Source organism: Aquimarina sp., from assembly GCF_977115655.1.
The window spans coordinates 1-54,678 of the sequence record NZ_CDSBKO010000041.1 but is presented as its reverse complement, the minus strand read 5'-3'; the positions used below and the strand labels follow the sequence as shown (position 1 = coordinate 54,678).

Sequence of the window (54,678 nt, the reverse complement as noted above, 5' to 3'; positions counted from 1 at the left end):
ACCCTTTGGGACGTTCATCTAAATGAACTATATTTACCATTCAAGGCACACACACCGTGTATAATTTATTGCTAGCTTCTTGCTTACTTCTGAAAATCCTCGCAGATTTTCAGCTTGGTGTGTACTTGCAAAGTTAAATGCTAAACCACGCAACTACTTATAACGAAGACCGTTGACAACAATTTAAACAAAAAATTGGCGTTCTGAATTTAATGTCTAAAAACTAGCGCTAATGAAATTTATTCAATTCCATTTTTTTCTCATCAAAAAGTATTGTCCAAAAGAAAAATTACTACAAATAATAACATTGTTTTATTTGCTCAATCTAAATGCACAAGTTACATTACGAATAGAACCTGGAGTACTTTTAGAAACTGATTCCAATAATTTAGGATTATTGCTAAATATAGAACCCAAAGTTAAAGCTTCAGAAAATACTGTAATTGGATTGAGGTTTGGAATTGCTATAAATCCCCAAAAAATTAGACTTGATGATAGTTTACCTTATTTCATAGATGAAATGGACGACAATGCGGTTATTTCATTTGTTCCAACTTATGATTATTACTTCAATAACAAATATCATCGGCCTTATGTAGGATTCGGACTTGGATACTATTTATTTAATGATATAGATGTATCTAATCGCAATAGTGGCTCTTTAAATGTTTTAGAGGGAAATGTAAAAAACCAATTAGGCTTTCTATTACGAGGTGGTCTAGAAATTGGAAATACAAGATACGGACTGGAGTACAATTTTATGCCTAAAGCTGATATCAAAATACCTGATGGACAAACGATAGGGACAATAAATAATAGTTATCTCGGATTATCAATTGGATTTAAAATAGGTGGAAGAAAAACTCAAGTTAATTCTATTTAATGAATATAAATGAACAAAAGTGAGTTTGGCTTTTTTAGAGTGGAGCCTTTTCTCAAATATAGTTAAAAACTTAAGCATTAACCCTTAATTATGTATTGGTTGTGCTCACTTTTTAGTAATCCATATCAATGATAAATATATTGATTTTTCCATTAATACTTTTAATAAATTTTGTAGGATAAAGATGTTTCTGATTTTTAAATAGAAGTCAAACAATATAATGAATTCTTCCCATTTACTACACCAATACTTTACTACATAAGGGCTTTTTAAGTTTCATTTATCAGTAAAGCGTTCAAGCTCTACTAATGTAGCATTTATTTGTTAGATATATTATAGATATACTTCATATTTGCTTTGAAGGTTTTTTATCTTTCCATGCGACATACCAAGGACTATTTCGTATTTGATCTACCGCGCAAATCCAGGGAATACATTTTTGATCGATTGACTAAATCGATTAAGGTTACTAGCAACGATTATTAAAACCCTCTCTACATTTCGAGCTTCAGATCGGTTAGTAACCCTTACTAAAAGGCTTCTGATTCGTTTTTTCTAGGTCACATATCTAATAACTCTTTACATCCTTTTTTATTATGAACCTTAGAGTAAGATAAAGGTTTTATTGATTGCTTTTAATGCTTGTTCAATCTTGAAAACTATACCATGTATATCCAAACCATACAATAGAGTGCTTCTGAAAATTTGTTCTTAATGAACGAACTTGGCTGACAGATTAAAGTAAGCTAATTAACTCATTAAATTAGTATTTGGAGATAAATTTTTGATAATAATTTTTACAATAAGCTCTTTATTTACTTCGGTTTTCTAGAAAACACAAAAACTAAATATTAAAATAATGTTATTATATCAACAATAAACTGGTAGGTACTAGTATACAAAAGTGCGTAATTTTACTATTTTCACCAAAATAACACATTCACAACTAATTATGAAAATCAAAATTATGAGCACCAAAAATTACTTTTTGACGTTTATCTTACTATTATTTGCCTCCAGTATTTATAGCCAAGAGACAGGTAATGGTTGTGGCACTAAACTCTCCGAAAAAGAAAAAAATGCTTTTAAACAAGCAATGTCAAAATTAAAAACACAAAATCGATTTACTAAAAGTACAAACCAGAATTCATACGTTATTCCTGTAGTGTTTCATATTCTTCACAATGGAGAACCTGAAGTAATTGAGGTTAGTAAAGAAGATATGAAATGCCGCATTGATGATGTGATGTCGGTAGTTAATGGAGATTTTAACGGGACTTTCCCTGGGTATAATACTATAGATCCTAGATTCGAAGGTATTAAAGATAAAATGAATATCGAATTTGTTCTCGCTACAGAAGATCCTGATGGTAATTTATTAGAAGTTCCTGGAATGGATTGGCAAGCAGACGATGATTTGATAGAGTATGGATATGATCAGCGAATCTACGATCATTTGTGGTGGGGCAAAAATAATAAGTACTACCTTGATATATCCATTGTTCATCATCCAAATGAAATAGGCCAATGGAATGGGTCTGGACATGCATTTTTGCCTATACAAAATGTAGTACCTCATATTACATTTAACTGGAGATATATAGGAAGAACTTGTGGATCCTTATCCGCAAACAACCCGGGATTTGAAAAGGTAATGACCCATGAAGTTGGACATTATTTTGGTTTAAGGCATACTTTTCAGGATGAATGTGACACGACTAATGATGGTATGGATGATACACCTCCTACAAAAGGATCAGAAGGATGCCAACGAAACCAACTAAACGAATGTGGTGTATATCCTAACCTAGAAAACCACATGGATTACAATACCAGATGTCAAAACATGTATACCAAAGATCAGGTTTCGGCAATGACTTATTGGTTAGAAGACACTTCTGAGGCATTTTATCCAAGAAGTTTATTATGGAGTCAACAAAATCTTAAGGAAACAGGAGTTATAGCATCTGTTCCCGAAGCTAGGTTAAAAAATGATTTAAGTTCAATTTGTAGTGGAGAATCTGTTACATTTAAAGATGTTTCTACAGGGTTTCCTACCTCGAGAATATGGACTTTTGAAGGAGGTTCCCCCTCTAGTTCTACTGCGGTCAATCCAACTGTTCAATATAATGCTTCGGGGAAATTTAAAGTGACCTTGAAAGTAATTAATGCCCTGGGGCAACATACCTTGGAAAAAGTTGAATATATTTATGTAGATCAAACTACAAACACTGCTTTTACTGAAAATTTTGAGGGAGTTTTTCCTCCAAAAGGCTGGGATATTTTTAATCCTGATAAAGAAATTGCTTGGGCAAAACGCAGTGATGCCGGACATGGAGATAATTCAAGTATGGTAATTAATAATGCTAACAACAATGTAACAGGCGCAAAAGATTATATTAGATTACCTTATTATGATTTTTCTGCAGGCAAAAAGAGTGAGATGTTTTTTGATATTGCTTATACCAAATTTGATAATGATAGTCCCGATGTATTAAAAGTTCAAGTTTCTACTGATTGTGGTACTACCTGGAGTGATGTATATTCCAAAACACATACAGAATTGGAAACAACCGAAGTAATCACAAGTTTATCGAATGATTGGGTTCCTAGTAAAGATGAGCATTGGAGAAAAGAAATAATTGATCTTAGCGCCTATGATGGGGAGTCAAATGTATCCATTCGATTTTTTAACATCTCTGGTTTTGGTACCAGAATTTGGATCGACAATGTAAATATTGCAATAGAAAATAATATTGTTCCTATTTCTGATTTTTATTCAAGTAACAGAACTACAGTTTGTAATAGTATAGATGTTACTTTTCTAGATGTATCTACAGGTAATCCTACGAATTGGGTATGGACTTTTAAAGGTGGAACACCATCAATATCTACAGATAGAAACCCACCAGTAGTTACTTATAATAAGCAAGGCTCTTATGAAGTAACATTAACAACAACTAATGCTAATGGAAGGAATACTATTACCAAAAGTAATTATATTACTATAGTTATTCCTGATGAAACTTCTTTTTCACAAGATTTCGCAGGGGTTTTTCCTCCATCAGGATGGGAAATATTCAATCCAGATAGTGGTCTAAAATGGGAAAAACGATCTGATGCAGGTAATGGGGATAATTCTTGTATGGTCATGAATAATGCTGATAACGCAACAGTAGGAGAAATTGATGAAATTACTTTACAGCCTTTGAATTTGTCTATGGGAGAAACCGATTTTTCTTTTGATGTAGCGTATACAAAGTTTGATAATAACAGTCCAGATGCTTTAAAAGTATTAATTTCTAAAGATTGTGGAGAAAATTGGATTGAGATCTATTCTAAAACGCATACAGAATTAGAAACGTTTGGACCAGCAACCAGCCCTAACGATTGGATTCCTACCGAAGATTCGCACTGGCGTACAGAAAGGATTTTATTATCCGAATTTAAAGGTGAATCTAATATCTTGGTTAAATTTAAAAATGTTTCTGGTTTTGGAACCAGAATATGGATTGATAATATAAAATTCAATTTTAATAGCCAAGAACCTCCTTTTTCTAATTTTTCTATGAATGATAATGTGTGTAGTGATATTCCTGTTAGTTTTACAGATCTCTCTACAGGTAATCCAACTTCTTGGTTATGGATATTTAATGGGGGGAATCCTTCTACCTCTACAGATCAGAATCCAATTGTTACTTATAACACTCCTGGTACATATAATGTTCAACTTACAGCAACTAATACCTTTGGAACTGGAACAACAATAGTAAAAAATGATTTTATTACAATTAGTAATACAGAAAATCTTCCTTTTACAGAGGATTTTGCAGGAGTTTTCCCTATAGAAGGGTGGCAAATTATTAATCCAGATGAAGATGAAATTCAATGGGAAAAACGATCTGATGCAGGTAATGGAGATAGCTCATGTTTGGTAATCAACAATGCGGATAATCCTGAGGATATGATTGATGAACTTATTCTTCCATCATTAGATTTTAATTCTAAAGAGCCAGAATTTCTTAAATTCGACATAGCGTATACAAAATATGATAATGCCGAAGTAGATGGAGTGGAAGAAAGTGCCGATCGATTAGAAATATTGATTTCTACAGATTGTGGTGCTACCTGGACAAATGTTTACAACAAGACACATACCGATTTAGCAACTGTTCTAGTACTAGATGATCCTAACACTATAGGTGTTAATGAAACTAACGATTGGATCCCTACCCAAAGATCACATTGGAGAGAAGAAACAATTAGATTACAGAGTTATGCTAATCAGCCAAATGTGCTGATCAAACTAAAGAATACTTCTGGATTTGGTACCAGAATATGGATAGATAACTTAAATATTACAGCAATCTCCTCATCAAGACCTCATTATTGCGAAGCAAATGGTCAAAACGGTACTGAAGCTATAAAAAATGTTAGTTTTGGAAGCATTGATAATTCATCACAAAGGAGTTCTTCTGGGTATGGAAATTATATAGCCCAAATTGCCAATATTAGCAAAGGGAATAGCTATGACCTTACTGTAGATATTATAGGATATAAAGATGGAAGTAAGGATGAAATATATGCTTGGTTTGATTGGAATAGAGATGGGGATTTTGAAGATTCTGATGAATATATGCTACTTAACAAAATTTCAGGAACCACAGGTAAAGCAACTATTGTTGTTCCGCAAGATGCTGAACCTGGTGAGACTGGAATGCGTATAAGAGTAGCTTATTATGCAAGTTCAAATGTACCATGTGGCTCTGTAAAATATGGTGAAGTTGAGGACTATACACTTAATGTTTCTCATCCAACAAAAATAAATCCTAATGAAAATAGTAATATTTCAGTATATCCAAATCCAAATTCAGGGGATGGATTTGATATAAACTTTAATTCTTCAGAAACCGGACTTGCCAAAATACAACTATATAATGCTATAGGAGTAAAAGTATATGAGTTAAATGAGATGAAAGGTTCTGAACCTATTAAAAAAATAAAAATGAATCAGAGATTAACCTCTGGATTCTATATCTTAAAAGTTCAAATAAAGTCTATTACTAAAACCATAAGGGTTGTAATAGAATAAAAACTTATAAAGTTTATTACCAGAAAACGTTTATGGATATTTATTCATAAACGTTTTTTTATTATCATGAAGTATTTAAAAATAAACTAGTAATGAAAATGTTTGTTTTTGATATTTTCATTAATTATGTAGTTAAGAAATAGAATTACATTTTATCACTAAAGAAGAAATAGGAAATGTAGTTTATAAATAATTTTGCGTAAGACAAATACTTCATTTACAACTAAATGAATAAAGTTTTAACTGAAGTATTTTTTTTAAAGAAACAAGTAAAATGAAAAATTTATCAAGAATAGCCTTAATCTGGTTGAGTATCGTTATCGTTTTTAGTTGCTCTGGCGATGATGATAGAGTTGTTGTAATCCCCTCAAGTTTTGTTACCAATAATAGTACCGACTTTTTCATCAATAAAGATGGAACGGTGGATTTAACAATAAATGGTGCATTTAGTACAGGAAACGATTTAAGTGGTGATGTAGTAAGTAGAGGGTTTGTATATGGAACTACTTTTAGTACAATTCCAAATGCTAATAATACAATTACAGCAACAGGTCCCCAAAATGAAATTATTGGACAACTCAAAAATTTACCAAGTGGTAACACCTATTATATAAGAGGCTTTTTTGAATTGAATGATGGCACTTATTTTTATGGAAATGAAATACAAGCAAGTACTAGCGCAAATGCAAGTAATACAAGATCTATTAAGATCGAAATGGAATCAACCCCCTTCTTTGTATCATCGACGGAAATTACTCCTCAAATAAACATCACCGAAGTAAAAAAAGAGATGCCAATTGAAGTAGGATTTGAATATAGTACAAATAATGATTTTTCTAATAGCACTATTAGAAAAGCTGATAACTATACAGGAGAACATATACAAGGCAATCTTCTTATTAAAAGCTACCAAGAAGTTATATCGGGATTAAACCCTTCTACAGTTTACTATTTTAGGCCATATAGTAAATATAAGGATGGGACGATTACAAATGGAGGAACAAGTACTGTTTCACATACAACTAATAATTAAATCCTTATAAAATCTGTATCGATTTTTTAGGACTAGACACTGTATTGGTATAATAAAGCTTTAAAACTTTTAACCAAATTTAAAACTCGCAAAATCAAATTTTTAATGTTTTTCAAAAAAATGATACGGACTTATAATACATAAAATAAAGTTCTTTGAATGGATATTCTTAAAACGATAAAAACCCCGATTTTTGAGTATTTAAGCTCAAAAACCAGGGTTTTACATTAAAATAAATAACCTATTAAAAAAAAATAAACTTAACTTTTATTGAATAAAATATTAGTAAAGGTTAAAATCAGGAGCAAACTCAAACATTCTAAAAACATTTAAAAATTTATCAATTATTAGAGAGAAACTCCTTATGGAGGTATTCATTAAATCTTATTAACCTTTTTTCAGAATCTACATTATTCAATAATAATTTTTGTGGTATATAACTTATTACTAGATCTAACTTTTATGAAATATATACCTGCATTAAATTGCTGGTTTATATTAATTTTCTTGAGTAATCCTGATTTTTTCATTTCATTTTTCTCTAGTACTTTTACTCCATTCATATTATAAATAGATATATTGACTAGATCATTTTCGAAAGTTTCAAAATAAAGATTCAGTTCTCCTCCTTTAAATGGATTTGGAACTACATTTAAAACAGAAGATTTTGCTATATCATTAGTAGTTGTTCTTGCTATATTTTCATTAGCTACTTTAATTGTATAATCCTCTACTTCACCATAATCTGATGTTCCACAAGGAATACCTGCATTATCATAATAAGCTACTCTTATACGCATTCTTGTATCCCCAATCTCTGCAGAATTTGGTACTGTAATAGATGTTTTTGCTGTTAAACCATTTATCTTATCTAATTTAGTAAACTCATCTGTTTCAAAATTTCCATTTTTATCCCAATCAAACCATGCGTATACCTCGTCATTTTCTCCACCTTTATATCCTTCAATACTAACTAAAAGATCATAAACATCTCCTTTATTTACAGTTGCTGATTGGTTGGTATAATCTTCATAACCAGAAGTCCCTCTACCAGATGATTTATTTATCCCAGAAAAAACTACATTAACAATAGCCTCTGTACCTTTTTCTCCTTTTGCAAGACAATATGTAAGACCAGATGAGGATACTGTGATATTAACTATAGATGAAACAGTAATCTCCCCATTATTATCTGTAGCTTTAGCTATTAATTCGTGTACCCCAATAACAGCGTTATTCCATTCAAAATTATATGGCTCTGAAGTATCTTCTCCAAGTTTTATGTTTCCGTCAAAAAACTCTACCAAAGTAATATTCCCATCCCTATCGGATGCAGATGCTGAAATAGTAATTGTATCTTCTTTATCAATAATTGCTCCATTAGAAGGAGAAGTTATTGCAATAACAGGTGGTTCATTGGTCTGTACCTCTTGTATAGTAATTGTATAATCTTCTACCTCGCCATTTTGTACTTCACCACAAGGCACATCCGGATCTGATATATATGCAACTCTAATACGCATTCTTGTGCTTCCAGATTTAGCATTTTGGGGAACTGTAATAGTAGCTCTACCTTGTTCTCCAGCCGTCTTTTCTAGTTTTACGTATTCTTCTGGTTCAAAAAAGTTATTATTTTGGTTCCAATCTATCCATGCATAGATTTCATCTCTATCACCTCCTTGATATCCTTCGATATCAACAGTTAATGTATAATTTTTACCTTTAGCTACATTCCCTATTTCACTAGTATGATCTTCATAACCTGCACTACTTCTTCCTGAAGTTTTATTAATTCCTGCAAATCTAACACGAGTAACAGCCTCAGGGCCTTGTCCTCCGTTTGCTTCGCAATATTCATCAGATTCACTTGTTATGGTTCCTGCATATATTCCTGTTTCAGGAGTTCCGCTTACTCCGAATTCTTTAAATTCAAACAATTTTCCATCGTTACTAACCCTCAGCTTTATCCATCCGTAGTGAAATCCCCCTGATCTTCTAAATCGAATTCCTATATATTTAGTTTTTCCTCTCCATTCTTGATACAATTTAGAATCAATCATATGTTGTCCTTCTTCTTCAAAAAACTCTCTCCCGTTTTTCCAAGAACTGTTTGGTCCAATTAAAGTTCCATAATCCAACGGTGTCAATTCATAATTTTCATTTGCAATTGCATCTTTTCTGTAAGTTAATAACTTAACTCCTTGATATTTATCCGTACCTCTATCATACCATTGAAGATGGTAGTTAACACCAATACGATTAACATTTTGTATCGAATTTAATATTCTAAATTCTGCAACCTCATCTGATCCATCTGGTATTTTAAGAGATTTTCCTTCTAACACTTCTTTATAAGATTCTCCTATATACTCTGCCTGAGGAAGAAATTTTGTAAAATGAATTTGAGAAGCGTCACGGCTTTGGAAAGCTGCATCTAAAAATTCTATTTCCATTTGCCATCCTGTATAAGTCCCCCATCCTTTATTATCTATTTGATCTCTGGTTTGTCCATCAAAAACACCATTCATCGATATTTTTGCCGTTGTAGAATTTGTAATTTCTATTTCTACGTTTGCAAAATCCTCGGTATTTTTAACAGTATAATGTACTCCTTTTTGCAATTTTCCTTGAACTGCAAAAGATGCATTATGAAGACTAGCTGTAATGTCATTACCCATTGTTGAATTATTCGAAACAGATTCTATAAAACGATCTGTTGAATATTCTAGATAAGGCGCTTCTATTTTTGCTAGTATTGAAGTATTACTTTTTGGATTAACTCCTAAATTTGTAATCATTGCTACACTACCATTAGCATTTACTTTTACTTTTGCCCATCCGTACAAATATCCTCCTGTTATTGTATGGTAACGAATACCCATATATCCAGACTTCCCATGCCAATTGGTATAAGTAGAACTACTTAATACCGGATTACTAGTTTTAGTAGTTTGCGCTTTGGTTACCCAATTACCTGATCCATTTTGTATTCTCTCACCTTCTACTAATCGCTTAACATTCATCGTATTTGGATTACAAAGCACCTCATAATCAAAAGTTGAATTATCAATAATTATAACATTACCGTTATAATTTTTCATTTTTACTCTAACCGCTTCTTTAGCTATCGGTGAAATAAAACTTGATTCATAAAGGTTATTTGTATCTTCAAAAGAATACCCCATTACCAAATATGGAGAAAGAGTTTCATAATACGTACTAAAAGAATCAAAAAATTTGATATGATAAGTACCTGTCTTAGAATGAAGAGAAGATACTCCTCCTACTAAAGCCTTATCTAATAATGTTATTCTAAAGCTAGTTGAATTTGCTGCCCTATTTGATACCGCGTTTCCTTCTAAAGAAATCTCTGCTGTATTATTATCTAAAACGGTTAACTTAACATTTAATCCATCAGGAACACCTGTTGTAGTATAATGCACTCCTTTTTGTAACGTTCCTGTAGTAGAGAATCTAGCTCCATCAACTGCTTTTATTTTTTTCTTATTTAGTATACTTCCATCATTATCTACGGATTCAATTAGATTTTTAAGTTTATATAAATCACTATCTAATCTATCCTGGTACGTAAATAATATTCTCTTTCCTAAGTCATTTTTTATACCAGTAGCAACTAAATTATCATCTGTCCATAATGTTTTTCGGGCGTCATGTCCCATATAAGATTCCATTCTTGTTACTTGCCCTTTGGTAAACATAGATTCGCATGGATTATAATCCATATGATTTTGACTATTAATTAATTGGTTAAAACAATTTCTAACTCCTGAAATACAATCATCTCCCTCTTGATTTGATGCCAAACCGGCCTTTGTTGGTGGTGTATCTGCTACACCATCTCCTTTATCTGCTCCTGCAACGCATCCCCCATTAAAAGTATGCTCTAAACCAAAAAAATGACCAAACTCGTGAGTTAATGAAGATGCAGGTGGTAAATATTTAATATATTTTCCATTGTATACTACTCTTGCAACTCCTCTATTGGATTGCCCAGTATCCGGAAACCATGCTACTCCTGATTTGAATCTACTAGATTCTTTAATGACAATTTGAATATGGACATTCATATATTTGTAATTGTCCCAAGCATATTCACCTATCTCTGTATCTTTAACTCCACCAAGACCAAAACCACTTTTTGATTCGTGATGAATAATTCCTGTAGTTGTGTTTCCGTCTGGATCAATTTGAGCTAATTTAAACTCCACATCCATCTTACCTTCTAAGGCTTTAAAATTAGGATCTAATTCTTCTCCTATATTACCTCCTTTAAAATTATCATTGATATCTTGTAATGCTTCCCTAACTCTTTCATCAGTAACTGTGAAATCTGAATCGGGATTACTTCCTGCCCAATCTGTTCCATAAATATGAAAAACAACTGGGATAATAAATTTCTTTCCTGAGCTCTTTAATCCCAAGTTTTTAAGTTGAGATTCTTTTTGAACTCTCTTTTCAAATTGCTGTGATTCTAATAAGGCATTGGGGTTTTCTTTATAATATTGTTCTTGATTAGATTTAAAAGAGCAGCTTTCCTGTTTTTCTTGCCCTACTATTGTTGATACTGTGAGTATCAATAGTAGATAAATTGACTTTAATAGTTTCATAATTTATAAGTTGAGATTTGTTTGTGTAAAATCACCAAGTATACTACGTAGAGTAGTTAAATTACTCTAACTATCTAAAAAATATATTTAATGATAAATCATTCTATAGAAATATCAGGGAGATAGAAATCTCCCTGATATTTAGCTTGTTTTTCTGTAGTTATAAAGAAAAACGTTACTATTTAACTACAAGTTTTGATGTAAATATTTGATTTTTATAGACTACCTTTAAGAAATATACTCCTGCATCTAATTTCTGGTCTATATTTATATGTACAAATTTTCCTGCTTCTTTTATTTTATTTTCCTCTAATATTCTAACCCCTTTGGTGTTATATAATAAAATACTAGTCATACCCATTTCTTTAGTTTCAAAACTAATAGTAAGTTCTCCTTGAGTAAATGGATTTGGCCCTACAGATAATTTACTATTTTTTATGACACCCGACATTAACGGGGTTATATCTGTTCTTGAACTGGCCGCATCTTTAGAAATTATTAGAGCATAATCTTCTACCTCACCATATTTTGATTCTCCACAAGGAACACCTGCCTGATCATAATAGGCTACTCTTAATCTCATTCCAATTGTACCAAATTCTGCTGTTTCAGGAATTGTAACTGTAGCTTCTCCTGTTGCTCCGTTAGTCTTGGTTAACGTTGTTAACTCGCTATCTTCGTAGCTTCCATTCTTATTCCAATCAAACCAAGCATAAACTTCATCTTTATCTCCACCTTTATATCCTTCTATAGTAACTAATAGATCATAACTTGATCCTTTTACCACAGTTCCAGAAACGGACGTAAAATCCTCATATCCAGATTCATTTCTGCTCGATGTATTATCTATTCCTGCAAAGTTTACTGCAATAATTGCTTCAGGACCTTTTGCTCCATTAGCTATACAATATTTAGGTATATCAGATTCTATCACTGTTCCTGAAACTACTAATGATGTAGCGATTGCACCCAGGTTATCTGTTACTTTTGCTGTTAGGTTGTATGTTCCAATTTTTTCAAGTTTCCAATCAAAACTATAAGGAGCTGTACTATCTTCTCCCAGTTTTTGTAAACCGTTAAAAAACTCTACTTTGGTAATTGAACCATCTGTATCTTCGGCATTAGCTGTTATTGTAACAGTTCTTCCTAAACCTAGCTCTGCTCCTTCTGACGGAGACGTTATAGCTACTGTAGGCTCATTGTTACCTCCTGTTATATCTATAGTATAATCTTCTACTTCTCCATAAGTAACAGCTCCACAAGGAACATTTGAATCATCTTTATAAGCCACACGCACTCTCATTCTGGTCTCTCCTTTTACAGCAGATCCCGGAACTGTTATACTTATTTTACCTTCTTTATCAGCCGTTTTAGTTACAAAGTAATATTCTCCTTCATCATCAAAATCTTTATCTCCGTTCCAATCTATCCAGGCATACACTTCGTCTGGTTCCCCACCTCGATATCCATCGATACTTACTACTAATTCATATACTTCTCCTGGAGTTACTATTCCTTTTTCTGACAGAAAATTTGAATACCCACTTTCTGCTCTATCCGAAGATTTATTGATTCCTGCAAAACTTACACTAGTAATAACTTCTTCGCCGTTACTACCTTTTGCCTCACAATATACTTTTGGTGGTGGTGGTCCCGCATTACCAACAGCAATTGGTGTTTTTGGCATTGTTTGGCTGGCATAATCAATTATTTGGACAGACTCTCCATCTACACCTACTTTTATCTTTACCCATGCATAATATCTAAATCTACCTGTTACATATTCGAATCCTACAAATCCAGTTTTTCCGGCTAATTTTGTATAGTTTTTATCATAAATAACAATATGCTCTCCCAGATCTGTTGGAAACTCTAGTCCAGCATTTTCATCTATCATTGTCCCTTCTTCTAAGAATTTTATATTATTACTACCTGGAGTATCTGGTATGAATTTAACATCATATTTAACTGCTGTTCCTCCTTGACTTGAATGTGCTGTAATTCTTCGTTGGGGTGGAGATTGTGTATAATCTATATGGTATTTAAACTTAATTTGTCCACTTGCAATTTGATGATGTGTTTTATCTTTATTTAATATCACATTATCAACTCCATGAAAGTATCCTTCTTTTTTGGCATAAAACCCAAATTTTTGATCTGATATAAGATCATCCTTGGTAACCTCATTTGTGTATGCAGAATTTTTAAGAGTTATGGTTGCTTCTATTTGGTTTTCAAAATCTGGATCCTGATAAGAACCTGATAAGTTAAACTTTAACCGTTTTCCTTGATCTAAAGTTTCTACAGAAGATACATTCAAACCTGATGGCAAATTAGTGATGGTATAATCAGAATTAGATACTACATTCTTAAAACTATTATTTTCAGATCTTAATATTAATTCTAAGGATTTTCTGTGAATAGTACCATCGTTACTAGCAGATTCTCTTACTAAAGAGTAATCTTTTACTAAATAGTTGTCTCCACTATAAGATGTATTACCGCATATCATAGCAATACTTGGAGAATATCCATAAGCATGATCGATTAACTTAAAAGTCAATTTCCCGTATTCGGTTTTAAATAAAGTATAGCTTATCCATTGATAAAAAGTTCTACCTCCATAACTAAGGTATGCGCCCAAGTATAAATTTTTATTTAAATAACCATCAATATCTGCTTGGTTTTGAGATACTATATATTTCCAATTTTTAAGGTATTTTTCTTCTTCTGTACTAGAGTTTTTTATACTCCAATTTGAGTTTTCACCAACGATAGCTCCTTTATTTAATACGGATACTTTATCGATATTATTATCATTGCCATTATTATCAATAACTAAACCAGCTGATCCTGTTTTACCATTAACTCTTACAAATAAAGAGTCTCTTCTAAACTTAAATTCGAGCATTGCATTACCATATCCAAAATTAACTCGTCTTCTTTCATAAAATCCATACTCTAACCCATCAGAATTATTATATAAAGGATTTACATCATCAATTAATTTTGTGTAAGGACCATAAGTTGCATCATCTCTGAATTTAATTGTAAATTTAATACCAGAGGCATTTTCAATACTCGTAGCGGTTATATTTTCAAACGTACTATCTTTAAAGGATAATCCAAGGTCATCAAGACTATCATTACTATTATGATTTACTGCATTTCCAAGAAGTTTAAATTCTGCAGTTTTATTATCTATAATACGTATCTCAGGATTTAATCCTGTTGGCACATTATTTATTGTAAAATCTGTATCTTTAGATAGTATTTTACCTATTAGATTATTTGAAAAACTAGCGTCTTCAAGATAAATATTAACTTTATTTTCAAGTGCTCCTGTTAGATCTCTTACCTCTCTAAACATATTTTTACCACTCCCTAGTTCACTAGAAACGATTAAACGTGGTGGTTTTCCATTTGTATACAATACTGCATCTAAATTTTGCTGAGATACTACATTATTTCTTCCTGCGACATTACTATTTAAAGATCCTACCATAACCTCTTTTTGTCCATGAGTAAACATACTTTGACAAGCAGTATAATTCATAAACTCATGTACATTCGTCATTTCTCCACAAGAAGAAAAAGTATTAGAACAGTCTTCTCTTCCTCCTGCGGCATATTGAACCCCTACTGTGTTTGGTGTATCTGCAATACCATCATCTGTATTACAATTAGATGGGTTTCCGTTATCTCCTGAGCCCCATGAATGATTTAACCCTAACCAATGACCAAATTCATGTGTGAAAATATGTCTAAATTGCTTATAATCGAGACTTTCTCCATTAACTTTATCTCCTGCAACCCAATATGCCATGGTTATACCAGTATAAATACCACCAGTATCTAGTCCATTATCATTAGCTGGAAGGAAAGCATACGCTGAACCACCACTTGGAGAATCTCCATCAGTAAAAGACCAAGAACTTTGCGCATTTACTACCCATACATTAAGATATTTATTGGTAGGCCATTTAGTATCTGCTTTTATATTTGCAGAATTATTTTGATTTGTACCATATGTCTTAAAATGTACCCCATAAGTAACTCCAGTTGTAGGCTTACCTTCAGGATTTTTTTGAGTCAGAACTAAACGAATTCCAACATGAGATTCATCATTCTTAAAATTATTGTGAATTGAATTTCTAAATTCACCTAAACTATTTAAATCTTCATTTGCTCTTTTTAATAGTCTTTTGGCATCTGCTACAGATAAAATACTTTCTTCATCCCCATCATGAACAACATGAAATACTACAGGAATAGTATATTGAGGATTTATTGTATAATTTGGATCTTGATCCGGATCTATTGGAATTACCAAATTATTAATACTTGCAACAGCATTTTTTGATGCTATTCTTGATTTTGCAATAAATTCATTAATGTTTCTATCAAATTTTTCTTGTTTACTTTTTAATTCTAATCTTTCAGCTCTATCCATAGACTGATACTGTTCTAAAGCTTTAAGTGTAGATGAGCAAGGTTCTTGTCTTAGGTTTTCTATTTGTTTATTGCTCAATTCGTCAAATTCTTTTATCTGAGCAAAGGTTATGTTTCCTAAAAAACATAGTAAAAAACATAAGTAATACGTCATTTTCCTTTTTTCCTTTAAGAAAAAAGAGGCTAATAATACTCTTATTGAAAAGAGGATACTATCATTCAATTTTTTGGAGTTGTTGAGTTTGTGTATTTTCATTTTTTTAAAAGTTAAGCATTGTAAAATTATTTTAGTTAATGTAATTCGATATCATACCTTTTGTTGTTACTGTTCTAAAGCCTAAATGTTCTGTAGAAGAATTCACTCCAGAGCTCATACGTGCAGATATTCTATAACTTGCACAATATGTTGCACTACATAAAAAAGATCCTCCTTTAATAACTTTTTGTTGTTCTTTTTGATTTGGAAGTTGCTCCATTACTGCTTTAGGGTTTGTAATTAAATCAACAGACAAGGATAGTTTTTTATAATACTCTGTATCATAATCATCTAATGTCCATTCCCATACATTCCCTGCCATATCATATAATCCAAAAGGATTAGGGGGGTATTGTTTTACTGGTGCCAAACCCTCATATCCATCTAAAGTATCATTACTTACAGGGAATTCTCCTCCCCATGTATTAGCGTTTTGAGGTAGTTTTTTTTCATTTTTTCCCCAAAAGAAAATTGCATTTTTTTGATTTCCTCGAGCTGCATATTCCCATTCAGCCTCTGTAGGTAGTCTTTTACCAGCCCATTTACAATAAGCCAAAGCATCCTCTAAAGCAATATGAACTACAGGATAGTTTTCTTTTCCTTTAATAGAACTTTGCGGGCCTTTAGGGTTTCTCCAATTTGCTCCTGCAGTCCATTTCCACCACTTTGAAAAATCGTTCAAGTTTGAAACAGAAGTTTCTGCCTTTTTAAATACTAAAGATCCAGCTCTTAGCAAAGAGTCATGAGGCTTAGGAATACCTTTTGGAAGTTCTTTTTTCATGATTTCCCAATCAATTGGTCTTTCTGCTACAGTAACATAACCTGTTTCTTCTATAAATCTAGAAAACTGTGCATTGGTTACTTCTGTAATATCTATATAAAAGCCATCCACATATACTTCATGACTTGGTTTCTCGTGAGATAATGCATAAGAATCTCCTATAACAGCTCCTTGAGCAAATTTTCCTTCTGAAATCCAGATCATTCCAGAAATTAATTTTTCTAAATTTTTATCTCCTCCTCCTTCTTTTTTACATCCAAAAAACATAGAAAAGCAAATACTTATTAATAAAATCCCACCGGTTTTTTTTATCTTATTCATCTACGTTTAAATCTCTATTTTATTTATATAACATCAAGTATTATTTACATAAAAAAATACACAAACAACTAAAAAACAATTAATTGAACGATAAAACATGTTTTAAATTTAAGAATACCTTTCCTTAGGCTTATTTTTTCAAAACCTCTACTTTTTACTTAAAATTTGTTCTTGATTATTGTTTTTTTAATACATTATATTCAGGGTTTATACATTTTTCTCCCCATCTTTCATACATAAACTTTAACCCTTCAATCCCTTCAGGATATTGTCCTTGATCATTAGTTTTTATAATCCAGTTTTTTAATATTTCTCTATTATTTACTAATTCCTTTGTATATAAAGAATCTTTTGCCAAGTTATTAATTTCATCTGGATCCTTTATCAGGTCATATAGTTCTTCTTCTGGGCGTTCATTTTTCCAGAATCTAGCTTGAATTTCATTAAGTTCACCATTAGCATAGGCTTGTCTCATTATTTGAGTTAGTTCCCATTCATCCCTGTAATTAGGTTGCATATATGGGCGATCTGTTTTAAAATTTTTAATATATTTAAATTTATTTGTTCGTACGGATCTAATTCGATCGATAGTAAAATCGCATCTATCTCTGGCAGAAATCACGTATTTTCTCGGTTGGTAATTTTCAGCAAGAAAATCTTGTCCTTCTGTATAATCAGGAATTGGTATGTTTCCCAGACCCAAAGATGTTGTTCCTATATCTAACCCACTAATTAGATTTGAATCTACAATGCCTTTTTGTCCTTTAATATTTGCGGCGTTTCCATTCTTGTCAAAATAAGTCATTATAAAAGGTACTTTAATTCCTCCTTCATACAAAAATTGTTTATGTCTCCATAAACGCATACCATGATCAGAAAAGAAAAACACATAGGTATTTTTAAGTGCTCCAACAGATTTGAGTTGAGCCATAGTTTCTCCCAAAACTTTATCGGTTAACTCAATTGATTCTAAATAAGAAGCCCATTCTTCTTGCATATACTCTGTTTGTGGATAATATACCGGCAACTTTAATGAATCTGGAGAAATTTGCCGAACTACTATTTCTTGAAAATTTTTCCTATAAATATATTTATTCCCATGAAGCTGTATTTGTCCAAAATAAGGTTGATCTTTTTTTCTTAAATTCCAGTCGATTTTTTCCCCTAACAAGCCATACATTCCATTTTGGCGATATTCTCCAGAGTAAAGGCTATCTCTTACATAATCAAAGTTATAATCATCTTTACCTTGATTAAATGTAAAATATCCTTCTTTTTTAAATAATTCTGGAAGTGTTTTTACATTTTTTGGCAACTTGATAGCTGATTCTTTTGATCTAGAGCTATGGTGATTATGAGTATTTAATGTTGTCTGCATCGCCCCAGTTATAATTGCAGAACGAAGAGGCGAACATACTGGTGCTGGCATAATCGTGTTTGTAAAACGTATTCCGTTTTTTGCCAATTCATCAATATTTGGGGTTTTAACATCTGTATCACCATAACAACCTAAGTTTGGAGATATATCCTCTACATAAAACCATAAAATATTGGGGCGTTCTTCTGAAGCGTTTTTTACTACTACTTGCTTTTCTTTTTCTTTACAAGAAAAAGAAAAGCTTATTAATATTAATACTGCTATTGTCTTACCTAGCATTGTTTTTATTTTTTTTACGCAATCCATTTTTTTGATTTATGATTTTATACTTTGTGTCATACTTTTAGTCTTCGCATTTTTTCAACGCAGAATTTCTAACCGTACAGTTTAATAAGGTATCAGGTCCTATACCTGTATATGTTTTCCCTAAAGCGACTCTACCAGATATAAGATCTTCATACCAATTCATCCAAGGAAACCTGTATCCGTATGCTTCAGCCATATGCAAAATGAGTTTGTTTTTTGAAGGAAAAGGGACTTTTACATTTCTTTTTGGATAAAACTGTTCTATTACTACATGTAACCATTCGTGTGTCCATACTCCAGGGTCATTTTTTTTGTAATTATCTAAAGTAGAAGCTACTCCTATATCACCAGGATTAAATTTAACAGTTACATATCCTGTTTTTCTTGTTTCTAATGAGGAAGGATCTAGCCAAGCTAAACCGAAATAAGTGCTTTTAAAACTACAATCTCCTTCTTGTTCTCTCCAAAATAGAAAAACTGTATCGTACATTCCTGGCTTTACATTTTCTAATTCTTCTAAGCCTTGATTTGCCTCTAAGGTATACCACCCATTTTCCTTTTTAGTAAGCTCTACAGGTTTGGTTAAATCCTTTCTTTCAATTTCCCATTTGACTGTTCCGTATGAAAAAGGCTCTATTTGTTCTTGCAAATTGTATTTAAAAAAATCATAGGCATTATCTAAATCTTTTTGACTAAATTTAGTACTACACTCCCCAGTAATAGATTTACCATATACTTCGGGAACTCCTACAAATAAAGCTTTCCATATAGAAGGGGATTGTTTATCTTTTTCTGTCAATCTAATAATTGTATCAGATAGTTTTTCTGTTTGAATTTTTTTTCTTAGATAAATTCTTTTATTTTCTAAACCTACTCCAATAGTATGCTCTCCTTTAGATATTTCAATAGTGCATGGAGTTTTTTGCCCTGTAAATGTACCATCTATATATACTCCTCCTTCTTCTGGAGCTGTAATTAAAAACTCCTTTTTTGTGTTCTCCGAAACTTCAAATTTATTTGTTTTTTGAGATGAGTTTTGCCCTCTTGTTATAGTACTAAAAATACACAAAACGGCTAGCGCTATTATTCTAAATAAAGTACTAAAATCTTTATCTTTCATTTTTAAAGTTGTTAACTTTGTTATAAAAGTATTCTTAATCATTAGATTTTGATATTATTGCTGCCCATCCTCCTCCTGACACTAATTCAGCCGTAATCACATCTTTACCAGAGACTTCTTTTATCACTCTTTTATAATCGCTTGCATATCTTTCTGCATTAACCCCATCTTGAAAAATTTCTATAGTATATTTTCCTTCTTCCAAAAAAGATAAATCTATATTTAATGACCTTTGTTTCTCATTGGCCATTGCTCCTATAAACCATTTCTCATTACTTTTTCTTGCTATAGTTAAATATTCACCTATACTTGCATTCAACACCTTAGTTTCTTCCCAAACTGTTGGTATTTTAGAAATAAACTTTGTTGTCTCGTCTTCTTTTAAATAGTTACTTGGCGAATCGCATAGCATTTGTAATGGGCTTTCATATACTATATACATTGCTATTTGGTGACATCTCGTACCCATACTCATGGGTCTATTCCATGAAATTGCGAAATTTTCTTTTTGAGCATTCACCATTGCGCCTGGAGTATAATCCATTGGTCCAGCAACCATTCTTATAAAAGGTAGTGTCACATTATGAGTTGGGGTTATATAATCTGCCCACTTATTATTTTCTGCTCCTTTTACCCCTTCTCTTGTTAGCACATTGGGATAAGTTCTTCTAAGCCCAGAAGGTTTATATGAACCGTGAAAGTTTACCAGTAATTCTCGCCTTGCACATTCCTTAGCTACACGTTCATAATATTCTACCATCCATTGATCATCTCTCTGCATAAAATCAACTTTTACCCCTTTTGCCCCCCAGTTCTTAAACTCATCTAACGCTTCTTGTAATTTTTGATCTAGAGAACTCCAAGTTACCCATAATATCACTCCTACATTTTTACTTTCTCCATATTTTATTAGTTCTTTCACATCAATATCTGGCATAATATCTAACACATCTCCTAACTTATACCACCCTTCATCGAGCAAAATATATTCTATCCCATATTTAGAAGCAAAATCTATGTAGTATTTATAAGTATCTGTATTTACTCCTGCTTTAAAATCAACTCCATATATATTATTAAAGTTCCACCAATCCCAAGCTACTTTTCCTGGTTTTATCCAAGATGCATTTTCTATTTTGGAAGGTTCTGCCAGTTGATACGTAAGTTGGTTTGTAAGTAAATCTTCATCTTTTCTAGAAACACAAATAATTCTCCAAGGATATGTTCTATCTCCTTTAACTTTTGCTATATAATCTGCCGCTTTGGATACTCTTATGCTCCTGTCATCTTTCCAACGACTAGAATCTTTCTTTACTTCTAAAGCATATACAGGAAATGTAGCTTGTAAGTTACTTTTTTCTCCTCCCGTCAACCACATCCCTGGATAATCAAGTAATCCTGTTTCTGTAATCAGTACTTTTATTTTATTTGATGGCTTTACCAATACAGGTAAACTAGCGAGGTCATCTAATGATAATGTATCCAAATCGCTTAACTCATACAATCGTTCGTTATGAGAAAAAAATTCTTTTTCTCTAGAAAAATAAACTTTCGTTTCTTTTTCGAAATTAAAATTTGCTTCTTCTGAACGTATAATTAAATCTTCTTTAAAATTGGTTTCAAATCTATATGCAACCCCATTATTATATGCTCTAAAATGAATTTTATAGTTTTCTTTAAAAACTAGTGTTAGCTCATTAAAATAATCTCTTACTTCTTTACTTTTTACACGTAATTGTGGATATAAAAGTTGATCTATAGCATTTCTTTTTTCTTTAATCACTTTAGGTATATTACCTAGTACTTTTTTGTCTGAAAGTGTTAACGACAGGCTAGATTTTTCTAAAATGTGTTCCTCATCTATAATTACAGAGTATGTGATTTTATCTTTAACCGAGATTTTAAAATCGATTTTTTTATCTGGTGAAGAAACAGTGTATTCTTGGCTAAAAGCAATCTTACAGAAGAAAAATATTAATAATAATCCTAAATGTAAATTTGTTTTTTTTAAGGTTTTCATATGCAATAAATTAAATGGCTGTAAAAGATATTAACCCAGAAGGAGGTATTTCAAAAGCTTGAATTCCTTGCTCAAGTTCAATTTGTTTTTCTAATACAATTTTACCCAAACAATCATATATGGTATAATTGTACTTTCTTTTACTTCCTTTAATATCTAAAACTAAACTATTACTACTTTTAGCATTAACCACATCTTGTTTAAGTTCTGAAGACAAATCAAAAGGAACTATTATATTCTCGAAAACAGTAATGATTTTTTTTTCTTTATTTTTTCCTTCTATCCATGGGTAATTCATTTGAGGGTTGTGTGGATAAAATTCTCCTTCTAAAAGTATTTCTCTATTTTTTAGCCAGTATTCTGTATAAAACTTAATCATTTCAAAATGATCTTTCGGTATATCTTCTAAGCGTACTGAAATTTGTGGTACAGAAAACAATACATTAAGAAATTGAAGAGCAGCAACTTCTACAGGTTCATCATAATGCCACATTAGCATATCTGCATGAACTGCTGTATTACCGCTTAACAGCCTAAGATCTGTAGTTTCAACCCTATTAATCATAGCTACATTAGGACAATCGGATGCTCTTAACATATTTCCATACTTTCGCATAAGTGGCCCCGTATATGGCTGTCTAAATTCGATCATAATGTCTGGCTTAACCTTTAAAAGGTTATCCATTAAATCAGTCATCAATTTATCTGTCGCTTCATTTACAGACGCATAATCCCTTCCGTTATCTGCTACTAATTTAGTTTCTTCACTTGCTTTAAATCTTCCAAGAAAATCTAACTTAAAACCATCTAAATCCCATTTTTTAACTGCATCTATATAAGTATCTATAATAAATTGCCTAACCTCAGGAAATCTTGGATCTAAAACATATGCACCTTGCCCATCCCAATATTTAAGGAACTTACCATTCATTTTTTCATAAGCTTTAGATTTTTCGCCTACAAATGGTACCGCATACCATAAAACAAACTTCATCCCTAGGTTATGTACTTCTTTTACCAACTGTTCCATTTCAGGAAGCCTTTCGGGTTTCCAGTCTCCTGTATAAGCATACCCACGATTACTGTCTAATGTTTGCCATCCATCATCTACAATAATTGTTTCATATCCCATAGCTTTTGCTTTTCTACATTCTTTTAATATAGATTCTGGGTTCAAATTTTGATGATAACTATACCATGTAGAATATACTGGCATTTTTGCTGCTTCTGGAACTTTTGATGGTTTAAACGAATCAAATGAAGCCCACCAAGAACCCACGTCTGCAAGTGCTGTTGCGTAAGTAACGGGTCTTGTATCTAATCTAAATTGTACTACATATTTTGATATTTTTTTATGCTTTTCTGTAAACAATTTAACCTCATTATAAATCATCCCGTCTTCTTCTTTTATAGCTGTACTTGTTACAACGGTATTTAAAACTTCGGATACAGCAAAAGTTTGACGATTTACATCATCATGCCCAAAAAGGCATAATACAGGAGATTCTCTAGACAACATAGAAGTCACCTTGGCAGGCCCCCAGTCTGGAGTAATTGTTTTATCTAAAAATGCTTTACTACTCCAATATCCAGCTATATTGTTAGATGGTGTACTCCATTTTAAAGACATATTTACAGGAATAGTTTCTTTTTTACTTTCTAAAACTATTGTTCCTATAGCTATTCCTTTTGTTTTTTGATCTACTTCTATCTTAATTTCAAACTCACACGATTCACAAATTAATTCAATTTGATTTTCTCCCAACTTAAAAGATTTATGAACTTCCTGAGATTTTACATTTATCACATGTAATGAATAAAGTATAATTAATATTACGTTTTTAAATAATCTCATTTTTTAAGTTATTGCGTTTTATTTTCAATTTATAAACCTCAAACAAACTTACCTATCTAGCTAAATATATACGTATTACATCTTTGACAGAGCTTGATATTTTTTTCAAATCAAAGGTTAACCTAATGTTAAAAAAAGTTTATTTTTTTGCTAATGTATTTTTTAAATCTTTAAAAACAAAACAGTACCTACCAGTTTGTTTTTAAAGATTCAAAAACAAACTGGCAGGTACTGTTTATTCATATAAAATAATAGCCTATCTGTAATTTGGTTATACTTTCTTTCTTTTATTTTAAAATAGATTTGCTATTTCACGAACTATGATATAAAAATGATAATCTTTTAAGCATAAAAATAGAAATGCAATTTTATCTGTTTATAATTCATTTAAAATTATCTATTTTATCAATTAATTGACGAATTTTCTGCGCTGCTTCCTCTGCAGTAACATCCCGTTGAGGCATTCCAAACATCTCATACCCTACCATAAATTTTTTAACTGAAGCACTTCTTAAAAGAGGAGGATAAAAACTCATATGCCAATGCCAATGTTCTTTAGAATTGGTATTAGTAGGAGCTTGATGAATACCACTTGAATACGGAAAAGAACAATTAAACAACAAATCGTATGCTTTTGTTATTATAGAAATAGATTGTGCGTATGCAATTCGTTCTGCCTCATTCATTTCTGTAATTGCTGACTGTCTTTTTTTAGGAATGATCATGGTTTCAAATGGCCAGATAGCCCAGAACGGGACTACTATAATAAAATGCTCATTTTGAAATATAATACGTTCATTTTTTTCTAATTCTTGTACTACATAATCCTCTAATAAAGATCTACCGTTTTTAGAGAAATATTTTTGTTGCTGGCTGTCTTTCTTTATAATCTCATTAGGTAAATTTGACTGGCTCCATATTTGTCCATGTGGATGTGGATTACTACATCCCATTACCGCTCCTTTATTTTCAAAAATCTGTACGTAATTAACATTGTTTTGTGTTCCTAGATCTTTGTATTCTATTTGCCATATTGTTATTACTTTTTCTATAGCTTCAATAGACATTTCAGCTAAACTTTTAGAATGGTCGGGACTAAAACAAATTACTTTACATATTCCTGTTTCGCTTTTTGCTTTAAATAATTCTTCTTCTACAGCAAAATCAGCTGATTCGTTTTGCAAAGCTGCAAAGTCATTTTCAAAAACAAAAACATCTTTATAATCTGGGTTCTTTTTTCCACCAGCTCTAATATTACCAGAACATAAATAGCATTTTTCATCATAGGCAGGCAGCTCTTGTTTTTGCACTTCTTCTTCCTGACCTTGCCAAGGTCTTTTTGCTCTATGTGGTGATACTAAAATCCATTCACCTGTAAGCGGATTATAACGTCTGTGGGAATAGTCTTGTAAATACTTGCTTAACATAATGCGATTTTTAATTTTTAACCATTATTATTTTGTGTGTTCCTTGAGAAATACGAACGTCATATCTACTTAAATTTTTGTTGAATTTTTTAAAATATATTGGTGTAACAGTTTTTATAAATGTATCTGAAGCTCCTTTTTTTACAATATTTATAGTACACCCTCCAAATCCCCCTCCCATCATTCGAGCTCCTATTACATTTGGGTTTTTCTTAGCTTGATCTATTAAAAAATCCAATTCGGAACAACTTACCTTATACTGGTGTTGAAGCCCGTCATGAGATTCAAAAAGTAATTCTCCAAAAACTTTACAATCATTTTCAGTAATCACTTTAGAAGCCTTTAAAACCCTTTTATTTTCTTCTACTATAAATAAACCTTTTTGGTACTCCTCCTCGGTAATTTGTTCTTTAACAGCCAGTAACCCTTCAACAGTTGCATCTCTTAGTGCTAATATCCCCATTCGTTTTGCGACATTTTCACATATTAAACGCCTTTCATTATATTCACTTTCTGCAAGACTGTGTTTTACATTAGTATTGATTAAAAGAATATCATATTCTTTAAAATCAATAGAAAAATAAGTTGCCTTAAGATCTCTACAGTCTAATAATAAAGCATGCTCGTCTTTTCCAAACATACTGGCATATTGATCCATGATTCCACAAAACACTCCTACATAATTATGTTCTGCTTTCTGAGAAATATAGATCATTTCTTTTTTAGTAAATCTAAGTTCGAATAGTTCATTTAATCCAAAAGCAATACTATTCTCCAGAGCAGCAGAAGAAGACAGTCCTGCTCCAGATGGTATATTACCTGCAAAAACCAAATTGAAATTTTCGATTTCTCTATTAGTCTTTTGAATTTCAGCAACTATTCCTAACACATAATTCCTCCACCCTCCATTTTTAATAGGGCAAATGTTTTTTAAAGAAAACTCTAAGACTTCGTTTGTGTCTATACTGTAGGCACAACAATAAGATTTCTTACTTTTTTGTACTGCTGTAACTATTCCTTTATCTATTGCGGCAGGAAAAACAAATCCTTGATTATAATCTGTATGTTCTCCTATTAAATTGATTCTGCCTGGAGAAAAACATAATATAGGATTGCTCTCAAATCGTTTCTGAAAAGTATGTTTTACTTTCTCTATTAATAAATCGTTAGTCATTTATGCAAAGTATATGTAAATCCCTAAAACAATCAAACAAATGGATATCCCTACTGTATTAAGGTGTTTCCAAGGTGTAATATCTACCTGTTCTGTATATTTTTGCTGGTAAGCTTCTTTTCTTGGTTTTAACTTACCAATAAGCAACATGATAAGTATATTAAATACAAACAATATTGCCATGACATGTAAGAAATGCGGGAATTGATCAACAAAAATAAATTTATCTAATAAGATATAAGCGACATATAAAATAACTCCAGAAATGATCCCGATCTTTGCTCCAATTGCAGGTACATATTTTGTTAAATACCCAACTATGATAATTGTTAAAATAGGAATACTATAACATCCATTTACTTTTTGTAAATATCCAAATAAGCCATCGGGAGCGTATGCGATTAAAGGAGCAATACACATCGCCAAAATTGCTAATATAATACCAAAACTTTTTCCTGCTTTTACAATTTCTCGCTCTGTAGCATCTGGTCTAAAGTGGGATTGGTAAATATCGATTCCGAATAAAGTAACAGAACTATTTAATGCTGAGTTAAAAGAACTCAAAATTGCTCCAAACAATACAGCAGCAAAGAAGCCTACCAAAACTGTTGGCAACACTTTGGTTACTAGCATAGGATATGCTTCATCAGGGTTATCTAATGTGTTTCCAAACATGTGAAAGGCTATTAAACCTGGCAATACCACTATTAAAGGCCCCAATATTTTTATAAAAGAAGCTAATAATAATCCTTTTTGTCCTTCTTTTAGATTTTTAGCTCCTAAAGCTCTTTGGATAATAGCCTGATTGGTTCCCCAATAAAATAACTGTACGAGCATCATACCGGTAAATATTGTTCCTATTGGAACTGAAGATTCTGGTCCTCCTAGTGCTTTTAATTTTTCGGGATGTGATTGTGCCAGTACTGTAATTCCTTCAAAAACATTACCATCTCCTATAGTCATCAATCCAAATATTGGGATCAACAAACCTCCTGTTAATAAGCCTATAGCGTTGATTGTATCTGATACAGCTACAGCCTTTAACCCCCCAAAAATTGCATAAACAGAGCCTATACTGCCAATACCAAAAACAGTTATCCATAACGCAACAGTTTCTGTAACATTTAATATCTCTGGTACATTAAACATTGTATTGATTGCCAATGCCCCAGAATATAGAACAATTGGTAATAAAACGATTACATATCCACTAAGAAATAATCCAGAGGTGATTGTTTTAGTTGTTTTATCGTATCGTCTTTCTAAAAACTGAGGAACAGTAGTTATTCCTCCTTTTAAGTATCCGGGTAATAAGAATACCGCTGTGACCACCATTGCAATTGCTGCTAGTGTTTCCCATGCCATTACCAAGATACCCTCTTTAAAAGCGGCTCCATTTAATCCTACAATTTGCTCTGTTGATAAATTGGTTAATAATAACGATCCTGCAATAACCACTCCTGTTAAGCTTCTTCCTCCCAAAAAGTATCCATCTGAAGAAGATTCATCTGTTTTTCTACTTTTTATATAAGATATAATGGCAACTAATAATGTAAATCCAAGAAATGTAATGAATTGCATAGTTTTTTTATTTAATTGGTTGTATTGTAAATGAATAGTTATATTTTTCTGGTTTTATGATATATTCGTCATGTACGAAACGGCCCCATGAAGTATCTCCTCCAACTCCCATTTGTTGGTAATCAATATTCCATTGGATAGTTTTACCTATTTTGATATCTGCTCCGTGTTTTTTAGTAACTGGAACTAGCCCTGAAGCCGAAGCTGCTCCGTCCTTTTCGCTGTTAAAATCCAATTCTTCCATTTTAAATGGCCAAACACTACTATTTAATAAGATTGAAGGACTACTAACCTTTATTGATAACACATCTGAAATAATTTTCATCCACCTAACATCTGTTTTATTACCAGTTTCTTGTGGTCTCGAATAAGCATGAAATTGTGTCTCTATAGCTGCTGTATATATGCCTGTTTTAACTCCTGTTTTTCTATCCCAATAACTCTCTTCTGGCCCATTACCATACCAGGATACTTTTTTAAATGTATTTGGTAGTGTAAGATACATTCCTAGCCTTGGGATATTTGGTAAGTTACTTCTGTTTGGATCAAAACTAAAGTCTACTTTCATTTCTCCATTGGCTTTAACATGATAAACAACCTCAATATTTGCTTCATTTTCAGGAAGTGCATAGGACACTTTGTAAGAAACATCAGAATTTATCTTTTTAGGAGCTGATATAAGTTTTGCTCTATAGTTATACGTAGCATATTGCCATATTTTTGCCCATTTATCCATTTGGTTACCTAAATCATTATCTGTAGGAGGGCGCCAAAAATTAGGTCGAATCGGATCTGCAGTAATCACAATTTCATTATGTTTCCAAGAAATAATCTCTCCCGTTTGTTTATTTACCTTAAGATCTATTATGTGATTTTTAATATTTATAAATTGATTTTCTGAAGTAATTTGTAAATCATTAGGTACAAAAGAAGCATCTAATGGTTTGGAGCCTTTTTGAATAACAAATTGATCCCAAGCAATTTCATGCCCTTCTGGAATCATGGGTTGTGCCACTTTTTGCAGTAAATTTACTTCTAGGATATATTCTGCCTCTTTTCTAAAATGAGAAGGGAACCCTGCTAAAGTTATTTTGATTTTTTCTTGTGGTGATACATCATTAAATATAACTTCTCTTTCTTCTTTAACAACTTTACCATCTTCTATTATTTTCCATGCAAGTGTTTTATCCGAAAAATCTGCAAAGAAATTCTTGTTTTCTAATTCAATATTACCATTTCCTAAATAATTAAACTGTGCAGGTTCATATACTTTTTTTACTTCTAATAAATGAGGATGTGGATTTCGATATGGATCTACTAATCCATTATTTAAAAAATTACCATCCGTTGGTAAATCAGGATGATAGTCATGACCATATGCCAAATAAGGATTACCATTTTGATCTTTATATTCTAAACTTTGATCTACCCAGTCCCAGATGAATCCTCCTTGAAGATTGGGGTATTTTTCTATAATATCCCAGTAATCTTGAAGGTTCCCTACAGAATTCCCCATGGCATGTGCATATTCAATCATAATAGAAGGTTTATCAGAATTTGATTGTCCATGATTAATTAAATATTCTGGCTTTGGATACATTGGGCAATACACATCGGTATAGTCTTCTTTAAATGCAGGTTCATATTGTACAATACGGTTATTATCGTGTGCCTTTAACCATTTATATGTCCTCTTAAAAATTTCTCCTTCTCCTGCTTCATTTCCTAATGACCAAGAATATATAGATGGGTGGTTTCTATCTCTATAAAACATCCTTTGTGTACGTGACATGTGAGCTGGCAACCAGCTCATTTCGTTACCAATTTGTGTTTTTTCATCAATAGCTAATGGGTGACTTTCTATATTAGCTTCATTTATAACATATAATCCATATTGATCACATAAATCCAACCAATACGTATCATTTGGATAATGAGAACTTCGTACTGCATTAATATTATGTTGTTTCATTAATTTAATATCCTTCTCCATAGATATTTTAGAAACTACATGCCCTGTAAATGGATCCGTTTCGTGTCTATTAACACCACGTATATGTATAGCTTTGCCATTAATTAAAACCTGGCTGTTTTTAATTTCTACCCGTTTAAACCCTACATGATGATTAATAAATTGATTATTTTTTATGTTTACTTCGTCCTCTAATGTGATTTGTATTTTATACAGATTGGGAATTTCTGCTGACCACTTTTTAACTCCTTCCAGTAGTTTTTTAGATTGTATGGTTATGGTTTTCTGTATAGGGATTTGAACAGATTCTGTTGTTTTATATACAGACCTATCTCGATCAAACAACTCTATGGATACTGTTCTGTAAGCTGTCTCTACTGCACTGCTGTTTGTAATAGAAATTTCTGCATCAAAGATTCCGTTTGTATAGGTATCATCCAAATTTGTTTTGGTGTGGTAATCTGAAATATGTGTTTTTGGTTGCGTATATAAGTAAACATCTCTTTCTATTCCGCTCAGGCGCAACATGTCTTGACTTTCAAGATAGCTAGCATCACTCCATCTAAACAATTGCAAGGCAATCAAATTTTCTCCTTCTACAAGATATTTAGTAATATTAAATTCTGCTGGTGTTTTGCTTCCCTGAGAGTATCCTGCGTATTCTCCGTTTATATAGACATACATTGCTGACTTAGTTCCTGCAAAATGAAGAATAACATCTTGTGATAAAAAATTTGCGTCTAAATGTATACGTTTTCTATAAGTCCCTACAGGATTATAATCTTGAGGAACGCTCGGCCATTTTGTTGTAAAAGGGTATCTTTCATCGAGATAGATTGGTTTTCCATATCCATGAACTTCCCAATTAGCCGGAACAGGAATAGTGTTCCACTTATTATCGTTATAATTTTTATGTTGAAAAGTTGTTGACCGTTCCTTTGGATCTTTTACCCATTTAAATTTCCAATCTCCATTTAAGTTTAAAAACCTTTTTGATTTTTCTTTTTGTTTTATCAATTTAGATTCAAAACCAAAAAAAGCAGCTTTAGGTGACAGCTTATTTTCTTCAAATATTTGATGATCAAAATGATTCTTTTGCTCTGGAACTGGTTGCAGGTATTTTTTGTTACAACTATATATTCCTATTATACCTAACACTATGGCTATATGTCTTAATCTAATCATTATGGTATACTTTTATAATACTGTGTATAAAGTTTTCTGCAAATACTTTACGAGATAAAAAAATAATATTACTTTATACTCTACCGTTTATTAAGGATAGTAGATATACTTTACGTTTATTTACATATCTATTTGATTTCAGAAATAATATCGTCACTAACACCCTTAATTGCCTCTGAAACAATTAGATGCTTTCCGATATAAATTATAACTTCTAAAATTGTTGTTAAAAATTAAGATCGTTTCTCTATCTATCCGCTAATGAAATTTTCAACATATACCTTTTTCATTTTTGATTTTAATTTTAGAATTAAAATCAATTTCTTTTGTAAGTGACTAATCTTTTAATTCAACATCATACAATTATGGTAACATTTGCTCTGCCTAATTAATAGATATTTACAATGTTGAATATTTTAACACTTACTCTTTTATTAATAGCATTATAATATGCGCAGCACTCCAACTAAAATTTTGTGCATGTAACCCTTGCCCTGTTATTGGGTGATAATTTTCTCTAATAGCTTTTCCTTTGTCTAATACTCCTTCTGCTCCATCAAGAATTTGCATAGTAGCCTCATCTGCTTCTTTATTAAACCCATAATTACGTAATCCTTTTACTCCAAAATAAGATTGATCTAACCAATTAGGACCTCTCCAATATCCTTTTAGAGGGTCAAATTTAGGGTGATCAGCAGACATGGTTTGAAAAGGAATTTTAGTAAAAAACTTATCCGGGTTCATCATTATATTTTTAACAGCTTCTGCCTGTTTTTGGCTTGCTGCATTTGCCCACAATGCTGTCCATCCTTCACTACCTTTTCCTTTTATAAATATTTTTCCATCTAAACTAGTATCATAAAACCATCCGTCTTGTTTATGATAGAACTGTTTTTGTATTTTTATTTTTAATTTCTCAGCTTCTTTTAAAAACTGTATTGAATCATCTACTTTATGCAGCACTTTTGACAAGGTTACCAAATACATTTTTTCTGCGTACAAGTATGCGTTAAGATCGACACTTTCCTGATTCAAAGAGTATGCGTTTTTTTGATTCTTTAGGATTTTTGAATCATCAAACCGAATAGCATTATCCATACCACTCTCCCATTTTGCAGCTATAAGAGTTCCATCTGTAGACCCATATTCACAAAGCCCATCTTGATCATGATCCCGCTTTTGATACCACCAATAATGATATTTCTTAAGTTTAGGATAAAGCTCCTTTACAAAATTAAGGTCTTTATCTTTTTCATAAATTTTGGCTACTGCCCATGCAGATAAAGGTGGCTTTGTATCTCGATTATTATGATTTTCAATACTTGTATCCCGATATACACAATCTAAAACGAATCCATCTTCATTCTGAAATTCGAACATTAATCGTATCTGCTTTTTAGCTAATTCTGTATTATAATAAGATAGTCCAACAGCATGTTTCCAGGAATCCCATGACCAAAACCCGTTAAACCATTTATAATGATAACTCGGAAATAATCCTTCATGTTTTATTTCTCCCGCAGGAATACGCCAATTATTTTGTAATGTAAGATGTGCTTTAGCTAACACTGTTACATATTTGTCTTTTTGAAATTGTTTCTTTCTAGCTGTAATCAAAGACTCTAATTCGTTTTCTTTTTCATTTTTTCGTTTGCGTAAAACAGTATCAAACTCTATAGTGGTTATATTCTTTTTTTCTTCTTGCCATGAATATTCAGGAAAAATAAAGGTTTGAGAAATCACAATCTCTTTTGTGTCTTTTGGATCTAAATACAACGTTTGGTTCTTAGTAGAATATGAGTTGTAAGTACTTGTTGTTTTTGTTTCGTTTGGAAAAACAATATGACCAATTGCTTTGGATTTTGAAGAGTGTACTATAACTTCGTTTTCTTTTGCTTCTAATTTTAAACTCTCTGTTAATAGAGGTTGATTCTGCCAATTATAAATCAATTCTATAGGCTTATCGGTTTTATTAGTAAGTTTAGAACTTACTATCGCCGAATGCCCTGAAACAAATACTAACTTTTGTTTTAATTCTAAATCCTTGTTTGCAAAAGTTTGCTCTAAATGACTATTATACGCTGTAGCATTATATTCTTTCCAGTTAATGTCAACAATATTTAGTTTTGTTAACATCGAACTACTCCATATTCCATTTTGTTGTGTCATTAAAAAAGGACCTGAAAACCCTTCATCTGTCTTAACTGAATCAGGAAAACTATATGCAAACCACGCTCCTTGATCCGAAAACATTAATCCAGATTTATCTAGCGAATCTTTTGGAGTTATTTGATAATTGAGTACATCTTTACTCTGTAGAATATAATTATATTCCTTATTGACTTGCATTGGATCTGTAGTTTTTATACAACTAAAACACAGTGTTATCATTAAAATCAGTATGGACAGAATTTTTTTATTCATTATTATGAAGTATGATCTTCCAACTTATCTTATAGCTTTCTTTTGGTTCTAAAATATTCAATCCTATATTATTATTAAAGCTATTTGACGGGCCTGTCTGAGGTTCTATCGCTATTATGTTTTTTTTATCTGGTGTATATATTTGTAGATAATTTTCTTTAGATGAAGATTCAATCTGTAAACAGTAATCAGGAGTATTAAATTTTACTGAATTATTATTGAGAATATAACAATCATCAAAAAATCTATCCTTTATCTTTATAGGTTCTTTTATAACAATATCTTTTATTTTAATCGGAATCATACTCTTATCGAATACTAGTTTTTTATTCCCCTGAATACTTAAAGAGCTTTTGTGCAAATCGCTACTCAAAAAATAAGGGTGCCAACCAATAGTAAAAGGAAAAGAAAAATCATCATTATTAACTACCTCAACAGATAGCTCTAAAACATTGGTTGATAAAGTATAAGTTAAAAATACAGAATATTTAAAAGGAAACCCTTTTGCTTTTTCTGTTTCTTCATAACCAATAGTGATAGTAGCATGGTTAAGATTTGTTTCCTCTTTTATATATTTAAAAGCCTTATTATATATTAAACCATGTAATGCATTGTTTTCTTCCTTCAAATTTAAATCTAAAGTATACTGTTTCTCTTTAAAAGTATATTTACCATTCTTTATTCTATTTGTAAAAGGAAATAAAACAGAAGATGTATATGTTCTCTTATAATCTAACAATTCTGACCCTGCTATTATATCTTGATTATTTATCAATAGTTTTTGTAAACTTCCTCCTAAACCCAGATCTATTAGTGCTTTTGAATTTTCACCTGGTCCCAAAAGTTCAATAAAATGTTTAGATTGAGCTTGTTTTTTTATGTGATTTATTTGATACAATAGTTAAAGAGAATTTCTTAGAATTAGATTATTTACATTTTCTATTTTAACCTGTTCATTATTCGTTACCATTCTTGCCAGGCGTTCTCCCATCTCATTAAAATCAGTAGAAATAGTAGTTATCCCTCCTTCTACAATTTCTTTAAGCAAAGTATCATTATATGATATTATACCTATATCTTTTGCAAGAATAAAGTCAATTTCTTTTATCTTTTTAATGATCTGTATAAGGTTTCTATCATCAGGGATTATGTAAACTTCACCTTTGGTTAACGCTCTACTTCCTAAAGAATCAATTATCTCATATTCAAATCGATATGTATTACAAAACATTTGAAAACCCTTAAACATTCCTATAGGTTGCTTTTCTTTTTGAAATAATAACACCAATTTTTTGTATTTTTTCAAAAGATTCATTCCTTTTATTAGCCCTTTTAAAATATCTTTTTCAAAATTTTGATGGATAGACGGGTATTTAGAAAGTTTAGGACTTGTTTGATCTAGTACATAAACCTTATTATCTGGTAGTTTATCAATAACAAGCTCTGTACCTTCTAAATTAGCAGGCATAATAATATAATAATTATAGCTACCTATATTATCAAAAATTAATTTACTAAAAACATCATAATTGAAATGATGAAAATATATATCTACTTCTACGTTATCATTAAGGCTTTTTAAAAAAGAATTATACAAATCTTCTTTAAATGCATTTAATTCATCAAACAATAAAAAAATCTTTTGTGCAATTTCGATACTTTCGCTTTTCACATAATATCCTTTCCCTGGCACAGAATTAACTATACCTCTAACTTTAAGCTCATTATAAGCAAGCAGAACCGTATCTCTGGATAGTGAAAACTTAAGTTTTACACTATTAATAGATGGTAGTTTGTCACCACGTTTAAACTCCCCAGATAAAATTGCATTTTCAATCGATGAAATTATCTGTTTGTATTTAGGCACACCTATATTTTTTGTTATCTTAATTATACTCATGACACAAATATACTAAATTCTCTACAAAAACTACTAGTACCTACCTGTTTAATTTTCGAAAAAATTAAATGAAACTATAAATTCCATGAAGCTTTATAACTTAAAAAAATAATGTATTATCAAACCATTAATTAAAAATATCTTTATTAACATATAGCTTTCCCCTGCTCTTAAACAACATCTAAAAAAGTAATAATCCTTAGATGATTTTAGTTAAGTCAACATATTATTTGTAATTATTTTCATAAAAAAGAAACTTTCTTTTAATAAAAGAAAAAACACATTTTTAAAAACAAACTAGTAGGTACTTATTGGTTTTGCAAAAAAAATAAATATAATTTGTACCATTAAATCATGCATCATTATTATTTCTAGAGCAGCATTAATACTGAGGAAAACCTTGTAAAATAGATTTAATAATAATCATCAAATTAAAATGTAATATGGAAATAACACAAAAACATCATCTTGTATTTTGCAAGATTCTATTAACCCTGTTTGCCATTTTAGCATACGGAGTTTCAAATGCACAGAGTACAGAAATATCTGGTACTGTAATCGATAATGAAGGACAATTATTACCTGGAGTAACAATTACTATTAAAGGAGATGAAACCAAAGGAACTCAAACAGATTTTGATGGAAATTATTCTATAGAGGTTCCTAATTCAAAAAAAATATTACTATTTAGATTTCTTGGATTTGGAACTAAGGAAGTAAATATTACTAATCAAAAAATAATTAATGTTACTTTAGAAACAGATACTCAAAATCTAGGAGAGGTTGTACTCATTGGTTATGGAACACAAAGCAAAAAAGATTTAACTGGTTCTGTTGCTACAATTGAAGCAAAAGATCTACAAAACAACACAAAAACATCTGTTGATCAAATGATACAAGGTAAAGTTGCAGGAGTGCAAGTTTCACAAACAAGTGGTCAGCCAGGTGGAGGGGTCTCTATTAGAATTAGAGGTAATTCATCCTTAAATACTTCAAATGAACCTTTATATGTAATCGATGGAATGCCTATTAGTAATAACGCTTCTATTCCTAGCAATGGTTCTAATATACCCAACAATTCGGCACCAAACCCTCTAAATAGTTTAAACCCAAATGATATTGAATCTATACAAGTATTAAAAGATGCATCTGCAACTGCCATATATGGATCAAGAGGAGCTAACGGAGTTATTATAATAGCAACTAAATCTGGAAAAGAAGGGGTTTTAAAAATTGATTATAGTACCAGTACTGGTTTTCAAAAAATTGCAAATACTTTAGATTTGTTAACCGGATCACAATATGTAGATCATGTAGGAAACATCTTGCAACAACAAGGCAGCACTATATTAGCTGAATTTTCTGACACATCCATTAACACTGATTGGCAGGATGAGATTTTTGAAAATGCTATAATCCAACAACATAATATTTCGCTTTCAGGCGGTTTTCAAAATAATAAAATATACAGCTCTCTTAATTACACAAATCAAGAAGGTATATTAAGAGGATCTGGTTTTAAAAGATATGGTGGTCGATTAAAATGGGGATATAGCAAGGATAAATTTAGTACAGACATTAATATAAATACTTCTTATATAGCAGACGATATAACAGCCCATGGTGAAGGTGGTAATTTTGACTCTGGAGTTATAAGTACCGCTGTTTATTTACCTGCTACAGCACCAATATATAATCCAGACGGCACATATTTTCAGCCTGATGTTATTGATTTGGATAACCCTTTTAATATAGCTGACGGGATCAATATACAGGGAAGAGAATTTCGAACATTAATTAATTTAAAAACATCTTATGAAATACTACAAAATCTAAAAGCATCTGTAGCAATAAATACCGATATTATTAATACGAAGAAAGATTCTTATCGTTCAAGACAAACAGTAGTTGGGTCACAGGCAAAGGGCATCGCTAGTATTTTAACTTCAAAGAACACAAATTATGTGATTGAAGCTCTTTTAAACTATAATAATACTTTTGGAGATCATACTGTTTCTGCTCTTGCCGGGTATACTTTTCAAAAATTTGACACTCAAGAATTTAGCGGTAATGCAAGAGGATTTATTGGCGACGAAGTTGGAACTAACGACTTAAGTTCTGGAAATCAAGAATTTAATAAATTATTTAGCTTTAGAAGCAACAATACTTTATTATCTTATTTATCAAGAATAAATTATTCATATAAAAATAAAATTCTATTAACCGCATCAATAAGAGCTGATGGTTCTTCACGATTAGCAGATGGTAATAAATACGCTGCTTTCCCTTCCTTTTCTTTAGGGTACCGAATTTCAGAAGAAAATTTCATTGAGTCTATTGATTTTCTTAGTGATTTAAAAATACGCTTAGGATGGGGACAAATTGGTAATGTCCAAGTCCCTAATAGCGCAGGCATAACCACTTTTATCGCTGGAAATTCTGCTGTTTTCAATAACGAACCTGTTGTTGGTCTACAACCAGCTCGTATTGCTAATCCTGATTTAGAATGGGAAACTACAGAACAATTAAATTTTGGAGTAGATTTTGGAATACTTAACAACAGAATTAATGGTTCTATAGATGTTTATAATAAGAAAACTAAAGATTTACTTTTTGAAAAACCAGTTCCATTACAAACAGGATTTACTAGCCAATGGGTAAATCTATCGGATAGTGAAATTACCAATAACGGTATAGAGGTAGCAATAAACACAATTAATCTTATTGGAAAATTCGGTTGGGAAACTTCATTCAATATTACTTCCAATAAAAGTGAAATTAGTAGTTTAGGAGGAGAAAGAATTATTATAAATAATCCAGCTCTAGCCACTGTAGCAAATTTAGAAGGAGAAGCTCCGTTTTCTTATTATGGATATGAACATATTGGTATTTGGCAAATAAATGAGGATCCTACAAATTCTGCACAACCAGATGCTGTTCCTGGTCAGCCTAAATGGAAAGATCAAAATAATGATGGTATTATCGATGCTGAAGATAGAACTGTTCTTGGTAATCCATATCCAGATTTTACTTGGGGATTAAACAATACCTTCTCTTATAAAAACTTCGATTTATCCGTGTTTATTGAAGGAGTACATGGTGTAGATTTATTTAATGCTCAATTAGCAAATACTTACTCTCCTTTTAATGAATCTCGTAACAGGTTTGCTGAACCTATTCTAAATAGGTGGACCGTTAACAATCCAACAAATGATTGGCCTTCTTTTGTTAATCCATCTAGTTATGGTGGCGATTTAACAAATACATTTACAATTCGTGACGCATCATTTGTTAGACTTAAAAATATTACTCTTAAGTATAATTTTAATCTGAAAGAAAATAAATTCATCAGAGACTTAAATATATATGTATCTGGTCAAAATTTAGCCATTTCAACTAATTACATAGGTTTTGATCCTGATTTGAGTGGTACTGGAAACTCTAAATTTGACTTCAATAGCTACCCTACCAGCAGAACCATTCTAATGGGCGTTAATGTAGGATTTTAAATTTAAAACAAACAAACATGAAACAATTCAATATAATTAAAATATGTATTTTGGTTTTTCTTGGAATAACATTTACTCAATGTGAAAAGCCATTAAAAACAGAAATCTATGGCGAGTTTGCTCCAATTGATGGACCAGCCTCTGAAGGATTTATGAGAGGTCTTTTGGATGGTGTATATTCTGAATTTCAATTTAATGGAGAAGACGGTAGAAACTTTATCTACTTTGGTGACTTTAGTGGTGATCACTTATGGAATGAACGAGGGGGGCTTAGCCGAGTTACTTCGTTTGTATTAAATTGGAATTGGGATGCACAAAATCCTTCTTGGTTTAGAAGTAATTTTTGGAGTAAACCATATAGAGTTATACGAAATGTAAACTATTTTTTAGAAGTAGTTGATGACTCAGAACTATCTGATGAAGAAAAAAAAATATGGAAAGCAGAAGTTCGATTTGCAAGAGCAACCACTTATGCATTTATGTATAATTGGTTTGGTTCTATCCCACTAAGAACAAAAAGTAGTGACCCTCCTCAAATGGCAAGAGCAACTGATACCGAAATGCTCAATTTTATTGAAACAGAATTAGTTTCTGCAGCTATCGACTTACCATTAGAGCCTGCAGATGGAGAATTTGGCCGAGCTACAAAAGGTGCTGCTTATGGAATCTTAATGAAACATTATCTTAATATCAAAAATTGGAACAAAGTTGTTGAATATGCTGATTTAATTGATGGATTAGGATTATATAGTCTTTATACTGCTGGTGATAACCCTCATCGTGATTTATTTAAACCTTCATTTGAGACTATTGAAAAAGAAACTATTTTTGCTTTTGCTGCAACACCTTTGGTAAGAGGAACAGCTAATGCTATTATGTCTCACTCTTACCCTGAGAGCAATTATAAATCTTTTGTAAATGGAGAAGATGTTAAATTATCAAATCAATCTATTTCTGGCACAAAAAATAGAGTATACGATCATTTTTATAATTCATTTGAACCAAATGATGATCGCAAAAAACAAATAATTAATCAATATATTAATAGTGAAAATGAAATTGTAACCCAAGAAGCTAACAAAAATAGCTCTTTTAAATATTGGCCAGATCCAGAAATGGATGCTTGGGCTAGTGGTCACGATTTTAAGATTATAAGATATGCTGATGTACTACTATCAAAAGCTGAGGCACTAAATGAAATAAACGGACCCAACAGCATAATTATTGATTTAATCAATCAAGTACGTATTAGAGCAAAAGCTTCACCCTTAGTTTTAGGAGATTTTTCTAGTAAAGAAAAATTAAAGGATGCAATACTTGATGAAAGAGGATGGGAATTTCATTTTGAAGGAAAACGAAGAGAAGATTTAATAAGACATGGCAAATATGTTAGTGCCAAAAGAAATCATCCAGTTCACCCTATTCCTTCTGCAGAGGATTTTAGAGTTTTAATCCCAATTCCTCAAGCCGAACTTGATGCTAATCCAAAAATGACTCAAAACTCAGGCTATTAATTTGTGTGCATATTTATGCATAAATGTGTAAACATTTCATTTAAAAATCTGATGTTTTATGCAAATAGTTAAAAAAGGAGTTCGTTTACTATTTTAAACGGATTCCTTTTTTAAAAATAAGAAAATTGTATCTAGATAAATAATGATTCTAAGTCACAAAGTGTATGATTAAAAAAGATCAGACAAGAATAACATATAGTTAAATCAAAATAAATCGTTATAATTTGATTAATCGGCACTAGCTGCTAGGTTTAATGAAAAACTGGCTTTTAGTTTGCCCTTTAGCTTGCCTTTTGGCATATAGAAATAAAATTGAATGGGTTTTTTATAAATATCTTTGGGGTCATTAGGATTTGTTGCAGTTGCTATTAGTGGGGATTTTCCTTTTAATTTTAAATCATCTACTGTACTCTCAAAACATACAAGTTTACCATTATCATAAAATGTTAATTTATAATTATTTTCGATAGATGGAAAATTCGCTTGATTTAGTAATAATTCACTTTGCTTGATTATATCTTCTAAAGACTTTTTGTCTAAATAATTAGCTTGAGCAAAGTATTCTACCTTAGAATATACCATTTCCCAATACAAGTCTTCATTTTTCTTATTATTCACCCCGTTAGCAAATTGTTGATATTTTTTCAAGATATTTTGACTTAAACTATCTTGGTTTATCTTCCGTAAATCTCTTGCATTTGCTAAAAAATCATTCTCAATAAGTATTTTGGAATCAAACTCAAATTCTTTTTCATAAAAAGGAAGTCCCTCTATATTTATTTTTCGTTCAAAGCTTTCAAATTCAACAGTTTCATGCGTATTAAACTGAAACAGAAAATACTTATCTTCGTCTTTATGGTATTCTTCATATCTTTCATTATTACTCTCAAAATAGCTAAAGCCAATTTTAAAATTAGCTTGTTCTGTAAGATAGTCACTACCTAAAGGCTTGACTATTACTTTTACTTTTTGCGGATTGTCTTTCGACAACAAATGATTAATTGGAATAGGTGTATAAAAAGCCCCTATGTTTCCTCCAAATTCTTTTAAAATGAGTTTGTCATTTATTAATATCTCAATCTGACAGCCTGAATATCTGTAATGAAAATTATATAATGACTTGTTATTAATATTTTCTATATCATTATTTATATTCAGTATTTTTTCTTTATAATCATTCATTTTATTGTTATTTTGAGAGCTACAACTTTGCAACAACAATGTTAATAGTATTAATGGTAAAGTTTTCATAATCATTTAAATGTTTCCATGATGTACATACGTGGGATTATATAATCGAAAGGTTCTATAAAGTTTCCTTCATCCTTCAATTCATTATTCAAAATATCTGGCTCCCAACCAAACCAACTTACTTTGGATTCTGCTTTTAGTTTGTACTGTAACCCTGAAAAATACACTCGCTCTTGGGTAAATGGTCCATGTTGATTATCAAAACCAATTATGCGTTCTAAACCTATAAATGAAGAAATTTGACCATCTATAGCAGCTTTAGCTTCAAAATCTATTAAGTAATATTTATACGCTACTTCTCCTTCAAGTATAGCCTCTCCTTTCACTTTTAAATCTGTACGAATCACATCCCCATCAATAAAAGCTTCGCCATTTTTAACCTCGGGTGGCGGTGGTGCAAAGCCTAATCCACCTTTTACCTTTAGGTTTTTGTTTTGTTTTACCACATACAACGCTTTAGTCTGGTCGCTTGCGTTTTCGTTAAGGCTTCATGTGTTGGTTAAACAATTGTATTTTACATTGATATCGGCACTAGCTGTTAGATTTAATGAAAAACCGACTTTTAGTTTGCCTTTTGGTATACAGAGGTTTTTAATACATTATTTGTAACTCATTACTATCTTTTGGCATATAGAAGTAAAATTGAATTGGTTTTTTATATACACTACCGTCATGTTGTTTTGCTGTACCTATTAGAGGTGATTTTCCTTTTAATTTTAAATCATCTACTGTACTCTCAAAGCATACCAAACGTCCTTCATCATAGAATATCATTTCATAATTTTCTATAGGGAGAAATTTTGCTTGACTATAAATAGATTCTGCCTCTTCAACAACATCGTTAATATCTTTTTCTAAAAAATAGTTATTTTTTACTACATCCTTTATTTTATTATACCACATCTCCCAAAAAACCTCCTTATTTTTATCATTTACACTATTTGCAAACCTTTGATATTTATTTAACACTTTTTGTTTAAGACTATCTCTATCTAATTTACGCAAATCTTTAGCTTTACTTAATTCTTTATTTTCAATATCAAAATCTGCTTTAAACTCAAACTCTTTTTCATCATAAACTTTTCCTTCTAATCTTTTATCCTTTATATAACCTATGGTTTCTCCTGCTGAATCAACGGCAAAATCGCCTGTCGAATCTCTTGCAAATTCATTTGTTTTATAATTTAATAATTCTCTCTTGCCTACCCATTTATCTTTTCTAAAAACAGATCTATTAGGTAACTCATACAAGTAAAAACTATAATAAGACTGAAAGTTGAATACTGAATCATCAACAGGTTTAGCTATTATTTTTAGTTTTTGCTTTTCATTTGTATTTAATAAATAGTTTACAAAATGGTTTTCATCGGTCTCCCTACCTCTCCAATAAGATTTAAAAAAAAGTTGGTTATTAAAATATACCTCTATATTGATGTTACTATAATTAAATCCGTATATATATAGGTTTTACGGGTTTTTCAGTTACCAAATCTATTAGTTTTTCTTTATAATCATTCATTCCTGTATTGTTTTGAGAATTGCAGGACATACAGACCATACAAATAAAAACAAACCACAAACATTTTATATATGACATTCTTGTATTTTTTAATACATTATTTGTAACTCGTTACTATCTTTTGGCATATAGAAATAAAACTGAATAGGATTTCTAAACACATCTTTTGGATCGTTAGGGTTAACCGCTGTAGCTATAAGAGGTGATTTCCCTTTAAATTCTAAATCATTGCTCTTACTCTCAAAACATACTAATCGCCCTTCATCATAAAAGACCATCTCATAGTTTTCTATAGGCTGATAAGACATCATTGTATAATACATCTCACCTTCTTTTATAAGGTCGTCTATATCTTTTTCTGTAAAGAAATTTGCTTTAGCAAAATAAGCTACTTTGTTATAATACATCTCCCAATATGTATCCTCATCTTTGTTTTTTACGCTTTTGATAAAAGCATGGTATTGCCCAAGTACTTTTTGTTCTAAAATTGTACTATCTATTTCTCGTAAATCTTTACTATTTTGTAGAGCTTCGTTTTCAAATGGCATTTCTGCCTCAAATTCAAATTCTTTTTCAAAAACATTTAAGTTATCTAAGTTATCTTTTCTAATAACATCTCCATTAAGGTCTCTAATAAGTTCTCCTTTAGAATCTTTTTTGAAACCATAATTACTATACTTTATAAAATAATTTTGATTTTCGAAATTATCATTACTCCATTCTAGTCTATTCATCTCACTCAAATTAAAGCTAAAATAACTGTTATGTTTATCAAAATTAGATAATTTATCTAAAGAAGTTATTCTCAATTTAACCAACTGCTTTTTATTTTTTTTTGACAATAAATGATTCATAAACTTGTAGCCTTGTTCTTGCTTATTATGTATAGAAGATTTACTAAGAAGTTTATCATTTACCAATACTTCTATATTAACCTGAGAATGACTATAATCAAATAGGAAAAGGGAAGCTTTCTTATATTTCGTTGAATTCTCAACTATTTCATACAATTTTTCTTTAAAATCTAGATTTCCCATATTATTTTCTTTTTTATTTTGCCCACAACTTATTGTACTAACTAATACTATAAAAAGTAGTGTTTTTATCTTTACTTTTTTCATGATTATTTATTAAAAAATTGCATAATATGCATGCGTTTGGTATTATAGTCAAAGGGTTCTATAAAATTACCTTTACTCTCGTATTCGTTATTTAAAAATTCTGGATAATAGCCAAAAGCCCCTACCTTATATTCAGCTTTTAACTCGTATTGTAAGCCCGAAAAATAGATTCGTTCTTGTGTAAAAGGGCCTTTTTGATTATCAAAACCAATAATACGTTCCATCCCTATAAATGATATAGCTTTTCCTTTCAAATTTAACGAAGCATCAAAATCTACTAAATAATATTTTTTATTCAATTCTCCTTCAAGTATAGCCTCTCCTTTCACTTTTAAATCTGTACGAATCACATCGCCCTCAATAAAAGCTTCGCCATTTTTAACCTCGGGTGGGGGTGGGGCAAAGCCTAATCCATCTTTTACTTTTAGGTTTTTGTTTTGTTTTACCACATGTAGCGCTTTGGTTTGGTCACCCGCATTTTCATTAAGGCTCCATGTATTGGTTATGCAATTGTATTTTACGTTAATATCGGCACTGGCTGTTAGATTTAATGAAAAACTGGCTTTTAGTTTATCCTTTAGTTTACCTTCTGGGGTAAGTTCTTCATTAATACTTACTCCCAAAAAAGGTTTTGCTTGTAGTGTAAACCGTATGATCAGCGCTGTCTTGCCATCTGCCATTTGCTCATACTCATATCCAAAATTGCAACTTACCTTGGGGTAGGTAAAACTTAAGTTACTATCGCTTACCTTTTTTTCAAAAAATAACTTCTAGTTCTTTACCACCTTTGGGGATATGAAAGTAAAATTGCATTTTATTAGATTTTTTCACCTCTTTACCTTCCTGTCTTAACTCTAAATTAAGTACCGATTTCCCTTTTTTCTTAAGATCTGAAGACGTACTCTCTAAAGTAACTAAACGACCCTCATTATAAAACACCATTTCATAATCTTCTAGTGGTAAAAACGTTACTCTTTTGTCTGAAAATACAAATTCAGCATTTTCATATAACTCATTTATTTCTTCTTCGCTTCTATAGTTTGCCATACATTCTAAATACGCTTTTCTATACATCGTTTCCCAGAAAAATGCGTCATCATCTGAATTATTAACACTTTTTATAAATCTATTAAAATATGTAACTACTTGTTTTTTTAATACTACCGTATCCAATTTTCGTAAATCTTTGCTCGTTTCTAATACATTGGGTAGTTTAAAAGGAATACTAGCCTCAAATTCAAATTCTTTTTCAAAATATGGTTTGCCTTCTAATCTTTTTTCTTTTATATACCCTATAGTATTCCCATCTTTATCTACAGCAAAATCTCCATTAGAATCTCTAGCAAATTCATCTGTCGAATATTCTGTAATCTTTTTTAATTCTTCATCCCACGTTTCTCTATCAAAAAATGATTTTTTATCAAATGAAGACAACATAACTTTAAAATACGACTGCTCATTAAATAATTCATTATCAAGAGGCTTAACTATAATTTTTAGTTTTTGTGCTAACTCATTATTTAGATAGTGATTGATTAAATGATAATCTTGTGTTTCCCTACTATATGTATAGAACTTAAATAATAATTTATCATTAATATACATCTCTATATTTACATCACTATAGTTAAATTCATATATATATATAGGGGGTTCGGAGTTATTTTTGACTTCTTTGTATAAATTTTTAAATTTTTCCTTATAGATTATAGTATTCATACTTTCTTTATTTTGTGGTTTGCATCCTATTGTAAATAAGACAAATAATAAGATTGTTAATATTGCTGTCTTCATGAATTATTTAAAATTTTGCATGATATACATACGGTTAGTTTTATAATCAAAAGGCTCTAAGAAGTTACCTTTGTCGTCAAAATCTTCATCTAAACCCATTCCAAACCATTTTAATTTCACTTTTCCTGTTACTTCATATTGTAAACCAGAGAAATATAACCGTTCTTGTGTAAAAGGGCCTTTTTGATTATCAAAACCAATTACGCGTTCCATTCCCATAAAAGAAGAAATTCCACCAGTAATACTAAGTTCTGATTCAAATCTAATAAGTTCATAATTCTTTTTTAACTCACCTAAAATCTCGGCTTTCCCTTTCATTTTTAAATCTGTACGAATCACATCGCCCTCAATAAAAGCTTCGCCATTTTTAACCTCGGGTGGTGGTGGGCCAAAACCTAACCCACCTTTTACCTTTAGGTTTTTGTTTTGTTTTACCACATGTAGCGCTTTAGTCTGGTCGCTTGCGTTTTCGTTAAGGCTCCATGTGTTGGTTAAACAATTGTATTTTACATTAATATCGGCACTAGCTGCTAGGTTTAATGAAAAACTGGCTTTTAGTTTGCCCTTTAGCTTGCCTTCTGGAGTAAGCTCTTCATTTATACTTACTCCCAAAAAAGGTTTTGCTTGTAGCGTAAACCGTATGATCAGCGCTGTCTTGCCATCTGCCATTTGCTCATACTCATATCCAAAATTGCAACTTACCTTAGGGTAGGTAAAGCTTAAGTTACTATCGCTTATCTTTTTTATGGCTTGTTTTATATTTTTTGCTTTTTTAAGTGATTTAAGCTTCATTCTGCCCGTTACAAAATAAAGGATCACCAAGTCTAAGCCCAAGGTCATTAAAGATAACTGAAAGGCGTAGTAGTATAAAAAATAATTATACGGTTGTTTTTCTGCATAATTAATAAGTTCCCCATTCATTTTATGATGGTAGCCTAGTTGTATGGTTTCGCTTTCACTTTCTATAAATTTTTCTACCAAACCTTCTAGGTCATCGCTTAAGAATTTGAACTCGTCTTCGTCGCTGCTTGCCAAATACTTATGCGCTGCCAAAAGCTCTTCTATAGGTTTCATGACCTTTGTGTACAAAAACCCTACTACTGGTTTAAGGTAATCATACAAGTTTTGGTTAAACTCTATCAATTTTACCTCTTCTGCTTTATAAAATAATACCTTTTTTGCGGCATAATTTATATGTACCGCCCATTGCAAATCTGGGTAGATATTAAAAATAGGGGTACGTATGTATCTGCAACTTTTTATAAGTACTGGATAGGGTATGTGTTTTGCCCCAAACATATACTTTACAAATACTTCTAAATAGGTATCTGCTTTGTATGGGTAGGCTAGTTTAATCTGTAATTTGTTTTCTGTTTTACTTACGATTTTTACAGGGGTTATACTACCAAACAACTCACTATTTACAGTCTCTGTAGGTAAGTGGGTGGTATCAAAAGTATTATTGGTGTGGGTATTGCTACTATCCTGTGTATTATCAAAACCTGCTTGCAGGCACTCGGCAGTTTGTACTTCTTCTAGATCTATGGTGATGGTTTGTGGGGTTTTGTTACCACCTGCCACATACTCGAGTATGGGAGTGGTGTTGTTTATTTCTAAACTACCATCTTCTGCTTGTTTTAAAATATGAAAATTGCCGTAATCGTCGGTTATTTTTATAGCGGTAAAACCACATTCTTCATAGCTTTGGGTAACTAGTGTAGCTTCTTGTATTTCTGCTATTTGCGGTATCCATTCTTGTTCATCTTCATCTACAGCCCATTCATCTCTATAGTTTATGGTAAAGGTAATTTCTTTTTTCAAGTTTTTTACTTGCTCTTCGGTATAAGGGGCATGTAGTATAGCACGGTTAGGTACTAGGGTTATACTTATCTTACCTTCTTTTATAGAATCCTGATTGTCTTTACCTTCTTCGTGATCCAAGGTTTCTATCCATTCTGGTTTTATGTATAGCTCGTAACGTTGCTCTACATTATAGTCCAAAACAGGGTTGTCTATATTTCGATCTAAAGAAATACATTCTTTTTCTAACTCTTTGCCGTCTACAGTAATGAGTAGTTCTATATCATAATAGGGTACATTGTGCAATGCCATATATACATCTACTATATTGCTATATTCTAGCTCTGTTTCTAACGCTTGAATATCTTTGCTTATAAATTTTATATCTTTTTCTTGAGTTGTTTCTCGCTTTTTTGCATAAAAAGATAGGATTTGTGGTTCTTGTACAGCTATTATAAACGCCCCTTGGGACATCCATCCCGGGCGATAATTAATCCCCTCTAGCCATATCCCTGCACCCAGTTTGTTGGATTTATAATCGATACTGCCAAAGGTGTCTTTGCCCATCACTTTTTTATAGGTAGCCATGGTGTACTGTTTACCCACATATCTGGTGTCTTTTTCTGAGTATACAACATCTTTATATTTTTTAGAATCTTTGTTTAAAGCAGTTAAGTGTTCTGCTAACGTTTCTGGTTGTATTTTTGTTTTACCACCTACTTTAAAATTTAGCCATTTGTTTGTTTTAAATTTATTATAAGGTTGCGCTATCCAATACACGTTTTTTTGTGTGGCTTGGGTATTAATGGCTTTTAAGGCTAATATTTTAAAATTAACTGCTTTATTTTTAGGGATCAAATACACATAATAGCCTTGATAAACTTCTCGTCTGGCAGCGCTATCATCGGTTGTGATTTCCTTATCAGCATAATTTTCTTCTTTTTTTACTTTATTTTCTTCTAAGTTTGATAGCTCTGTTTTCATTCTACCGAGTTTATATCATGTTTAACCTCTTCTAATACCGTTGTATCCTCACATGCCAACGGGTTTACCTGAGCCATCACGTCTTGATCGGCTTCTTCTTGGTGTTGCTGAGTAGCTTCTGCGGTTTGCCCATGAAACGTAATACGTATACAAGGCGCTCCTGCTATGGGACAAGTAGCTTTACTGTTTTCTAGTATTGGATTACCACCATTATCTAAGGTTACTTTTTCATAAAAGTCTTGCCATTCTGTAATCATGGGTTGGCAGGGTTTATAACCACTGGGCGTGGGTTGTAGTTTGCATTGCCCAAAGGTCTTTTTTTGAAAAGGTTGCCCAATATCCATTGTAGAAACGATCATCTTTTTTTCGCCTTCTGCATCGTTTACATACTGCTTATGTTGGCTTATTGATACTATTTTATCGGGCATGGTACCATTTTGGCACTCGCACTCTGCTTCTTGACATACTATTGCTTTTCCCATAGTTTTTAATTAAAAAAATTATTTCCAGAATTCATACCATTTTTTTTCGGCATTGGGATCTATATACATACCGTTTTTCTTTTCATCTTCTATTTTACGTTGCTTAGTTTGATCCATATCTTTTTGCCAAATGGCTTTAAATTGTATGGTCTTATCTATATTATGTTGTGTATACTTAACGGTGCCATCTACTCTTAATAAGGTATGATCTTTTGCATCTAACTCATATCCTATTGCCGTTTCTCCCTGACCTATACCACCTGCAGGTTGCATAACCCCTTGATAATGGATCACTATACGGTTGTTCTCTTTAATAATAGGGTTGACCTTTTGATTACCATAAAAATCTAGTTTATGAATCCCAGAAAACCATTTAAATTGCTTTTTTAAGGGTTGTGTAAACTTGTTGGTGTAGTTTATATATAATTTTGAAAATAAAATATCGTAAACAACATCGTTATCTAGGCTTTTTACTATTTTTTGGGGACTGCTTACCGCTTCATTTATTTTTTTACAATACTCTATAAATGGTTTTCCCGAATATCGTTTTGCCAGTTCTTTTTGTTTTATTTCCCAACGTTTTTCTATCTCCTTTTGATTGTTAACCCCTATTATTTGCCCAACTTGGTTTACACTTACTTGCAAGGGGTATAAACAGCTAACGCTCTGCTCTGCCAACAGCTCCATAAACCCTTCTAATTGCTTGCCATTTTTAAAAACCCGTTTTCTATTTAAGGTATAACAAAACACCTTTTTTTTATAGCTGTCGCATACTACCTCTAACAGGTACTGTATGCTTTTTTGGTTACCATAATTAATATGCACACCATAGGTGCGATGTAAAAACCTTGTTTTATTTTCTATTAACCAGTAGTGTAGTTTCCTTGAAAATGGGATTCTCTCGGGTGTTTTTTCGGTTTCTTCTGTAGATAGCGAAAAATGCGGTCTTTTGTCTCTTTGGGGAGAAGAAACTGGAATTTCTGAATGGTTACCATCATCTATCAATACTGAAAAAGGTTTTTTTGGCATTGTTTATTTTTCTGAATTATTTTGTATCGTTGTATACTTTTCTATTTCCATCTTCTCTAGGTTGCATAGGCTCTTGAAGCCTTAGTATTTCATGTATAACAGGGGTGTAATGCCACCAACTAGATGGTTCGAGATTTTTGTATGAAAACGATATGTGCAGGTATTGGTTTCGTAATGCTCTTACTAATTGCGTATCGGTTAGTGTTTTATAATCTACCTTTTCTACGATTTTTTTTAATTGATAGGTTCTACGTGTCGGCAACACAAGATTTGTATTATCTTTTGGATGTTCTAGCATTTTAGAATCTATGATCAAAGAGTTGTTTTTTACACGCTCTTTTGCTTGTTTTATCTCCTTTGCTTTGTATTCTTTTATTAACTGTTGTATTTTTTCATTTTTTTGTTCTAACAGTTCTTTTTCATTTTGCTTGCTGTTAAATTTTAATAAATCTACAGTCTGCACCCCTTTACCTTTACTTTTAAACTCTGCTTCTAAACGTTTTTGTACTTCTGTTAATAAATCGCCTTTTACTTTAAACTTATCGTTTAATGTTGCGGTATTAATCTTAGCAAGATGCTTTGTCGATAATTTAGCCATTAATTGTAGTCCTATTACACTATATTGATTGGTTAGATTTTTTCTTCTACCCCATACTTCATCTCGTACCCAACCATCTTCTATATTTATTTCATGCCCTTTATACCAGCCTTCTGCAATAAAGCTACTCCTTACACTTTTTGCTTTTTCTTCATCATTGCTTAAATCCCATAATAATGTGTCTTCTTGAAGAATATTCTCCAGATATCCACCACCAATATCCGAGTGTACTCCAGGCAAACTAATAGTTATTCCTTTTGCCCCTGCACTTTCTATACCTGTTAAATCAAAGTTGTATCGAATCTCGTCTTGCGCTATTAGATGTACAGTTTTATTAGCATGGTACATTTGGTTTAGTTGCAAATCTGTATGGTCTTTAGAGTGATTCATCCCATAAGCCGATACTGAGTCGTATAAGCCTGCAAATCCTATTTTTATGGTGTTTATTGTTGTTTCTGCTTCTTCTAGAGCTTTTCCTAAATATCCATAGGCAGGAATATCGATCACCTGTAACTCTGCTTCTTCTCGGCTATAATACTCATAATGCGAAGCACTTTTTTTTACTTGCGATACAAAATGCCGTGCCGCTACAGCGCCACGACTAAAACCATATACATCAAAATATACCTGATCTATAAGTATGAAACCTTTTTCGTTTGTAACTATTGGTTTAATCTGAGGCAAAATCTTATTTACAATTCGCTTACAGGCTTCTTCTACCCTTGCTGGCACCCCTGTACCCCCTTTACCAAAAGCGCTACCTACGCTTGCATCTCCTTTAAAATTTTCGGTACCGATACCCTCTACATAGAGTTTAAATATTTTGGGATCATCTGCTAAATAATGAGGTTCTAGACGGGATACATTAGACTCGTCTGAGTTATAACTATTATCGCCATGATTGTCATCTTCATGCTTTTTGTACGCCTTTTTATAAGTTTCGATATCTTCGCCTTCATCCATTTCTATGGCTTCGCCTTTATACGCTTTATAAGCACGTACATTTTTACGGTTATTGCCTGTACCATCAAAAAACACCCCTATCACAATGCTATTGCCCCGCTCTATAGCTGTTCTGGTTTGCTCATATTCTCCAAAAATAATTCCGCTCATACTATGATTTATATAAAAGTCGTTTTACTGTATTTTCTTCTAAGTGTATTTCTTGCTTGTCACCACCTGTTATCAGGTAGAGTTTTAGTTTTTTTATGTTGTTTTCTACATACGTTTCTATCTCAAAACTACCAGTATTGTTATTTTCTTTAAAAGCAGTTGCCATGGCTTGATAATCACTATCCTTAAAAACACAAGTTGCTGTAAAAGCCTCTTTTACTTGATCTGGCTCTTCCCATTGTATATTAAATTCTTTTGGCAAAGCACTGTATATGGTATCTTCTTTAATATTTAAAAATTTATTGTGGATTCTATATTCTTCACCGTCAAAATTATAAGAATATAATAATACCATATGTGGATCCCCTTTTATATGTATACCCCAAGTAAAAGGTTGCCTATAGGTTTCCCATTTTTTAAAAGAGAGCGTACCCTCCTTATATTGCGCTACTATTTCGGCAGGGATACCGTCTACATATAGTTTAACTGATTTTTCTCTATCCTGTTCGCCATGCGGATTGTATTCTTTCCAGTCCACTTCGGTTTTTTTGGCTTGGTAAAAACCTACTTCGCGCTGAAATCCACTAGAACCTGTCAGCCAAACAGCTACAGCACCACCTGGCGCCACATTAACAATAAAATTTAATTCATGAGACATTAAAATTTCTCCTTTTCTTCTAATTTTAAACCCTTTTTCGAATATTTGCGCTATTTTTTTATGATCTAACTCAAAATGTCCTTCGTAAAATTGATTTTCTAAATAAGAAATCCATACCAAATCGAGTTTTTTGGGTAAAGGTCTTTCTGTAAAACCAGTAAGAGACCCCATTTGCCCCCAACCACTATTTAATGTGCCTTTACCTCTAATACCTGTATCCCCTAAAGATCCATAATGTAAGGTTGCAGGAAAGTTTTTGGGTGCATTTACAGATACAGACCATTTGTATTTTTTATTCATTTTATTGCTTTTGCAGTTTACTAAAGTTAGCGCGCAAAGCACTACTACTATGCCATATTTAATTTTCATGTATACCTGCTTTTCTTTTTTGAACATAATTTTTGTGTACGAAAAAAACAATAATAGTTGTTACTAATGTTATAGATTGAAAAACTACTTGAATTATAAAATCCATTCCTGAAGCCATTACACTCCCTGCAGGATCACTATTAAAATTTCGTAAATCTTTAGACAGGTTGTCTACTGCATAAGGCACAATAGTAAATACACTATTAATTAAAATCCACCAAAAAATAAATGTATTTAACTTGGTTTTTACAATACGTGTTTGATAGAGTGTAAACATTAAAATTAGCAGGGTAAGTAGTAATGATATCGGTGCTGTAAAATATGCTACCGACAATAAGTAAACATTAGTATTCATTTTTAATTTTAATGATGCTCTAAAAATAAGAGCATATATTAAACACCCCAATACTAATATAGTACCTATAATTAAAATATTTTCATCCATTTTTTTCTATTAAAATAGCATTACCCATTATCCGCTTTAATATTTACTTTGGTTGCTCCTGCAAGCGTCATATTTTCTTTGGCAGATTCTACCGTTGCTTTTTCTGAAACTTTATTTAATTCTGTAGCTTTTATAACATATTTTTGATATGCTATTTTTTTTATATTTAGTGCTCTTTTTATAATAGCCATATTAAAATAGATTAGATTTTTCTTTTGCATTGATATGCACTTTTTTTGCACTCAACATATTTATTTCTTCTTTTAAACTTTGCATATTTATTTTATCTGCATATTCTGTTGATTCTTTTGATTGTATATCAAACGTATTATCTGCAATTTGTTTAATATTATCCGCCTTTTCTTTAATATCTTTTGATGCCGTTTGTAAAATATCATTTCCTGCATTAGAAGTAATGTTGCGCCCTGCTGTTTGGTCAATACTTTGTCCTGCATTTACTGTGATGTTTTTACCTGCATTAATATTTATGTTTTCGCCAGCATTAATATTAATATCTTTAAGTGCATTAATGGTAATAGTTTCACCTGCGGTATCTATAATAAGATGATTTCCTTTTTTATCCGTAATGGTTATACTCTCACTACGATCGGTATCGTTAAACTCTATGGTATGCCCGCTACGGGTAATGATACTTTTGTAGTTGTTTTGGTCTTGTCCTCCTGCACCGGTAGAACCGTTAAAAA

At 31.6% G+C, this 54,678-nt stretch carries 32 protein-coding genes and 1 pseudogene; 5 read left to right on the top strand and 28 right to left on the bottom strand.

Annotated elements, in window-relative coordinates:
• The first annotated feature begins 232 nt into the window (after positions 1-232).
• The 3 genes from ACZIYX_RS16265 (at position 233) to ACZIYX_RS16255 (ending at position 7,008) form a co-directional block, all read left to right on the top strand.
• Positions 233-883 carry a hypothetical protein gene (locus ACZIYX_RS16265; RefSeq protein ID WP_462683310.1) on the top strand — a complete coding sequence of 217 codons (651 nt, stop codon included), beginning with the start codon at positions 233-235 and terminating at the stop codon, positions 881-883.
• 952 nt (positions 884-1,835) lie between these two features.
• Positions 1,836-5,975 carry a PKD domain-containing protein gene (locus ACZIYX_RS16260; RefSeq protein ID WP_462683309.1) on the top strand — a complete coding sequence of 1,380 codons (4,140 nt, stop codon included), beginning with the start codon at positions 1,836-1,838 and terminating at the stop codon, positions 5,973-5,975.
• 274 nt (positions 5,976-6,249) lie between these two features.
• A complete protein-coding gene (locus ACZIYX_RS16255) occupies positions 6,250-7,008 on the top strand; it encodes a hypothetical protein (protein ID WP_462683308.1) in 759 nt (252 codons plus the stop codon).
• Positions 7,009-7,418: 410 nt separating this feature from the next.
• On the opposite strand, the gene ACZIYX_RS16250 is transcribed toward ACZIYX_RS16255, so the two are convergent.
• The 14 genes from ACZIYX_RS16250 to ACZIYX_RS16185 form a co-directional block, all read right to left on the bottom strand.
• Positions 7,419-11,636 carry a M43 family zinc metalloprotease gene (locus ACZIYX_RS16250; protein WP_462683307.1) on the bottom strand — a complete coding sequence of 1,406 codons (4,218 nt, stop codon included), beginning with the start codon at positions 11,634-11,636 and terminating at the stop codon, positions 7,419-7,421.
• A 178-nt stretch (positions 11,637-11,814) separates the two neighbouring features.
• Positions 11,815-16,344, bottom strand: a complete 4,530-nt coding sequence (locus tag ACZIYX_RS16245) for a GEVED domain-containing protein (RefSeq protein ID WP_462683306.1) — start codon at positions 16,342-16,344, stop codon at positions 11,815-11,817.
• A gap of 31 nt (positions 16,345-16,375) precedes the next feature.
• Positions 16,376-17,446 (bottom strand): formylglycine-generating enzyme family protein, encoded by a 1,071-nt coding sequence (locus tag ACZIYX_RS16240; RefSeq protein WP_462683305.1) that lies wholly within the window; start codon positions 17,444-17,446, stop codon positions 16,376-16,378.
• Between the two features lie 175 nt (positions 17,447-17,621).
• A complete protein-coding gene (locus tag ACZIYX_RS16235) occupies positions 17,622-19,103 on the bottom strand; it encodes a sulfatase family protein (RefSeq protein ID WP_462683304.1) in 1,482 nt (493 codons plus the stop codon).
• A 64-nt stretch (positions 19,104-19,167) separates the two neighbouring features.
• Positions 19,168-20,250, bottom strand: a complete 1,083-nt coding sequence (locus tag ACZIYX_RS16230; RefSeq protein WP_462683303.1) for a PEGA domain-containing protein — start codon at positions 20,248-20,250, stop codon at positions 19,168-19,170.
• A 34-nt stretch (positions 20,251-20,284) separates the two neighbouring features.
• The gene (locus tag ACZIYX_RS16225) at positions 20,285-22,270 is read right to left on the bottom strand and encodes a glycoside hydrolase family 97 protein (RefSeq protein ID WP_462683302.1); all 1,986 of its coding nucleotides are present in this window, start codon (positions 22,268-22,270) and stop codon (positions 20,285-20,287) included.
• Between the two features lie 10 nt (positions 22,271-22,280).
• Complete coding sequence (locus ACZIYX_RS16220; RefSeq protein ID WP_462683301.1) at positions 22,281-24,125, bottom strand: glycoside hydrolase family 36 protein; 1,845 nt, start codon at positions 24,123-24,125, stop codon at positions 22,281-22,283.
• A 383-nt stretch (positions 24,126-24,508) separates the two neighbouring features.
• Positions 24,509-25,552 (bottom strand): UDP-glucose--hexose-1-phosphate uridylyltransferase, encoded by a 1,044-nt coding sequence (locus tag ACZIYX_RS16215; RefSeq protein ID WP_462683300.1) that lies wholly within the window; start codon positions 25,550-25,552, stop codon positions 24,509-24,511.
• 10 nt (positions 25,553-25,562) lie between these two features.
• Positions 25,563-26,726 (bottom strand): galactokinase, encoded by a 1,164-nt coding sequence (gene galK, locus ACZIYX_RS16210; RefSeq protein WP_462683299.1) that lies wholly within the window; start codon positions 26,724-26,726, stop codon positions 25,563-25,565.
• Positions 26,727-28,307 carry a solute:sodium symporter family transporter gene (locus tag ACZIYX_RS16205; protein ID WP_462683298.1) on the bottom strand — a complete coding sequence of 527 codons (1,581 nt, stop codon included), beginning with the start codon at positions 28,305-28,307 and terminating at the stop codon, positions 26,727-26,729.
• Between the two features lie 7 nt (positions 28,308-28,314).
• Positions 28,315-31,464 carry a beta-galactosidase, LacZ type gene (lacZ, locus tag ACZIYX_RS16200; protein WP_462683297.1) on the bottom strand — a complete coding sequence of 1,050 codons (3,150 nt, stop codon included), beginning with the start codon at positions 31,462-31,464 and terminating at the stop codon, positions 28,315-28,317.
• Between the two features lie 423 nt (positions 31,465-31,887).
• The gene (locus ACZIYX_RS16195) at positions 31,888-33,888 is read right to left on the bottom strand and encodes an MGH1-like glycoside hydrolase domain-containing protein (protein WP_462683296.1); all 2,001 of its coding nucleotides are present in this window, start codon (positions 33,886-33,888) and stop codon (positions 31,888-31,890) included.
• A complete protein-coding gene (locus ACZIYX_RS16190) occupies positions 33,881-34,786 on the bottom strand; it encodes an aldose epimerase family protein (RefSeq protein ID WP_462683295.1) in 906 nt (301 codons plus the stop codon). Before ACZIYX_RS16190 ends, ACZIYX_RS16195 begins: the two co-directional genes overlap by 8 nt.
• A 3-nt stretch (positions 34,787-34,789) precedes the next feature.
• Entirely contained in the window at positions 34,790-35,788 is a 999-nt protein-coding gene (locus tag ACZIYX_RS16185; RefSeq protein WP_462683294.1) for a GntR family transcriptional regulator, read from the bottom strand.
• Positions 35,789-36,231: 443 nt separating this feature from the next.
• On the opposite strand from ACZIYX_RS16185, the gene ACZIYX_RS16180 reads away from it, so the two are divergent.
• Positions 36,232-39,297: a SusC/RagA family TonB-linked outer membrane protein gene (locus ACZIYX_RS16180; RefSeq protein ID WP_462683293.1), complete on the top strand. Its 3,066-nt coding sequence runs from the start codon at positions 36,232-36,234 to the stop codon at positions 39,295-39,297.
• 17 nt (positions 39,298-39,314) lie between these two features.
• Positions 39,315-40,811 (top strand): RagB/SusD family nutrient uptake outer membrane protein, encoded by a 1,497-nt coding sequence (locus ACZIYX_RS16175; protein WP_462683292.1) that lies wholly within the window; start codon positions 39,315-39,317, stop codon positions 40,809-40,811.
• Positions 40,812-41,039: 228 nt separating this feature from the next.
• Here ACZIYX_RS16175 and ACZIYX_RS16170 read toward each other — a convergent pair whose 3' ends face one another.
• The 14 genes and pseudogenes from ACZIYX_RS16170 to ACZIYX_RS16105 form a co-directional block, all read right to left on the bottom strand.
• Positions 41,040-41,993 (bottom strand): hypothetical protein, encoded by a 954-nt coding sequence (locus ACZIYX_RS16170; protein ID WP_462683291.1) that lies wholly within the window; start codon positions 41,991-41,993, stop codon positions 41,040-41,042.
• Positions 41,994-42,064: 71 nt separating this feature from the next.
• Positions 42,065-42,508, bottom strand: coding sequence for a hypothetical protein (locus ACZIYX_RS16165; RefSeq protein ID WP_462683290.1), 444 nt, complete (start codon positions 42,506-42,508; stop codon positions 42,065-42,067).
• Between the two features lie 145 nt (positions 42,509-42,653).
• Complete coding sequence (locus ACZIYX_RS16160; RefSeq protein ID WP_462683289.1) at positions 42,654-43,313, bottom strand: hypothetical protein; 660 nt, start codon at positions 43,311-43,313, stop codon at positions 42,654-42,656.
• 357 nt (positions 43,314-43,670) lie between these two features.
• Positions 43,671-44,702 carry a hypothetical protein gene (locus ACZIYX_RS16155; RefSeq protein ID WP_462683288.1) on the bottom strand — a complete coding sequence of 344 codons (1,032 nt, stop codon included), beginning with the start codon at positions 44,700-44,702 and terminating at the stop codon, positions 43,671-43,673.
• A gap of 2 nt (positions 44,703-44,704) precedes the next feature.
• The gene (locus ACZIYX_RS16150) at positions 44,705-45,382 is read right to left on the bottom strand and encodes a hypothetical protein (RefSeq protein WP_462683287.1); all 678 of its coding nucleotides are present in this window, start codon (positions 45,380-45,382) and stop codon (positions 44,705-44,707) included.
• 76 nt (positions 45,383-45,458) lie between these two features.
• A complete protein-coding gene (locus ACZIYX_RS16145; RefSeq protein ID WP_462683286.1) occupies positions 45,459-46,421 on the bottom strand; it encodes a hypothetical protein in 963 nt (320 codons plus the stop codon).
• Positions 46,422-46,499: 78 nt separating this feature from the next.
• Positions 46,500-49,280, bottom strand: a complete 2,781-nt coding sequence (locus tag ACZIYX_RS16140) for a hypothetical protein (RefSeq protein WP_462683285.1) — start codon at positions 49,278-49,280, stop codon at positions 46,500-46,502.
• Positions 49,277-49,762, bottom strand: coding sequence for a DUF4280 domain-containing protein (locus ACZIYX_RS16135; protein ID WP_462683284.1), 486 nt, complete (start codon positions 49,760-49,762; stop codon positions 49,277-49,279). The genes ACZIYX_RS16140 and ACZIYX_RS16135 overlap by 4 nt, the downstream gene beginning before the upstream one ends.
• An 18-nt stretch (positions 49,763-49,780) precedes the next feature.
• Positions 49,781-50,791 (bottom strand): hypothetical protein, encoded by a 1,011-nt coding sequence (locus ACZIYX_RS16130; RefSeq protein ID WP_462683283.1) that lies wholly within the window; start codon positions 50,789-50,791, stop codon positions 49,781-49,783.
• Between the two features lie 16 nt (positions 50,792-50,807).
• Positions 50,808-52,502, bottom strand: coding sequence for a T6SS phospholipase effector Tle1-like catalytic domain-containing protein (locus ACZIYX_RS16125; protein WP_462683282.1), 1,695 nt, complete (start codon positions 52,500-52,502; stop codon positions 50,808-50,810).
• A 1-nt stretch (position 52,503) separates the two neighbouring features.
• The gene (locus tag ACZIYX_RS16120) at positions 52,504-53,529 is read right to left on the bottom strand and encodes a DUF2931 family protein (RefSeq protein WP_462683281.1); all 1,026 of its coding nucleotides are present in this window, start codon (positions 53,527-53,529) and stop codon (positions 52,504-52,506) included.
• Positions 53,519-53,974 (bottom strand): hypothetical protein, encoded by a 456-nt coding sequence (locus ACZIYX_RS16115; RefSeq protein WP_462683280.1) that lies wholly within the window; start codon positions 53,972-53,974, stop codon positions 53,519-53,521. Before ACZIYX_RS16115 ends, ACZIYX_RS16120 begins: the two co-directional genes overlap by 11 nt.
• Positions 53,975-53,994: 20 nt before the next feature.
• Positions 53,995-54,165, bottom strand: a complete 171-nt coding sequence (locus ACZIYX_RS16110; protein WP_462683279.1) for a hypothetical protein — start codon at positions 54,163-54,165, stop codon at positions 53,995-53,997.
• 1 nt (position 54,166) lies between these two features.
• Positions 54,167-54,678, bottom strand: a pseudogene (locus tag ACZIYX_RS16105) (Vgr family protein); the annotation flags it as partial.

Bases quoted from the DNA above. Each gene is read 5' to 3' on its own strand.
- ACZIYX_RS16265 (WP_462683310.1), top strand. From the start codon at position 233: ATGAAATTTATTCAATTCCATTTTTTTCTCATCAAAAAGTATTGTCCA.
- ACZIYX_RS16260 (WP_462683309.1), top strand. From the start codon at position 1,836: ATGAAAATCAAAATTATGAGCACCAAAAATTACTTTTTGACGTTTATC.
- ACZIYX_RS16255 (WP_462683308.1), top strand. From the start codon at position 6,250: ATGAAAAATTTATCAAGAATAGCCTTAATCTGGTTGAGTATCGTTATC.
- ACZIYX_RS16250 (WP_462683307.1), bottom strand. From the start codon at position 11,636: ATGAAACTATTAAAGTCAATTTATCTACTATTGATACTCACAGTATCA.
- ACZIYX_RS16245 (WP_462683306.1), bottom strand. From the start codon at position 16,344: ATGAAAATACACAAACTCAACAACTCCAAAAAATTGAATGATAGTATC.
- ACZIYX_RS16240 (WP_462683305.1), bottom strand. From the start codon at position 17,446: ATGAATAAGATAAAAAAAACCGGTGGGATTTTATTAATAAGTATTTGC.
- ACZIYX_RS16235 (WP_462683304.1), bottom strand. From the start codon at position 19,103: ATGCTAGGTAAGACAATAGCAGTATTAATATTAATAAGCTTTTCTTTT.
- ACZIYX_RS16230 (WP_462683303.1), bottom strand. From the start codon at position 20,250: ATGAAAGATAAAGATTTTAGTACTTTATTTAGAATAATAGCGCTAGCC.
- ACZIYX_RS16225 (WP_462683302.1), bottom strand. From the start codon at position 22,270: ATGAAAACCTTAAAAAAAACAAATTTACATTTAGGATTATTATTAATA.
- ACZIYX_RS16220 (WP_462683301.1), bottom strand. From the start codon at position 24,125: ATGAGATTATTTAAAAACGTAATATTAATTATACTTTATTCATTACAT.
- ACZIYX_RS16215 (WP_462683300.1), bottom strand. From the start codon at position 25,552: ATGTTAAGCAAGTATTTACAAGACTATTCCCACAGACGTTATAATCCG.
- galK (WP_462683299.1), bottom strand. From the start codon at position 26,726: ATGACTAACGATTTATTAATAGAGAAAGTAAAACATACTTTTCAGAAA.
- ACZIYX_RS16205 (WP_462683298.1), bottom strand. From the start codon at position 28,307: ATGCAATTCATTACATTTCTTGGATTTACATTATTAGTTGCCATTATA.
- lacZ (WP_462683297.1), bottom strand. From the start codon at position 31,464: ATGATTAGATTAAGACATATAGCCATAGTGTTAGGTATAATAGGAATA.
- ACZIYX_RS16195 (WP_462683296.1), bottom strand. From the start codon at position 33,888: ATGAATAAAAAAATTCTGTCCATACTGATTTTAATGATAACACTGTGT.
- ACZIYX_RS16185 (WP_462683294.1), bottom strand. From the start codon at position 35,788: ATGAGTATAATTAAGATAACAAAAAATATAGGTGTGCCTAAATACAAA.
- ACZIYX_RS16180 (WP_462683293.1), top strand. From the start codon at position 36,232: ATGGAAATAACACAAAAACATCATCTTGTATTTTGCAAGATTCTATTA.
- ACZIYX_RS16175 (WP_462683292.1), top strand. From the start codon at position 39,315: ATGAAACAATTCAATATAATTAAAATATGTATTTTGGTTTTTCTTGGA.
- ACZIYX_RS16170 (WP_462683291.1), bottom strand. From the start codon at position 41,993: ATGAATGATTATAAAGAAAAAATACTGAATATAAATAATGATATAGAA.
- ACZIYX_RS16155 (WP_462683288.1), bottom strand. From the start codon at position 44,702: ATGAAAAAAGTAAAGATAAAAACACTACTTTTTATAGTATTAGTTAGT.
- ACZIYX_RS16150 (WP_462683287.1), bottom strand. From the start codon at position 45,382: ATGGCAGATGGCAAGACAGCGCTGATCATACGGTTTACACTACAAGCA.
- ACZIYX_RS16145 (WP_462683286.1), bottom strand. From the start codon at position 46,421: ATGAATACTATAATCTATAAGGAAAAATTTAAAAATTTATACAAAGAA.
- ACZIYX_RS16140 (WP_462683285.1), bottom strand. From the start codon at position 49,280: ATGAAAACAGAGCTATCAAACTTAGAAGAAAATAAAGTAAAAAAAGAA.
- ACZIYX_RS16135 (WP_462683284.1), bottom strand. From the start codon at position 49,762: ATGGGAAAAGCAATAGTATGTCAAGAAGCAGAGTGCGAGTGCCAAAAT.
- ACZIYX_RS16130 (WP_462683283.1), bottom strand. From the start codon at position 50,791: ATGCCAAAAAAACCTTTTTCAGTATTGATAGATGATGGTAACCATTCA.
- ACZIYX_RS16125 (WP_462683282.1), bottom strand. From the start codon at position 52,502: ATGAGCGGAATTATTTTTGGAGAATATGAGCAAACCAGAACAGCTATA.
- ACZIYX_RS16120 (WP_462683281.1), bottom strand. From the start codon at position 53,529: ATGAAAATTAAATATGGCATAGTAGTAGTGCTTTGCGCGCTAACTTTA.
- ACZIYX_RS16115 (WP_462683280.1), bottom strand. From the start codon at position 53,974: ATGGATGAAAATATTTTAATTATAGGTACTATATTAGTATTGGGGTGT.
- ACZIYX_RS16110 (WP_462683279.1), bottom strand. From the start codon at position 54,165: ATGGCTATTATAAAAAGAGCACTAAATATAAAAAAAATAGCATATCAA.